This window comes from Streptomyces sp. NPDC057307 (genome assembly GCF_042667665.1).
Classification (GTDB): domain Bacteria; phylum Actinomycetota; class Actinomycetes; order Streptomycetales; family Streptomycetaceae; genus Streptomyces.
The window spans coordinates 1-47,469 of record NZ_JBHUZM010000050.1 but is presented as its reverse complement, the minus strand read 5'-3'; the positions used below and the strand labels follow the sequence as shown (position 1 = coordinate 47,469).

Sequence of the window (47,469 nt, the reverse complement as noted above, 5' to 3'; positions counted from 1 at the left end):
CGGGTGCACCCGGCCCCGCACCCCTCCGGTGGGTGGCGTCAGTGGCCGATCAGTCTGTCCAGCGCCGGCGTGCCCGCTCCGGACGCACCGTTTCGCGATCTTCGCAGGAGTGACACATGGGGTTCGCACCGCCTCCCGGAGAGGCCGTTAGGTTGTTGCGCGCTCGATCCTGAGTGCGGAACCAGACCGGTCGTCGGCTTCCAGACGGCGCAGTCAGCACAGAAAGATCGCGGATGGACTACTGCTCTACGTGCCGTCGGACCCTCAACGGGGTTTTCGTGTGCCCCGGTTGTGGTGCTTACGCCCCCGACATCGCACCCGCCGGCTCGCACGTTCACCACACTCCGTCGACGGTCGCGGTGATGGCCGAGATATCCCACACGCGGGAGTTCGACGCGTTCCCCGGTTTCCACGAACCGGACGCTCAGGTGGACGTGGACGTGGACGTGCCGATCGGTCCCTCCACCGCCTCCGCGACCGGTCGCGCCGCCCGTCGGCGGCGGATGGCTGACTGGAAGAAGCAGCGGCGCCGCGCCGTGGTCGCGTCGACCGTCGCGCTCGTCGGCGGCGGGCTGACGCTCGCCTTCATGCCGTCGTCCCGGCCCTCCGCCGGCCAGGCCCAGGCGTCCTCGACGCCGGACCCGTCCACGGCTCCGTCCACCTCGTCGGCGGGCTCCGTCGACACCGGCTCGGAGGCCGAGCGGCCCCGTACGCGCGACCCGCGGCACTCCGAGAGCGGCACCGGCGGTACGGGCCCGTCCAAGGCCGACAACGCCCCCGGCAGCGCGACCGCGATCACCCCGGTGGACGCCCCCGCGAAGCGGAAGACCCCGCCGCCGGACACGCCGGACGACAACTCCCGCCCCACGGCGGAGACGCAGCCCGAGTCGCCCACCACCCCCGAGACGCCCGACACCCCGCCGGTGGCCGAGGACCCGACCCAACAACCGAACGAGCCCACCACCCCGGCCCCCGCACCGCCGCCCCCGGCCGCCGACCCGCCGGAGGAGTCGGACCCGGGGCTCTGCCTGCTGGTCCTCTGCGTCGACCTCGACGGCGACCGCTGAGGCCCGTCCGTCCGACGCCGCGAGGCGAGGTACATGCACGACCCGCTGTTGGGAGCCTCGTGACGTGATCCGTCGGTCACGACCGGATACAGGCTCTAGTTCCGGCGGCCGATCATCGACATCAGCAGCCCATGCGTTTCGGTGTCGGCCGCCGCGACAAGTCCCCTGCCTGCCTTGCCGATCGGGGCTCCGTCGATCCCCGTGACCACACAGCCTGCGGCTCGGCACAGAGCGATGCCCGCGGCGAAGTGCACGCTCGCGGAGAAGTCGCCGCCGTCGGTGATGTACGCGGCGCGCTTGCCGGCCGCGACCCAGGCCAGGGCCAGCGTCGTGGACACGACTCGTGGCCGGAACCGCTCGACGAACTCCGGGTCGGCCAGCAGGTCCACGGCCCGGAAGCCCGGCGCGCTCGGGAACGGCGGGTCCAGGTTGACGTCCACGAGCTGAGAGGCCGGGGTGGGAGTCAGCCGGGTATCGGCACCGTCGCGCCGCATCCAGGCCGTCTCGCCGTCGGTGAAGAAGACCTCGCCACTGAACGGGTCGGCCACCGCCGCCGCCCCGTCGCGCAGCGCCACGTTGACGGCCACCAGCACGTTGCCGACGGCGTAGTTCACCGTGCCGCACAGGGGATCCACCAACCACTGGCGCGCGGTATCGGCGGCACCCCGCTGCCCGCCCTCCTCGCCGAGCACCGAGTCATCGGGGCGAGCGGCACGGATGACCGCGAGGATCGCCTTCTCGGCCTCGATGTCCGCTGCGGTGGCGAAGTCCCCGGCGCCCTTGTTGATACGGGTGAGCCGTCGGCCGTACATGCCGCGCACCACGTCCGCGCCGGCACGCGCCGCGGCTATCGCGACCCCGGCATCGCCACGGCCCGCGTGTGAGTTGGTCATGTCCCGCAGCCCCCCGGCGCGGTACTTGTCACCGGCTGTGGTCAAGGGCCCGCGGGTTACGGGTCTGTCCCAGCGGGTGGCGGGCGTGGGCAGGTGTGGAATGGGTGTGGGAACCGCCGTGTCGGGCTCTCGGCGGACAGGCGTTCGGGCCCTGGGGTGAGGGCCCGAAGGCGGTACGGGCGGGGTGGTGCGAGGGTGGTGGTGGGGCGTGTTGTGCCTGGTTGTGCGTGTAACAGGGATGTATTAGCGGTCGGTTGGGCGGAACGCTCCCCCGAGCCGGGCCGCTCTTGGTGATCAGAAATGCTCGCTGGTACTCACTGTTGAGGAAGAAACGATGCGCGTTCGCAAGCTCACCTTCGCCGCCCTGGCCATCGCCACCGCCCTCTCGCTCACGGCCTGTAACGACGAAGACCTCACGGGACAGGCCGACCCGTCGTCCACGTCCACCGGGTCTTCCGCGCCCGACGACGCGGGCTCGGACGGCTCGGGCGGTTCGGACGAGGAGGGCGGGAAGGGAACGGTCGCCGGGACCGGTTCCAACGAGAACGGCAAGATCGGCAAGTGCCGTACCGACGAGCTGGACATCACCGCGTCGGACGCCACCGTCGGAGGCGACGCCGAGGGCACCGTCGCGGTGGAGTTCAAGAACGGCGCCGGCCGGGACTGCGCGCTGGCCGCGTACGCGGGCGTCGACCTCGGGACCGACTCGGGGATGATCTCCGCCGAGCGCACCGGTGAGCCGGTCGACACGACCATCCTCAAGGACGGGGACTCGATCTTCTTCGGCGTCACCTACCCGATGAACGACTCGGGCGGCTCCGGCGTCCGCGTCACGTCGCTCGTGGTGACCCCGCCGGACGAGACGAAGTCGGTCTCGATCGAGTGGCCGGGCGAAGCCACGCTGCCCGTCACGGACGGCGGCGGCTCCTCGGTGAAGGTCGGCCCGATGGGCAGCGCCGGTCAGGGCGAGGGCTGACCCGAACGAACAACAGCCGGACCCGTTCCTGCCCGATCGCGCGACGGGCAGGGGGGTCGCGGACTATTCGGCCCAGGTGAGGAACGTCGTCCAGGCTGTCGGGGCGACCGCGAAGGTCGGGCCCTCGGTGACCTTCGAGTCGCGGACGTGTACGGCGTGGGGGCAGGCGGCCACCTCGACGCAGTTACCGCCGCTGTCGCTGCTGTAGCTCGACTTCTGCCAGTCGAAGGCGATCTCGACGCAGTCGCCGCCGCTGGGGTTGCTGTAGCTCGACTTGAACCACCGCAAGGTGCTGCTCATTCCTGTTCTCCCGCCAACCGCTCGATGAGGCCCAGCGACTCGCGAGGGCCCAGGGCCTGTGATCGGATCTTCGCATAACGCTGGGCGTACGTGCTTACCTTTGCCGGGTCGGAGATCAGCACGCTCTCGTCCTGAGGCTCCAGGTAGACCAGGCGGTCGTGTTCCGGCGTTTCGAGCAGATCCATCTCGCCGCGAGCGCCTGCATACTCGCCCATGAGGGTGCAGTCCAGGGGGAGCACCTGCAGCGTCACGTTACGGCGCTTCGCACACTCCGCCAAGTGCGAAAGCTGGTCACGCATGACCTCCTCGCTCCCGATCACCCGGCGCAGCACCGACTCCTCCAGGATCACCTCGATCAGCGCCGTCGGCTCCCGCTCGAACAGCGCCCTCCGCGCGATCCGCACCTCGACCAGTTCCTCCACGCGCTCGTCGGACAGCGGCGGATAGCCCCCACCGATCAGCGCCCGCGCGTACGCCTCCGTCTGGAACAGGCCGTGCACCACCAGCGTCGCGTACAGGCACAGGCCCACCGCCCGCTGCTCCAGCAGCACGTAGTTCTTGAACTGCGCGGGGTACTTGTCCAGCCGTACGTACTCCCGCGCCTGCTCGAAGATGCCCAACTCGTCGCCCAGCGCCCCTCCGAGCGCCACCAGCATCTGGTCGCTCGCCGGTTGCGCGCAGGTCTCCATCGCACTGATCGCCGCCGCCGAGAAGCCTGTTTCTACGCCGACCTGTTCCTGTGTCATCCCTTTTCGCAGTCGCATCATGCGGGCGATGTCCGCCACCAATCGCGTTGCCGGGCCCGCCGATTCCTTGTTTTCCGCTCGCGCCATTGCGATCACCGTTTCGACTCGACCGGACTCAACCGGTCACAACTGATCTGGACTGGAAACGACCTCACGTAACGGGAGTTCGTGCAGGTCAACCGGTGTCCGACGGCTCCCGTCGCGCCATGGAAAACGCTAGCGGTGACTACGCAGAATGTCCGCGTGAATACACAGAATGAGCGTTCATCGCTCCCCTGGCTACCCAAGACTGGATTCCAACTCCGCAAAGCGGGCGTGCGATTCGACGCCGTGCGCGTCGACGGCGCCGAGGGGCGGCGGCTCGCCGACATGATGGACTCGATCACGGCGGGCGATCCCGGGCCGATCGCCACCGAGTCGAACGGGTGCCGGGCGGTGTACTTCTACCTCCCGGCCGGAAGCACCGCGAACCGGGTCTGGGCGCCGGGCGTGACGCGGTTCAACTCCGTGAGCGGCACGGTGAGTTACGTACCGGTGCCGGCGCTCGGTGGCGACACGTGGCCGCTGTTCTGGTACTGCCCGCCCTCGCACCCCGAGCGCTTCGTGCATCCGGCGATCCTGCGCAACGCCGCCGCCGCTCTGTTCGGTCACCCGATGTCGTTCGGGGAGGGAGAGGACGAGGGGCGGGTCAGTTCACGTAGCGGCTCACCGTCTCCGGGTGGATGACGATGCGGACCAGGTCTCCGGCCCGCATCGCGGCGAGTTCGGCGGCGCGTGCCGGGTCGGCGAGGTCCCAGTAGCGGGCGGCCAGGCGGGTGCACAGGTCGTCCGCTCCGTCGGGTTCCACCGTGGTGGGGCCGGCGACCGACAGCCAGCGTTCTCGTTCGCCCACGGGGGCGGCGACGACGAGCGAGGCGCGGGGGTCGCGGCTCAGCCGCCGTACCTTCAGGGTGTCCGGGCCCGTGAACAGTTGGATCGTGCCCTCTGCGGTGGCCTCGAACCACACCGGGCGGGGCTGCGGCGGGAGTGGGCCACCGGCCACGGACAGGAAGCCGTACAGCGGGCGTCGGAGGAATTCGAGGTCCTGGGCGGTCAGTGCAGCGGCGTCGGTGCTCATCGTCCCCACGCTCCCGCCGTCGCCGCCCGCAGGGCGTACTCCTCGAAGGTGCGGGGCGCGCGTCCCAGCAAGGTGGCGAGATCGTCCGTCGTCTTGGCGAACAGTCCGCGTTCCATCAGCACGAACATCTCGGCGACGTGGTGGGCGTCGTTCTGGCTCAAGCCCTCCTCGACCAGTGCCGCGGCGTAGTCGGCGGTGGAGATCTGCCGGTACGTGAGGGGGCGTCCGGAGGCGCGGGAGATCAGCTCGACGGCCTCGGCGAAGGTGAGCGCGCGGGGTCCGGTCAACTCGTAGATCCGGCGGGCGTGCCCGGTTTCCGTCAACGCCGTGGTCGCGGCGTCGGCGATGTCGTCCACGTCGACGAACGGCTCGGGGACCGCGCCTGCCGGGAGCGCCAACTCCCCGGCGAGCAGTGGGGCATGGAAGACGTCCTCGTCGAAGTTCTGATCGAAGTTCGACGCCCTCAGGACGGTCCACTCCAGCGCCGAGCCGCGTACGGCGTCCTCTGCCGACCTCATGTCCAGCCCGAACGTGGAGTCGCCCCAGGTGTCGGCGCCGCGTCCGGAGAGCAGGACCAGCCGCCGCGCTCCGGCGGCCTCGGCCCGCGCCACGAACTCGTGCACCGGGCCCGGCACACCGGGGGGCACCACGTAGACGGCGGCGACACCCCGCAGGGCCGCGTCCCAGGTGCCGGGGTCGGACCAGTCGAAGCGGGTGGGGCTCGACCGGGAGGCCGTACGTACCGGTGTGCCGTGCAGTCGGAGCCGGGCGGCGACGCGTCGGCCGGTCTTGCCGGTCGCGCCGAGGACAAGAGTGGTGTCGTTGGTCATGACTCCGATTGAACAGGGCCGACTCGGACGATCCCATAGGTGAGAAGCCGGATCGCCTGTCCATTCGTCTTACGCGGTCGGTTAGCCTCGGTGGCATGGATGTGTTCAGTGACCTGATCCGTGGGGTGCGGGCCAACGGCTCGTTGTTCGGCAGCTCGACCCTGTCCGCGCCGTGGGCACTGCACTTCGTGGACGGCGCGCCGCTGACCCTGTGCACCGTGCTCGACGGGGAGGGCTGGATCGTGCCGGAGTACGGGCCTCCCGAGCGGCTTCGCGACCGCGAGACGATCGTCGTGCGCGGGCCCGGCACGTTCACCTTCGTCGACGAGGTCGGCACCCGGGCCGAACCGATCGCGTGCGGCGAGCACTGCGCGGTGCCGGAGGAGGGCGGGACCCGGCACCGGCTCGGCTGGCACGACGTCGGATGCGGTGGTGACGGCGTTGGCGAGGGGGCGACCTTGATCGTCGGCGCCTATCCGGTACGTGGCGAGATCAGCCGCCGCCTGCTGGACGCGCTGCCCGTCGTGCTGCGCGCGGAGGGCGGCGGCACGGGTGACGCCGTGCTGGACCACCTCGCCGCCGAGGCCGCCGTCGATACGCCGGGCCAACAGGTGGTGCTCGACCGGCTGTTGGACTGGATGCTGGTCTGCACGCTGCGCGAGTGGTTCGACCGGCCGGGCGGCGAGCGGCCGGCCTGGTGGGCCGCGCAGCGGGACCCGGTGGTCGGCGACGCGCTGCGGCTGCTGCACGCGGAGCCGGCGGCGCCGTGGACGGTCGCCGCGCTGGCCGAGCGCACGGGGGTGTCGCGCTCGACGCTGGCCAAGCGGTTCGCCGATCTGGTCGGTGAACCGCCGCTGACGTACCTGACCCGCTGGCGCATGACGCTCGCGGCGGACCTGCTGGTCGACCAGGAGGACGCGACCGTCGCGGACGTCGCCCGCACCGTGGGGTACTCCGACCCGTTCGGCTTCAGCGCGGCGTTCAAACGGGTCCGAGGCGCCAACCCGAGCGACTTCCGACGGGGCGCGGCCCCGGTCGGGGCGACAACTGCCTGATTCTGCACGGAGTACGGCCTCCGGGTCCGGCGATGTGCCGGGCCCGGAGGCCGGTGGTGAGGCTCGGTGGATCAGTCGCTCAGTGGATCAGGTGGATCAGTAGGCGTAGCTCGTGTTGCCGCCGAGGGAGGCCGCCACGTGCTGGATCGCCGGGTTCGTGTTCAGCGTGTGGACCGACTGGATGCTCGACGTGGTGCTGCTGTTGCCGAGCTGGCCCTCGGTGTTGTGGCCCCAGGCGAAGACGTCCTCGCCGAAGACCGCGATGCCGTGCTGGGCGCCGGCCGCGACCTGCTGGGCGCCTTCCAGGCGGGGGATGTCGATCGGAGCCGTACGGTTGGTGAACGACTTGGTGCCCTTGGCGGCCGGGTCGGCCTCCAGGAGCTGGTTGTTCTGGTTGTTGCCCCAGCCCCACACGCGGCCGTCGCCGGTCATCGCGTAGTTGTGGTTGGCGCCCGCCTCGATGTCGCTGACGTCCTTCAGCCAGTCGACGTCGACCGGCGTGACGCTGCTCTTCGTGGAGGAGTCACCGAGCTGGCCCGAGGCGTTGTGGCCCCAGGACTTGACGGTCTTGTCGGCGGTCACCGCCAGCGCGTGGTGGCAGCCGGCGTCGATGTCGGTGATGTTCGACAGGCCCTGGATCTCACGCGGTACGGAGCTGGTGGCGCGGGTGCCGCTGGCCAGCTGGCCGTACACGCCGCGGCCCCAGGCGTACACCTTGCCGGTCTCCGTCAGCGCGAGGCTGAAGTCGCAGCCGGCCGAGACCTGCTTGACCTTGGGCAGGCCCTGGACCGCGTTCGGGATGGCGCGGGTGTCGCCGGTGCGGTTGTTGCCGAGCTGGCCGTAGTTGTTGTCACCCCATGAGAACACCTGGCCGTTGCCGTCCAGCGCGAGCGCGTGCTCGCCGCCGGCCGCGACGTCGGTGATGTCCACCAGGCGCGCGACGGCGGTCGGGACGTTGCGGTTGGTGCGGCCGCCGTTGCCGAGCTGGCCGGAGGCGTTGTGACCCCACGCCTTCACCGTCTCGTTCGAGAGGGCGAGCGCGAAGGAGTCGGCCGAGGAGGTGCCGCCCGCGGAGATCCGGTCGACGTCGCCCCGGAAGAGGGACGAGACGGGCACCGGGGTGGAGCTGTCCTTGGCGGCGCCGTTGCCGAGCTGGCCGGTGCTGCCCGCGCCCCAGCTCAGAACCGACGGGTTGTCCTTGGCGGGCGCGGCGGAGACCGTGGCCAGCGGGGCGAGTGCGAGACCGGCGGTGAGGGCGGCGGTCAGGAGTGCGCGACTACGGCGCATGGGGATGTTTCCTCTCGTGATGGTGCGGGCCCGTCCTTGCGGGCCCGCACCTGATCATCGAGTCGCTCGTTGGCCACCTTCAGAGGCGCGACCGGCCGCACACCCGGATGGTCCCGAACCGCGACCCGAACGGGGTGCGGGTCGGCGCGTCGCGGGCGCCGTCGTCGCGCCTTACGGGGTGTTCGGCGCGTTCTTCTGCGCGCTCGGAGCGGCGGCGGCGGGCTGTGGGGTCGTCCAGCTGTCGAGGAGCCGCAGCGCCTCCGCCGTCGGGGAGCCGGGCTCGACGTTGTAGACGCACAGGGTTTGGTCCGGGTCGCCGGGCGGCTGCAGCGCCTCGTAACTGAAGTGCAGATCGCCGACCAGCGGGTGGCGGTAGTGCTTGGCCCCGTGCGTACGGCGCAGGACCCGGTGGTCGTTCCACCAGCCGGTGAACTCCGGGCAGCGCAGGGTCAGTTCACCCACCAGGTCGGCGAGCTGCCGGTCGTTGGGGAACCGGCCCGCCTCAAGGCGGAGCATGGCCACGGTCTCGGAGGCCATCTGCTCCCAGTCGCCGACGCGCTCGCGCGCCGCCGGGTCCAGGAGGTAGTAGCGGGCGATGTTGCGGCGCGTCGCGGGCATCGCGTCGAAGTCGGTGACGACCGCGCGGGCCAGCCGGTTGGACGCGAGGACGTCGGTACGGCGGCCGAGAACGAAGGCCGGTACGTGGTCGAGCGTCTGGAGCATCAGGTGCAGACCGGGGCGGACGCGCTGCGGGGCGGCGGGGGTGTGGCGGGCAGGGGCGGGGCGCGCGACAAGGTCCGTGAGGTGCTCGCGCTCGTCGGTGTCCAGGCGCAGCGCGCGGGCCAGGGCGTCGATGACCTCGGGGGAGGGGTTGGTGGCCCGGCCCTGTTCGAGGCGGGTGTAGTACTCGGTGCTGACCCCGGCGAGGCGGGCCGTCTCGTCACGGCGCAGGCCGGGCACGCGGCGCGTACGGCCGTCGGCGGGCAGGCCGGCCTGGTCGGGGGTGATGCGGGCGCGGCGGGAGCGCAGGAAGTCGGCGAGTTCGCTGCTTCGGGTGTTGGGGGTGCCGGTGGTGTCGGGGGTGCCGGGGGTGCTGCCTGTGCCGTGGGCCATGTGTCCAGTGTGGGTCCTCGCGGCGGGGTGGGGCGGGGCGTGGGTGGTCCTGGCGGTACCTCCCTGGGCAGGGTCCGTTATGGCGGCCGGGGAGGTGGCCGGGGGTGGTGTTCTGGATGTGGGGCCGGGAGGCGGCGGACGAGTCGCCAGGCCGCCCGTGACTCACGGGAGTTCACGGAGATCACGGAAACCACGGAAACCACGGAAACCTTCGAGGAAGGCTCAGCCATGTCCACGAACACGAACACGAGCACTAACGCTGGCACGAAGACCAAGTCCCGGTCCCTCGACGGACGCGTCGCCGTCATCACCGGCGGCTCCAGCGGCATCGGCTCGGCGACCGCCGAGCACCTCGCGGAGCTGGGCGCCTCGGTCGCCGTCATCGCCCGGCGCGCGGACCGGCTGGACGACCTGGTCGCCCGGATCACGAAGAACGGCGGCACCGCGATCGCCATCGCCGCCGATGTGACCGACCCCGAAGCCGTACAGGCCGCGGCCGACCGCGTCGAGGCCGAACTGGGCGGCGCGGACCTGCTGTTCAACAACGCCGGAGTCATGCTGCCCGCGCCGATCGAGGAGCGGACCACGGAGCTGTGGCAGCGGCAGATCGACATCAACATCAGTGGACTGATGCATGTGATCGGCGCGTTCGTACCGCAGTTGGTGCGGGCGGCCGAGGAGCGCGGCGTCGCCGACCTGATCAACACGTCGTCGATCGCCGCGCAGAACATCTTCCAGAACTTCGCCGTCTACACGGGCACGAAGGCGTACGTCAGCCACATGTCCCGCAATCTGCGGACCGAGTTGGGGCCGAAGAACGTGCGCGTCTCGGCGCTGGAGCCGGGGCTGGTCAGGACGGAACTCCAGTCGCACGTCACGGATGACGGGGCGCTGGAGTGGCTGGACGGGGTCCGCGAGTCGCTGGAGTGGCTGACGCCGGAGGACGTGGCCGGGGCGGTCGGGTATCTGGCGGGGCTGCCGGCGCGGGTGAACTTCCAGCAGCTGACGCTGATGCCGACGGGGCAGCTCGGCTGAGCGGTTGGCGGCGGGAGTGGTGGGGGCGGCCGGTGGGGGCGGCCGGCCCGCCTCCGCGAGTGTCGTTTCCGGCCCGGCGGCGCGCAGTTCCGAAGCTTGCGTCGGCCGGAGCCCTGTCGGCCAGGGGCATCAGGGCGTACGGCCGTGAGGTCGGCCCAGGCGCCCGCTCCTGCGGAGGCGTACCGCGGAACTGCGAACTGCGGCTGCGGCTCCGGCTGCGGCTGCGCGAGCCGACCTTGCGGCGGACGACGGGTGGGCTCGCCCTCCGGCCCGAGTCGTACATGCACATCGGCTCGTACATGCACATCGGCGTGCTCGCCGGGGCGGCCGGGGCCGGATGCCCACGACGCGGGCAGGCCCGTTGGCCGGGCCTCGACGGCGGGGCTCGGCCAACGGGGTTGACCCCAACGGCGTTCACCCGGCGCGGTTCAGGCAGCGGGGTTTCAGCCAGCGGGGTTCAGCCAGCGGGGTTCAGCCAGCGGGGTTCACCCGGCGCGGTTCACCCGGCGGGGTTCAGGCGGGCCGGTGTGAACGCCAGGTTCGCGAAGCGTTCGCCGATGAGGCGGTGGGTGGGGGTGTCCGGGTGGACCTCGTCCGGGAGGGGGAGTTCGGCGTAGTCCGCCTCGCCGTACAGCTCCCGGCCGTCCAGGTAGTGCAGGTTCCGGTCCTCGGCCGCCCGCTGCCGCACGATCCGGGCCAGCTCGTCGCGGATGACGTTCAGCGTCAGCTTTCCGCTCGCGCGCTCCGCCGGGTCGCCCGTCGCCAGGAACCGTACGCGCCCCTCGGCCATGCTGGAGAAGTCCGGGGCGAGGGGGCCGGGGGTGTCCTCGTGGATCGGGCAGTAGATCGCCGAGACGACCAGCAGCGGTGTCGTGGGGTGGCCCTCGCGGATGGTGTCGAGGAAGCCGTGGACGGCCGGGGTGAAGGCGCGCAGGCGCATCAGGTCGGCGTTGACCAGGTTGATGCCGATCTTGACGCTGATCAGGTCGGCCGGGGTGTCCCGCATCGTACGAGCGGTGAACGGGTCGAGCAGGGCGCCGCCGCCGAAGCCCAGGTTGATCAGCTCCACGCCGCCCAGGGACGCGGCGAGCGCGGGCCAGGTCGTGGTGGGGCTCGCGGCGTCGGAGCCGTGGCTGATCGAGCTGCCGTGGTGCAGCCACACCGCGCGGCCCCGGTCCGGTACGGGCTCGACGGGTGCGTCGGTGCGCAGCGCGACGAGTTCGGTGGTCTCGGTGTGCGGCAGCCAGATCTCGACGTCCTTCTCGCCGTCGGGCAGCTCGTCGAAGCGGACCGTGCCGGGTGTGCCGGGCCGCTGCTCGGCGGTCCCCGCCGTCATGTCGATGATCAGGGTGTTGCCGCCCGGCACGGTGGCCCGGCCGGCCGGCCGGCCGTCGACGAGCAGGTCGTACACGCCGTCGGGGCGCGGCGGGGCGCCGACGTACTCCCGTTTGGTGGGCAGCGTGTCCAGCTCGACCGTGGTCGCCCGGGTGCGGAAAGCGAGCCGTACGCCGGAGGACTGGGCCTCCGCCATCGCCAGCTGCGGATCCGTGTTCTGGGCGCGGGCCCAGGCGGGCAGCCGGTGCGGGAGGAGGCCCTGCGCGGTGTGCTCCAGATCGAGGGCGCCGCGCAGGATGTCGGTGGTGATGGGGGTGGGGGTCAGGTTCTGATTCGTGCTCATGGTGTCTGCCTATTGCTGGTCGTCGGGGGTGGGCCAGTTCCGGAGCAGCGCGTCGACGCGGTCGACAATCCACACCCAGGTCTCTTCCGACGCGGGTGCGCTGTGGCTGAAGCCGCCGACCGTCTCCAGGCTGATGTAGCCGTGGAAGATGCTGCCCAGGAGCCGTACCGCGTGTGTCTCGTCCGGCTCCGTCAGGCCGTACCCGCGCAGGATCGCCCGTGTCATCCGGGCGTGCCGGGGGCCGGCGCTCGCCGCGGCGGTCTCCGGGGCGAGCGGGAGCCGGGCGGCGGTGTAGCGGCCGGGGTGCTCGCGGGCGTAGTCGCGGTAGACGTTCGCGGAGGCGGCGAGGGCGTCCTTGCCCGCGCGTCCGGCGAGCGCCGTGGCCAGCCGGTCGGCCATTTCCTCCAGCGAGAGCAGGGCGATCCTGGTCTTGAGGTCCTGGCTGCTCTTGACGTGCGAGTACAGACTCGCGACCTTGACGTCGAACTGCCTGGCCAGCGCCGAGACGGTCACCTGATCGAAGCCGACCTCGTCGGCCAGCTCGGCTCCCGCCCGGACGAGGCGGTCGGTGGTCAGTCCTGCGCGGGGTGACATGGGGCTCGGATCTCCTTCGGTGTGCCTGAATCGATTATGCATTTACCTAAAGGCTTTAGGCAAGTGCGTGATCGATTCAGGCACACCGAAGGAAACCCCGTCAGGCCCGCTCGTCAGGCCCGCTCGTCAGGCCCGGCGGCCCCGTCAGGCCCGGTCAGCCGCCCTTCGTGTACGTCACCGACTCGCCGTCCGCCAGCGTCGTACGGCGCAGGCGGCCGTCCGGGAGAATCGTCAGCTCCGTCGCCGCGCCCGGCGTGCAGGAGGACATCGGGCGGCCCGTCGTGACCTTGGACGGGCCGACCTTCAGCGGGCCGGAGTCCGGGGCCCCGTCGAGCGCCGCCTCGAAGACGCACTCGTAGGTCCCGCCCGTGTCGGTCGGGCCCGCCGCCGTCAGTACGAGGACGGTGTCGCCCAACTCGCCCTGCCGGATGGCGAGTTCGCGTGTGCTGACTCCCGCCGGGCCCTCGATGGTGCCGGACCAGGAGCCGAGGTACTTCTTCGGTACGTCGCCGGCCCCCGCGCCGTCCTCCGACGCCGACGGGGAGTCCGTGGCCGATGGCGCGTCCTCGGACGGGGTGTTCTCGTCGGCCGACGACTTGTCCTCGGCCGCGCTGTCCGCCCGGTTGTTCGAGGAGTCGTTCTTCTCGCTGCCGCTGTCCATGAACGCGTACACCGAACCGCCCGCGCCCAGCGCGACGACCAGCGCGACGGCGATCAGCGCGACCGTGCCGCGTGCACTGCGGCGTGGCGGCTCGGGCGGCGGGGCGGGCGTCGGGGCGTACGGCGAGGGATAGCCGTAGTTGGAGGGCGGCGGGCCGTACGGCGGTGTCGCGCCCCATGGGGGGAGCGGGGGCTGGCCGGGCTGGGGGTAGCCGTACTGCTGGGGGAGAGGCGGTTGTTGGAGCTGTTGCGGTTGCTGTGGTTGTAGCGAGGGCGTGGGTTGCTGAGGTTGCTGGTTCTGCGGATAGCCGTAGTGCGCGGGTGGCGGCGGAGGCGGTGGTGGTTGCTGCGGTTGCGGTGCCGGTGGGGGCGTCGCGGACGGGGACGGTGTGCCGATCATCGTCGGCACACCGTGTACGGCGTTGCCGCCGCCCGTCCCATGGCTCCCGGGCCGCGGGGGCTGATCCGCGGGCGGGGGCGTCGGTGAGGCCGGGGTTGGTGGGACCGGCGGCGGTGAGAACGCCAGCGCCGTACGCGCCCCCGGCTCCTCGTGGTCCAGCAACTGCACCGCGTGGCTGCCCAGTTGGGCGAGCAGAGTGCCGGGCAGCCAGGGCTCGTTCCCGTCTCCGTCCCCGTTCCCGTCCTCGTCCGGTTCGCCCACCCGGGCCAGGATCTGCGCCGGGGTCGGGCGTTCCTTCGGGTCCTTCTTCAGGCAGTCGCCCACCAACTCCCGCAAGCCCTCCGGGAGTTCGGACAGGTCCGGCTCCTCCTGCGCGATACGGAACATCAGCACGTGCACGGCCGTGTCGGCCGTACCGAACGGGAGCCGCCCCGTCGCGGCGTACGCGAGCACCGAGCCCAGGCAGAACACGTCGCACGCGGGCGTGATCGACGTGCCGCGCACCTGCTCCGGCGCCATGAAACCGGGTGACCCGACCAGCCCGCCGGTCCGGGTCAGCGCGGCGTCGGTGACCGTCTCCAGCGCGCGGACTATGCCGAAGTCGATGACCTTCGGGCCCTCGATGGTGATGAGGACGTTGGACGGCTTGAGGTCGCGGTGGATCAGGCCGGCGCCGTGGATGTCCTGGAGGGCGTGGGCGAGACCCGAGCCGAGTATCCGTACCGAGCGCGCGGGCAGCGGGCCGTGCGCGCCGGACCCGCTCCCGCCGGACCCGCTCGCGCCGGTTCCGCCCGTGCCTGACCCGCCCGTGCCCGAGACGATTTCCTGGAGCGCGGGCCCGGCCACGTACCCCGTCGCGACCCACGGCACCGCGGCCTCCGTGTTCGCGTCGAGGACGGGTGCCGTCCACGCGCCGCCGACCCGCCGGGCCGCGGCGACCTCCAGCCGGAACCGGTTGCGGAACTCGTCCTGTTCGGCCAGCTCCTTGCGTACGAGCTTCACCGCGACCGTACGGCCCCGGTCCGAGCGCGCCAGATAGACCTGTCCCATGCCCCCCGCGCCGAGGCGCGCCAACAACCTGTACGCGCCGATGCGTTGTGGATCTTCTGCAGCCAGCTTCTCCATGGCCGTACGGCCCTCCCCCAAATGCCCCAAGCCCGACCGGGCCGAGGATAGTGCCGCCGTCGTGGCGCTGCGCGGTCACGGGAAAACCGGCGGTCGGCCGCCGACGAGGACAGGAACTGGCCTAGTTGACACCTAGCGTCGGACTCAGGACAACACGCGAAGCAGAACGAAGCCGCATGAAGCCGAACGAACCCGTACGCAAGGAGACTGGCGTGACCGTCAATCCGGTTCCCGAGGGCTATACCACCGTTACTCCCTGGATCATCTCGCACGACACCGCCGGCCTGCTCGACTACCTCAAGGCAGCTTTCGGCGCCGAGGAGTTGGGCCGGATGACCAACGGGCGGGGAGCCGTCGAGCACGCGGAGGCGCGCATCGGCGACGCGGTCGTCATGTGCTTCGACGCGCGCCCCGAGTGGCCGCCGACGCCCGCGTTCCTGCGGCTGTTCGTGCCGGACGCGGACGCCGTGCACCGCCGCGCGGTCGAGGCGGGCGGGACGTCGGTGACCGAGGTGACGCACCTCGCCTTCGGGGACCGGGTGGGGCGGGTGCGGGATCCGTTCGGGAATCTGTGGTGGATCCAGACGCATCTGGAGGACGTCACGGAGGAGGAGCTGGGCCGGCGGATGGCCGACCCCGTCTTCACGGAGGCGATGGCCTACGTCCAGAGCGCCGACTTCTTCCCGGCGGACAAGACCTGGGCTCCGTCCGGCGGACAGGGCCTGGGTCGTCAGCCCGGCCGAAGGTCAGGACCCGGGTCGTCAGCCCGGCCGGCCGCCGATCGTGTCCATCGCGCGTGACAGCCGCTCCAGCACCCGTACGGTCCCGGCGAAGTCCTCCTCGCCCAGCTCCTCCGCGAGGCGCTTCGCGAGAGCCGCGTGGCCCGGCCGGATCTCGTGGACCGCCGCGCGGCCGTCCTCGGTCGGAGTGAGCAGTTTCGCCCGGCGGTGGGCGGGGTTCGGCTCGTACGCCGCGAGTCCGCGCTCCACCAGCAGATCCGCGATCCGCTGCACGCTCTGCCGGGTGATGCCCATGGCGCGGGCGATCCCGGAGACGGGCAGCGGCTGCGGCAGTACGGCTCCGAGGACCTGCCACCAGGCGGCGGTCAGGCCCGCCGGGGCGGCCAACTCCTCTGCCACGGAGAGGAATTGGCCGTTCAGCCGGAAGACGCCGAGGGCGGTCCTGCTGAGCAGTTCAGGCGCTTCAGGTGCTTCGGGGGTTTCCGGCGTACCGACGCCCTCCCGCCCGGTCATGAGTTGAGGACCTCGAACGCGCTCGCGTCCGAGTTCTTGAACAGCCGGTACCAGGCGTCCAGCTTCTCCCCCTCGTACACACCGAGCAGCGCGAAGATCTCGCGCGCGAAGGCGACCGGCTCGGTCGGGCCGGCCGTGATCAGGTTGCCGTCCGTGACCGCGTCGGCCTCCCGGTAGTGCTTGCCGCCCTGATACCCGGTGGCGTCCAGATAGTGGCTGACGGCGCTGGTGTGCGCCCGGTCGTCCAGCAGGCCCTCGCGGGCCAGTCCCGCCGTGGCGCCGCAGATCGCGGCGACGGGGTAGCCCAGGCCGATGAACCGCCGGGCGGCGCGGGCGAACGGCAGCAGGTCGTCACCGGTGTCCCAGAGCCCGGCGCCCGGGAGGATGAACACCGCCGTGTCACCCGGCTCGCCGAGCTGGTCGAGCGCGACGTCGGGCTCGACGCGCAGACCGCCCATGGTGGTGACGGGGTCGGTGGTGGGGCCGACGGTCCGCACGGTGAAGCCGTTCTGGGCGAGGTGCGCGGTGGCGTACCCGATCTCCCAGTCGGCGAGGGTGTCGTACACGGCGAGGTACACGGTTTTGCCGGTCATGGATGGCCTCCTGCTGGCTCGGTGTTCCTCCACTATATTGACAGCAGGCTGTCGTGTCGACAGTTTGCTGTCAATATTTAGGGGGTGGTGCGGGCAGGTTAGGGGAGGGTCGGGGGTGGGTCGGGAGAGGGCGACAGTCTGCCGAGTCACACCGCAAACATCAGACACGGTGTTCGCTCCCGCCCCCGCCTTCCGCTCTCTACGCTGGGCGCCATGACCCCTCACCTCGACGTCAACCCCGCTGTTGACACTGTCGACCCGAAGGCCGGCGCCGCCGTCAAGGCCGCCGACCGCGCGCATGTGTTCCACTCCTGGTCCGCTCAGGAAGTGATAGACCCGCTCGCCGTCGCCGGCGCCGACGGCTCGTACTTCTGGGACTACGAGGGCAACCGCTACCTCGACTTCACCAGCGGCCTCGTCTTCACCAACATCGGCTACCAGCACCCCGTGGTCGTCGCGGCCATCCAGGAGCAGGCGGCGAAGCTCACCACCTTCGCGCCCGCCTTCGCCATCGACGTACGCTCCGAGGCCGCACGCCTCATCGCCGAGCGCACCCCCGGCGACCTGGACAAGATCTTCTTCACGAACGGCGGCGCGGAGGCCGTCGAGAACGCCGTACGGATGGCCCGGCTGCACACCGGCCGTCCCAAGCTGCTCTCCGCCTACCGCTCGTACCACGGCGGCACCTCCACCGCGATCAACCTGACCGGCGACCCGCGCCGCTGGGCGTCCGACAGCGGCAACGCGGGCGTGGTGCACTTCTGGGCGCCGTTCCTCTACCGCTCGCCCTTCTACGCCACCACCGAGGCCGAGGAGTGCGCCCGCGCGCTGGAGCACCTGGAGGCGACGATCGCCTTCGAGGGGCCCCAGACCATCGCCGCGATCATCCTGGAGACGATCCCCGGCACGGCGGGCATCATGACCCCGCCGCCCGGCTACCTCGCGGGCGTACGGGAGGTGTGCGACCGGCACGGCATCGTCTTCATCCTGGACGAGGTGATGGCGGGCTTCGGCCGCACCGGCGAGTGGTTCGCCGCCGACCACTTCGACGTCGTACCCGACCTGCTGACCTTCGCCAAGGGCGTCAACTCCGGCTACGTACCGCTCGGCGGCGTCGCGATCTCCGGCGCCATCGCGGACACCTTCGCGACCCGCCCCTACCCCGGCGGTCTCACCTACTCCGGCCACCCGCTCGCCTGCGCGGCGGCCGTCGCGACCCTGAAGGTGATGGCCGACGAGAAGATCGTCGAGCACGCGGCGCACATCGGGGAGAACGTCCTCGGCCCCGGCCTGCGCGAACTGGCCGACCGGCACCCGTCGGTCGGAGAGGTGCGCGGGCACGGCGTGTTCTGGGCGCTCGACCTCGTACGGGACCAGGAGACGCACGAGCCGCTGGTGCCGTACAACGCGACCGGCGCGGCGAACGCGCCGATGGCCGCGTTCGCGGCCGCGTGCAAGAAGGGCGGCCTGTGGCCCTTCGTGAACATGAACCGCACGCACGCCTGCCCGCCGTGCACCGTCACGGAGGCGGAGGCGAAGGAAGGTCTCGCGATCCTGGACGCGGCGCTGGCGGTGGCGGACGAGTACGTGGCGTGAGGACGGACTGCGGGCTGACGGACTGCGAACACAGTCCGTCCGGCTGCAGTGCGGTTCCGGACCGTCAGCACGTCTCGCGGTAGTCGAGCGACGGGAGGTGGGTCTGCCAGGCGTCCCTGGACAGCCCGCCGCCCGCCCGTTCGCACACCGTCTCGGCGATGCGCGACGGCGCCAGCGTGAAGGTGCGCGTCGTCGTGCGCGGCGTCGTGACGCGCAGCCGCGTGCCGCCGTCGGCGAAGGCCAGGGCGAGTACGGAGCCGTCGACGGCCGGCAGCGGTGAGCCCGCGCTCGTCGGCGCGGCCGTCTCCCAGAACCGCAGGGTGCCCTGGGTGTCGCCGACCGCGATCCTGCTCCCGTCGGCGGAGAAGGCGAACGACGGCCGGACGCCCTGGCCCTGGTAGGCGCCTCCCGAACCCACGTCGAGCACCGCGAGCCGCCGCCGGCCCCGGCCGTCCCACAAGGTGACGCGGCTGTCGATGTCGCTCACGGCGAGGAACCGCCCGTCCCGGCTGAAGGCGGCCTTCTCGATGAGGCCCTCGCCCGCCAGGACGCGGGTGGGGCGGCGGGTGGCGGGGTCGATCAACTCGTTGTCCCCGGTGAGGACATGACCCTTCGGGCCGACGGCCAGGACACTGCCGACGTCGGTGTCGGGGCGGGCGTCGGGGCCGACAGCGGTGCCGGTATCGGGGCGGGTGTCAGGGCGGGTGGCCGGCTGTGCGGTCGCGGGGTCGTCATCGAGGGGCCGGCGTTCCAGCACCGTATGACCCAGGTCGGACCCGGGCGGACGGACGACTCGGCTGATGACCGCGTACCGGCCGTCCGGAGCGAGGCCGATGCCGTCGACTCCCTTGCCGAGTCGGGCGGCGGCCCCTTCGGCCTCGTTGTCTCCGTTGTAGCCGTCGCTTCCCTCGCTTCCATCGCCTCCGTCGCCCGTCACGCTCCGCACGACGGCCGTGGCGGAGTCCGTGTCGGCCCCGGCCCGGTACGCGAAGGTGCGGCCGTCCGCGCTGAACACCATCAGCGGCGAAGGACAGTCCGTCACGCCACAGGTCGGCTCCGGCAGCGTGGCCCTGAGCCGCCCGCTCGCACCGTCCCGCAGTTGGACACGTCCGCCCTCCGTGACGGCGAGAGTGCCACCGTCCGGGCTGAACAGGGCCTCGGAGTAGGGCTGTTGGCGTACGGGGCGCGGTACGGCGCCCGCCAGTGAGAGCGTCCGCACGACAGCCGCCGGATCCGTCCCCTCCTCGTAGCGCAGGACTCCGCCCTCGATGTCCAGCCGCAGCACACTCGCGGACCCCACCGGGTGCCGCAGGACGGGTGCGGACAGGTCGTCGGTCCGCCACACCTGTACGGCTCCGTCGGCCGCCGTCACCGCGTACGTACCGTCGGCGCTGAACGAGACCTCCGACGCCGATCGGATCGCGGGCTCGGTCCCTGACCCCGGCTCGGGCCCGTGCGGGCGCTCCTGGCCGGAGCGCGCGTCCCAGATGCGCAGCCCCGACTTCCCCGCCGCCGCGATGGACCGGCCGTCGGGCGTGAAGCGGAAGTGCTGGTCCTCGCACAGCTCCGTACCGACGCTGTCCGCCCACGCGGCGGGCAGCCTGCGCCGCTCGCGCACGTCCCACACCTGGAGCCGGAGTGCGGGCGTGCAGAGCGCCAACAGCCGATTGTCCGGGCTGACTTGGGTGTACGGCTCCTCGTCCGGCGGCTGCGGGACGCTGAGCAGCACGCGGTGCTCCGCCGGGTCCCAGAGCTGGACGGCGGGACGGTGCGGGGCCCGGCGGTGGACGACGAGGGCCCGGCCGCCGGGTGTGAAGGCGACGTTGAGCGCGGAGCCGCCGAACGGCCTGTCCGTGGTGAGCTTTCCGGCGGCCAGATCCCAGATCCGGATGCCCCGCGCCGTGCCGACGGCGACCTTACGGCCGTCGTCGCTGATGTCGACCACCTCGCCGGCCAGCGCGCCCAGGCCCTGGTACGACGGGAGTTGGCGGTGCGTGGTCAGGTCCCAGCGCTCCACCCGGTCCGGCCCGGTCATCGTCAGCGTCCGGCCGTCGTCGCTGATGTGCCGCCAGGTGTCGTTCGTGTCCTGCTCGAACGCGACCACGGGCGGGGCGGGGAAGGTGTCCACGTCGCGCTGCGCCCCGGCCTCGAAGAGGGCGGTACGGGTCTCGGGGAGGTCGGCGATCCGCCAGGCGGCGACGCTCAGCCGCAGGGCGGTACGCGGATCGGTGACGCTCAGGGTGCCCGCGACGGCCGCGATCCGGCGCGCCTCGGCGTCCCTGGCCTGGCGGGAGTTGACGCGGCTCTGCTGCCAGGCGGTCAGACCGGCGACGGCGGCGAGGCACAGCAGTACGGAGAGGGCGACGGTGAGGATCCGCAGCCGCCGGGTGGTGCGGGCGGCGGCGCGTCGTACCCGGTCGTGGGCGTCGGCCGAGGCGGCGAGGAAGTCGTGCTCGGTGCCGTTGAGTTCACCACTTCCCGTACCGAACGCCTCGCGGGCGGAGGCGAGTTGGGCACCTCGGTACAGCGCGCCCGAATCCCGCCCCAACTCCTCCCAGGTACGCGCCGCGGCGGTGAGCCTGCGGTGCAGGCGCAGCCGGTCGCGGTCCTCGTCGATCCAGGCGCCGAGGCGGGGCCAGCCGGTGATGAGCGCTTCGTGGGCGAGGTTCACGGTGGTGGCGTCGGCGGTCAGGAGCCGGGCGCGCAGGAGTCGTTCGAGGACGTTTCTCGTCGTGTCGGGTCCTGTCGTGTCGGGGCCTGTCGTGACGAGTCCTGTCGTGAGGAGTCCAGCTGTGTCGAGTCCAGTTGCGTCGAGTCCGGTTGCGTCGAGTTCTCCGCGGTCCGCCGGGCGGCGGGTGTCCGGCGTGCCGTCGCCGGGGGAGACCAGCCGTAGCAGCAACGCCTTCGCGGCCCGTGCCTCGTCTTCGGTGAAGCCCGCGAAGACCCCCTCGGCCGTGTGCGCGATCGCGCCCTGCACGCCGCCGATCGCGTCGTACGCCGCCTCGGTGAGCGTACGGCCGTTGCGGCGGCGCCAGGTTTCCAGCAGGGCGTGCGACATGAGGGGCAGGCCGCCGGGCTCGTCGGCGACGTCGGCGACGATGCGGGCGGTCAACGACCGCTCCACGATGAGCCGTTCGGCCGTCGCCGGTCCGACGACGGCCTCGCGCAGTTGGGCGGGCGACATGGGTCCGACGAGCAGGGTGGCGTCCTTGAGCGCGTCCGCGAGAGCGTGGTGCTCGGCGCACCGCCCGTAGAAGTCCGCGCGGACGGCGACGATCACGCGCAGGCGTGAGCCGGGTGCACGGGCGCGGAGGAGGAGCCGTACGAACTCGGCCCGTTCGGCGGGGTCGCGACAGAGGGTGAAGGTCTCCTCGAACTGGTCGACCACGACGACGGTGTCCCCGGACTCCTCAGCCGTCCCGTCGGGCCGGAGCAGGTGCGCGTGGGTCTTCGCCGGGTGCTCGCCGGGCGTCAGGATCCGGATCGCCGCCGGGCGGGCGGGACCGGTCGACTCGCGCAGGACGGGTATGAGGCCCGCGCGCAGTAGCGACGACTTTCCGCTGCCGGACGCGCCGACGACGGCGGCGAAGCGGCGGCGGCCGGCCAGCGCGACGAGATCGGCGCGCAACTCGTCCCGGCCGAAGAAGTGCTCGCGGTCGCCGGGCCCGAAGCGCGCGAGACCCGGATACGGCGCGATGTCGTCGTCGCACGCCTGGTCGGTGGGGCCCGGTACGTCGGCCATGGCCGCGCGCCAGCGCTTCTCCCACTCCTCGCGGTCCCCGCCGCAGGCGGTCGCGTAGGCGAGGGCGACGGGCAGGGAAGGCAGCCGCTCACCGGCGGCGGCCGCGGACAGGGTCGGCGCCGAGTAGTCGGTCTGCCCGGCCATCTCGCGGTAGGTGGGAGTGCCCGAGGAGCGGCGGAGTTCGCGCAGGTCATGGGCGAATCGCTGGACAGGTCCGGCCGCCGGATCGAGGGCTTTCTCGCGACGACCCATCTGCCACCCCCGTTCGCGCGCCCTCAAGGCGGTTCCCGGACGGAGCGTAGTTGAACGGAGCGTAATTGATAGGCGCGGTGGGAGGGGGCTGCCCATCAATCCACCGGCGGGTGGAGTCGGAGCCGAAGTCGAAGCCGGAGTTGGAGTCGTACCAAGCCGGCCGATGCCAGGTGAACGGAGTCCCGCCATCTCCACGCTCGTCCGCACCACGGAGCCGCAGGCTCGCCCCCATGCCGTCCGTCCGCCTGCCCGCCCGTATGCCCGGCCGTATGTCCGCCCGCGTGCCCGCCTCGCCTCGTACGCGCAACTCCTCGCGCCGGCCGTGCTCGCGCTCGTACTCGGCCTGTGGGGCATCCGGCGCGGAGGCACGCTCTGGGCCGACGAGGCAGTCACGCTGGAGATCGCGCAGCGCGACGTGTCCGAGATCTGGCAGACGCTGGGGACCGTCGACGCCGTTCACGGTCTCTACTACCTCCTGATGCACGGCGTCTTCGAGGTGTGGGGGATGTGGGGGCTGTCGGGCGACGGTCCTGGGCTGGTGGCCCTGCGGCTGCCGTCCGTCCTCGCGACGGCAGCGGCGGCGGCGGGAGTCGGCGCGCTCGGGGCCCGGCTGGCCGGGCGGCGCGTGGGGCTGCTGGCGGGGCTGGTGTTCCCGCTGTTGCCGGTGGTGCAGCGGTACGCGCAGGAGGGCCGCTCGTACGCGTTGGTGTGCGCGCTGGTCACGTGGGCGACCTGGCTGCTGCTGCGGGCGATGGACCGGCCGGGGCGCCGGCGGCTGTGGGCGGGTTACGCGGGGCTGCTGCTGGTGGCCGCGCTGCTGCACGAGTTCGCGGTCCTGGCGCTGTCGGCACACGCCGTGACGGTGGCCCGCTCCGCCCTCCCCGCCGCGGTGACGCGGGCGTGGCGGGTCGCGGCCTGCGCGGTGGTGGCCGGGCTGGCGCCGTTGGGGGTGGTCAGCCTGACGCAGTCGGCCCAGGTCGACTGGATAGGCCCGCCGACGACGGCGGAACTGCTGGCGTTCGTGGGCCTGTCGGCGGCGGGTGGGGTGTGCGCGTACGTCGCGCCGGGGGGCGTGATGTCCCGTACAACTGCCGACGCCGACGCCGACGCTGGTGGCACTGGTGGCGGCCCCGTCCGCGCTCCCGCCGGGCGTGCCCCCGCGCTGCCCACCCTCCCCGCTCTCGCGCTCCCCCTCCTCGTGCTTCCCTCCGCCCTCCTCATCGGGCTCTCGCCCCTGCGTCAGCTCTACGTCGACCGCTACGTCCTTTTCTACGCGGTCGGCCTCGCCCTCCTCGTAGGCGCCGCCCTCGACCGGCTGACCCGACCGATCCGCCTCAAGCGCCCCGCCCTCACCCCCATCGCCCGCCTTGTCCCACGTACGACCACCGTCCTCGCCCTGGCGGCGGCGTTCGTCGCACTCGTACCCGCCGGGAGCCACCTCCGCTCACCCGACAGCCGCAAGAACGACGTCGTCGCCATCGCCGAGGCCGTGAAGGAGACGGCGCGGCCGGGGGACGGGCTGATGTTCCTGCCCTCGCGGCGGCGGGTCTGGACCCTCGTACGGCCCGCCGACTTCCGTGGCCTGACCGACCTGGCCCTGCGGGCCTCGCCGCGCGCCTCGCACACGCTGTACGGCACCGAGCTGCCGGCCGCCGAGATCCGTGAGCGCGTGCCGGACTTCCGGCGCATCGTCGCCGTCCACGACCTGGCGGGCCAGCCGCTGGACGACACGGACCAGGAGGCGGCGAAGCGCGCGGCGCTGCGCGAGGGCTACGAGGTGTGCGGCACCCGGCGGGTCACCGGCGCGCGGATCACGGTGTACGCACGGCCGGGCGCCTGCTGACCGCCGGCCCACTGACCCCGACGCACTGACCCCGGCCTACTGCCCCGCCGGCGCGCTGACCTGCTGACCTGCTCACGTGCCCAGCCGTCCGGCCGAGGCCCCTCCCGATCCCTGGCTTAAGGTGTGCAAAGCCGGATGAGGGGACGAACACCAATGCCCGCCAGCGGAGCCGTGACCCGCAACACTCTGCGGCAACAGATCGCGGACGCACTGCGTGACGAGGTGCTGGCAGGGCGTTTGCTCCCGGGCGAGGAGTTCACGGTCAAGCACATCGCCGAGCAGTACGGCGTCTCGGCGACTCCCGTCAGGGAGGCGCTGGTCGACCTGTCCGCGCAGGGGCTGCTCGACTCCGACCAGCACCGGGGCTTCCACGTCCACCAGTTCACCGTCGCCGACTTCCGGGCCATGATCGACGCACGCTCGCTGATCGCGGACGGGATCTTCCGCCGTATCGCGGTGAGCGGCCTCGGGCGGGTGCGCTCCGAGGCGCTGGTGTCGGTGCGGCGCCGCGCCGAGGAGGCCGCGCGGGCGGCCAAGGGCGGGGATCTGGACATCCTCATCGGATACGACCTGCGGTTCTGGCGGGAGCTGGCCGCGCTCGTCGCGAATCAGTACATCTGCGACTTCCTGCACCGGATGCGCGTGCAGGCGTGGGTGTTCTCCGTGCCGTTCCTGCGCGGTGACGACGACTGCCAGGACTGGCTGTGGAGCGGGCACGAGCAGCTCGTCGACGCGATCACGCTCGGCGACGCGGACGCGGCGCGCGTGGTTGTCGAAGACTGCCAGGCGCACTCGCTGGCGTGGGCGGACCGGCTGGATCCGGAGCTGGGACGTCCGCGGCGGTGAGCGGGTACGCGATGAGTGGACGCACGGACGCGACGCCAGGCCCACCCCGCCCACCAGATACACGAGGTACACCCGCTATAGGTACGGCGGCGGACCTGACCGTCGTCGTCCCCGCGTACAACGAGGAACACCGGCTGCGCCCCACGCTCGACGCGATCTGCGCGTATCTGCGCGCCGACCCGGAACGGTGGGGTGACTGGGAGCTGATTGTCGTTGACGACGGCTCGACGGACGGCACCGCCGCGGTCGCGGCGCGGGCCGCCGCGGACGAGCCGCGCGTCCACGTACTGACGAGCGACGAGAACCGCGGGAAGGGGTACGCCCTGCGGCTGGGCGTACTCGCGTCGTACGGCAGGCGGGTGCTGGTCACGGACGCGGACCTGGCGACGCCGATAGAGGAACTGGACGCGCTCGACGCGCTGCTGCCGTACGACACCGGCACCGGCACCGGCGACGGCGACGGCGACGGCGATGACACCGACGAACCCGCCGCCGCGATAGGCTCCCGCGCCCTCCCCGACTCCCGCATAGACGTACACCAACGCCCCCTGCGCGAACGGCTCGGCCGCCTCGGCAACCGCCTCATCCGCCTCGTCGCCGTACGCGGCATACGCGACACCCAGTGCGGCTTCAAACTCTTCGACGGCGACAAGGCGCGCGCCGCCTTCGCCGCCTCCCGCCTCGACGGCTGGGGCATAGACGTCGAGATCCTGCGCCACTTCCGCCGCGCCGGCTGGCCCGTCGCCGAGGTGCCGGTGCGCTGGTCGCACCAGAGCGGGTCGAAGGTGCGGCCGGCGGACTACGGCCGTGTACTGCTGGAACTCGTACGGCTGCGCACCCGTGTCCGCCCGGTGGACCTCGCCGTCGGCGGTCTCTTCCTCCTCGCGTCCGTCCTTCTCTACAAGGGCCTGTGGGCGGACCTGGACCGCGCGTATCTCGCCGACGCGATGCAGGACCAGAACCAGTGGGAGTGGTTCTTCGGCGTCACCGCCGACAACGTCGTGCATCTGCGCAACCCGCTCTTCACCACGTATCAGGGCCATCCCGACGGCGTGAACCTGATGGCGAACACCGTCATGCTCGGCCTGTCCGTCCCCCTGACGCCCGTCACGCTCCTCTGCGGCCCGACGGTGACGTGGGCGCTGGTCCTCACGCTCGGTCTGACGGCGACGGCTGTCGCCTGGTATTGGCTGTTCGTACGCCGCGTCACCCGCGTCCGGCCGGCGGCGGCCGTCGGCGCGGCGCTCGCAGCGTTCGCGCCGCCGATGATGTCGCACGGCACGGCGCACCCCAACTTCCTTGTGCTGTTCATGATCCCGGTGATCATCGACCGGGCGCTGCGGCTCTGCGAGCCACGGCCCGAGGGACGACGGCTCGTCCGCGACGGCGTCCTGCTCGGTCTCTTCGCGACGTATCAGATCTTCCTCGGCGAAGAACCGTTGCTGCTCGCCGCGATGGGGATGCTGATCTTCGCCCTCTCGTACGCGCTCGCGCGCCCCGACGTCGCGCGCGCCGCCTGGCGACCGCTGCTGCGTGGGCTCGGCGTCGCGCTGGCGGTGTGTCTGCCGCTGGTGGCGTTCCCGCTGTACTGGCAGTTCTTCGGCCCGCAGAGCTACCACAGCGTCCTGCACGGCGACAACGCCGGCAACAGCCCGCTCTCCTTTCTGGAGTTCTCGGGCCGCGCGCTGTTCGGCGACGAGGCGCGCGCCGACACGCTCGCGATGAACCGTACCGAGCAGAACGCCTTCTACGGCTGGCCGTTGACCGCGCTCACCTTCGGGATCGTGGTGTGGCTGGGGCGTTCACCGCTGGTGAAGGCGCTGACAGGCACGGTGCTCGTGGCCGCGCTGCTGTCGCTGGGGCAGAAGATCCGTATCCCTTTCACGGACGTGGTGTTGCCGGGCCCATGGCGTGCGCTGGCGCATCAGCCGCTCTTCGAGTCGGTGATCGAGTCGCGGGTGGCGATGATCTGCGCCCCGGCGCTCGGCGTACTGGTCGCGTTCGCGGTGGCCCGGATGGCGCACCTCGAATTCCGTACGCACCGGGTGGTGGGGCTGGTCGCGGTCGCCGCGGCGCTGCTGCCGATCCTGCCGACGCCGCAGCCGGTACGGGAGCGGGCGGAGGTGCCGCGGTTCATCACGGACGGCATGTACCGGGACTACGTCGCCGAGGGCGAGAGCGTCGTCCCCGTACCGCTGCCGAGCCCGGCCGAGGCGGACGCGCTGCACTGGCAGTCGGCGACGGGCTTCGGCTTCTCCGTGCCCGGGGGTTACTTCAACGGGCCCTGGGGCCCTGACCGGATGGGCATCTACGGCGCGGCGCCGCGCTACACCTCCAACCTGCTGAGCGACGTCCGTTACGGCGGCCGGATCCCGGACATCGGCACGCGCTGGCGCGAGCAGGCCAAGCTCGATCTGGCGTTCTGGAAGGCGGGCGTGGTGGTGCTCGCCCCGCAGGACAACGACGAGGCGCTGTACGAGGTCATGGCGAAACTGCTGGGGCGGCCGGGGGAGCGATTGGGGGGTGCGTGGGTATGGGATATGCCGAGAGCGCGTTGACGACGACGACGGTCGTGCCGGTGGCGCCGGTCATGCCGGCCGTGCCGGTCGTCTTCGCTGATCGCGTTCGCCGCATTACGCTGACCCGACGGTCGGGTTCGTACGTACGTGTACGAACCTGACGCAACCCGACGGAATCCGTTCGAACTCGTTGGAGAGCGAGCCTCCCTTGGCCTGTGACCTGTGGTTGGTCCCCCTCGTCGACGTGCTGTGCCACAGCCCCGACAACCCCTTCGCCGAAGAGATCGCGGTCTACGACAAGGCACTCGGCGACGCCGGGCTGCCGTCCGTCCCCGTCTTCGCCTACATGCCCGGCCTCTCCGGTGACGTCGCACCCGTCGCCGGCTTCGACTACGACGCGCTGCACTTCCTGCGCCGGGCGTATCTGCTCCAGATGTGCGGCCTGGCGGTGACGCCGGTGGGCGAACTGGGCGGTGACTACGAGCAGTTGCTGGAGATGTTCGAGGCGACGGCCCAGCAGTCGCATCTGGTCTGGCACTACGACCACGCGGGCGCGTACGTGCCCGTGGACTACGCGTCCCCGCTCTCCAACGAGGAACTCCTCGCGGGCGGCGGCCCGCTGGGCTCGACGCAGGGACTGCTGCGCGAACTGGAACTGGTGGCCCGTTCGATCGGCATCGACCCGACCAACCCCCCGACCGCCCCGGCCCCGCCCCAGGGCCCCACATCCCTGGAGGAGCCGGCGGGCCCGATCCCGTACGACGACAGCCCGTTCGCCCGCGAACGCCACGTCTGGCTGGGCCTCCACGCGGCGGCGACGCGAAGCCTGGGCCAGGGCTCGATGATCATCTTCAGCTGACCGGATCGGTGCCGGGTCCTCAATCGCCGGACGGGCTCACTGAGCCGGTCCGGCGATTGAGAACGAACCGCCCTGCGGGCGGGCCCGGCACAGTGCCGTCGGCTACCGGACCGGCTCGGACCGGGGTCGGGCCCGGGGTCCGGGGCTTGCCCCGGTTTCGGGAAGGGGCGGGGTTGGGGAGAGGCGCGCCTACCGCACGTCCGGCGGACGCTGCCGCGGCATGTTCGGCCGCGTCCCCGGCGGCAGCGGAAACCGCCCCGGATGCAGCCCGCCGCCCTCCGCCCGCCCCGCACCCCCCATCGCCAGCGACTGCGTCACCAGCGGCGCGGGCCCGGCCCGGTACTCCACCATCCAGTCCGCCGTCTCCGCCCGCACCAGCTCCGTGACGTCCTCCGAGAACCTCCGCAGCAGCCCCAGACACCGATCCGCCGCCTCGCTCGCCGTACCGTCCGTCGGGCCGAGCACCTCTCGTACGCACTCCGACGCCCAGTCGTACTGCAACGCCTGCAGCCGCCGCTCCACCGCCTGCGCCGTCGCGACGTTCCGCATCCAGCCGGACGTCAGCCCGAAATACCGGTCGCAGCCCAGACAGGCCGCGGCCAGCAGCAGCGACAGATACCCCCAGCCGGTCGCCGTCCCGCCCAGGACACCCAGCACGCCCGTCAGGTCCAGCAGCGGCAGCGACGCGCCCGCGACCACGCCGAGCGCCGTCGCGGCCCGCAGGGCCCGCGCGCAGCGGCGTTTGCGTACGCGCTCCGCCCGGTAGCGGGCGACCGTACGCAGCGCACCCGCCTCCGCCCATCGGTACAGCTCGTCGAGCCGTCGCGTGGGCTCGCTCCAGTCCCCGGCGGGGAAGGCTCCGGGAAAGGCCCCGGAGACGGCCCCCCACGGCACGGCCCCCGGCCCCGCCGCACCCCCGCTCCCGGTGCCGCTCCCATTCACACTCCCCGGCGCACCCCGCGCCCCCTCGTCCCGGGCCGGCCCCCCGGGCTGCATGTCCGGCTGGCTCACCGGGGCTCCTCTGCGTAACGGCGTGGCTGAGTGGAAGATGGAAACGTGGATACGAACGCTTACCGCACTTCCTACCGCCGAATGGTGGGCCCCGCGCCCGAAATCCGGGCGCTTCCCCCGCTTGGGGGCCGTGATCAGGTAGAGGAGCCGGGCACTCTCACTCGAAAGAGTTCGTTCCTGTGGGGTAGGACGGCCTGCGTGGTGACCACGTAGGCTCGACCTGCCGAACATCCGACGTCGATTTGCCAGGAGTGACCGTGATTCCCGGTGGTGGCCAGCCCAACATGCAGGAGATCCTCCAGCAGGCCCAGAAGATGCAGCAGGACCTCGCGGCGGCCCAGGAGGAACTGGCCGCGACCGAGGTCGACGGCCAGTCGGGCGGCGGCCTCGTGAAGGCGACCGTCAACGGCTCCGGGGAGCTGCGCGGCCTCGTCATCGACCCCAAGGCGGTCGATCCCGAGGACACGGAGACGCTGGCCGATCTCGTGATCGCCGCGGTCCACGCGGCGAACGAGAACGCGCAGCAGTTGCAGCAGGAGAAGCTCGGCCCGCTGGCCCAGGGTCTCGGCGGAATGCCGGGCCTGCCCTTCTAGCGGGGCGCCGCAGCAACTACCGTACGAGCGACACGAACTACAGCTCCAGGAAAGGCGATCCGTTGTACGAAGGCGTGGTCCAGGACCTCATCGACGAACTGGGCAGACTGCCCGGCGTCGGTCCCAAGAGCGCGCAGCGGATCGCCTTCCACATCCTCCAGGCCGAACCGACCGACGTCCGCCGCCTCGCGCACACCCTGCTCGAAGTGAAGGACAAGGTCCGCTTCTGCGCGGTGTGCGGCAACGTGGCGCAGGAGGAGCGGTGCGGCATCTGCCGCGACGCGCGCCGCGATCTGACGGTCATCTGCGTCGTCGAGGAGCCCAAGGACGTCGTCGCCATCGAGCGCACCCGCGAGTTCCGCGGCAAGTACCACGTACTCGGCGGCGCGATCAGCCCCATCGAGGGCGTGGGCCCCGACGACCTGCGGATCCGTGAGCTGCTGACCCGTCTCGCCGACGGTACGGTCACCGAACTGATCCTGGCGACCGATCCCAACCTGGAGGGCGAGGCCACGGCCACGTACCTCGCCCGCATGATCAAACCGATGGGCCTGCGCGTCACGCGCCTTGCCAGCGGTCTCCCCGTGGGGGGCGACCTGGAATACGCCGACGAGGTCACGCTGGGGCGTGCCTTCGAGGGGAGACGACTTCTCGATGTCTGACGCCACGCTGCACTCCACCACGCAGGACCCGGACGACTTCGCGGTCCAGATCGCCGATCAGGTCGAGAGTTTCATCGTCGCGGTCACGGAGGTCGCGAAGGGCGACGAGCCCGACAGCGCCGTGCCTTTCCTGCTCCTGGAGGTCTCCCAACTGCTCCTGGCCGGCGGCCGGCTGGGCGCGCACGAGGACATCCTCCCCGACGAGCGGTACGAGCCCGACCTGGGCCCGGAGCCGGACGTCGACGACCTGCGCGAGCGCTTCGCGGCGATCCTTGAGCCGATCGACGTGTACTCGGAGGTCTTCGACCCGTACGAGCCCCGCAAGGCGCCGGTCCCGTGCCGTATCTCCGACGACCTGGCCGACATCGTCGCCGACCTGCGCCACGGCATGGCGCACTACCGCGCGGGCCGGACGACCGAGGCGCTGTGGTGGTGGCAGTTCTCGTACTTCTCCAACTGGGGCTCCACGGCCTCGGCCGCACTCCGCGCCCTCCAGTCCCTGGTGGCCCACGTCCGCCTCGACCAGCCCCTCCCGGAGCTCGACGGCCTGGACACGGACCAGGACCTGGGCGAGGACGCGCTGGCTGAGGAGGCGGGCAAGGTGATGGCGGAGGAACTGGGCACGCTGGGCATGCGCCCGGTGGCGGACCCGGCGTAGGGGCCACCGCATCCTTCAGGTCTGTCCGACCGGTGCCCGGACCCGCGCCGACCACCCCCGGCTGCCCGTCTCCCCGGCCGAGCTTGCCGTCGCCGCGCGGGGTGCCGTCAGTGGCGGGGCCGGGGACATTCATCTGCACCCGAAGGACCGCGACGGTACGGACAGCCTCGCCGCGCCCCATGTCGCCGCCGCGCTCACGGCGGTGCGCGCCGCCGTCCCCGGGATTCCGGTCGGGGTCACGACCGGTGCCTGGACGACTCCCGACCCCGAGCGGCGGGCCGCGCTGGTGCGGGCCTGGACCGTGCTGCCGGACCACGCCTCCGTCAACTGGCACGAGGACGGCGCCGATCTCGTGGCGGACGCCCTGCTCGACCGGGGTGTCGGCGTCGAGGCGGGCCTCTACTCCGGTACGGACGCGGTCCGCCGTTTCCTCGCCTGGCCCTCGGCCCACCGCGTACTGCGGCTGCTGGCCGAGGTTACGGACCCGGACCCGCACACCGCCCCGGCGACGGCCGCCGCGCTCCTCGCCGAGCTACGCGGCGCGGATACGGCGGCCGCGCTTCCGGTCCTGCTGCACGGCGAGGACGGCTCGGCCTGGCCGGTCCTTCGACTGGCGGTGGCCGAGGGGCTGTCCGTCCGTATCGGCCTGGAGGACGTACTCCACCTCCCGGACGGCACCCCCGCCTCGGACAACGCTCAACTGATCGTGTCCGCGAGGGAGTTCATCGACCGGCCCACAGGTCACACGTAGGGCCGGATGCCCACCGTGACATCCATGTCGAAGGCGTTCGCCCCCGCCGCGGACGGCAGCCCCAGGGCCCGGTCGAGCACACGGCTCAGGGGCCCGCAGCCCCGCGTGCCCGGGGCGGCGAAGTCCGTGTCCTGGGCGCCGAAGGCGACGACCAGCGGATCCTCGGATATCACCCGGGTGGGAACGGTGTCCTTGAGCACCAGGTGGACCGCGTCCTTGTCGCTGCCCACCGAGCAGCCCGACGACGACGGCCGGGCCGGCGGCCCGTACGCCGAGCCGATGGCGAACTTGATGTCGAACTCGCCGCGCCGGGTGTCGTCGGACAGGAAGTCCGAGTAGCCGCCGTACTGCGGGGTCAGGGTCAGTGGGGTGCCTCCGACCCGGATCGGCGCGGCGGTCATCTCCCCGAAGACCTGCCGGAATTCACCGTCCACCCGGCCTTCCGCAAAGGTGATCTTCATCGGTTCGGTGAGTGGCTCGTCGACGTCACCCATGCGCAGATGCCCCGTGGCGTGCATGACCTCGCAGCGCCAGGTCCCGGGGTCGGCGCCCGCGGGCAGTTCCTCGGCGGCCGGGCAGGCGGAGAAGTCGAACACCGGCGGATCCGCGGCCCGTTCGGCTCCCTGCGCGGGTGTGGCACCCAGGGCGAGTCCGGCAAGCAGCGCCCCCACGGCGGCACTCGCGAAGCGGCGGACTGTGCGATTCAAGGTCACTCGGTTCGGCGTCATGTGTCACAGCATTGCAGAATTTTCTCTGCATAGGAAGTTCTGCAGAGAAAATTCTGCGATTGGGATAGACTGCCGTCATGACGAACGAGCGGAGAGCGGACGAGCAGGGAGCGGAAGACGCGGTGCGGCACACGGTCGACAGCCCCAAGGTGCTCAAGGCCCTCTCCCACCCCCTGCGCCTACGCATCCTGCGCCACCTCGGCGCGGCGGGCCCGGCCACCTCGACCACGCTGGCCGCCGCCCTCGACGAGAACACCGGGACGCTCAGCTACCACCTGCGCGTGCTGGAGGGCAGCGGCCTCGTCGAGGACATCCCCGACCGATCCACCGGACGCGAGCGCTGGTGGCGCGGGGTGCGCGGCCTCGACATCCGCAGACCGCCGCAGGGTGAGCTGACGGAGGCCGAGCGCGCCATGTCGGTCGAGCTGGACCGGATGAGAATGGAGGAGGACGTCGAGCTGGCCCGGCAGTTCACGGCCGGCCAGGCGGAGTCCGAAGGCTGGATGCGGGGCTCACGCAGCCTCACCCACCTCACAAAGGCTGAGCTGGACGCGTTCCACGACGACTACCTGACCCTGCTCGCGCGCTATGCCCACGGCCCGGAAGAAGCCTCCGACGACGCACGCCCCGTACTCCTCCGCTGGTTCGGCCTGCCCGCCGACTGACGCCCAACCGGGGGTGCCCGCAGGGTGTTCAGCGCTGGGGCATGAACTCCCTGATGACCTCGACGAACTGGGGAGGCGCCGGAGGCATGGGAGTCTCGACGAACCCGCCGAGCCCGACGTCGTAACGCTGCCCCCACGGCGGATCAACGACGTGGTACCCGTCCTGGCGCACCTGCTCGACATTGCGCTGAACGGCGGGCTTCCGCCACATCTCTCCGGCCATCACCGGGAAGAACACGACGGGGAAGTCCGCGGCCGTGATCGTCGCGGACAGCATGTTCGGTACGGCGCCCGTCGCGGTGACGGACAGCATGTTCGCGGTGGCCGGCAGGACGGCCATCATGTCGTGCTCCGCGGCCAGGGTCTCGTGGTTCTCATGGGCCCAGTCGTCCGGCGCCGTACCCGTCACCACCCGGTCCGCGAACAACCCGACGGTGTGCGGGGGAAGGAAGATGCCCGCCGTATGGGTCATCACGACGGTGACGGTCCCGGTGAACGCCCCGCGCAGAGCGCTGATGTACATCGGAAGCATGGCGACAGCGGCGGATCCGGTGGCCCCGATGAGCAGGCGCCCGCCGAAGGGGGGAGGTGCGTCAGTGCTTGTCATTCCCCCAAAGTCGTTCACCACCGCTCACTCGCCCGCGCCGCAACACGGCAGGACGACGGACTGTCCGTGCCGACCACACGACCGGCTCAAGGGCGCACCATCCACCTCCCGGACGGCGTCCTCGCCTCGGACGGCGCCCAGCTGGTGGTGTGCAGGTGGGGGTTCATCGCGCAGTCGATCTGAGAGCGGGTGCTCTTGCGCGGCCCGTGTCGCTGCTATGGGCTGTGACTTTTTTCGGCTATGACGGACCGGCTGGTGTGGTTCAAGTCCAGCAACGGCGAGGGCGGCGCCTGCGTCGAAGTCGCCGCCTGCCCCACCACCGTCCACGTCCGCGACTCCAAGCTCACCGACCGCCCCGAACTGGGCCTCCCCGCACCCGCCTGGGGCGCCTTCGGGGGCAAGGGCACGGTCGTTGGCGGCTGAGCGTGGTGTCGGGCCGGAGCTGAGGGGGATACGTCGCCGCTACGGGTAGGTCGTGACGACCGCCATCAGGAACGTTCCCTGCGCGGCCAGTTGGAGCACGTACGCCGTCCCGCCCACAGTCTTGCGCGGGACGCTGAGGACCGTCACCCAGGCGATGCCGGCGACCAGGAGGCTGCCCTGGTAGAGCCAGCCGGGGTTGCTGTCGCAGCCGCCGTACGTGAGGCATCTGCCGGCGCGCTCGCCGGTGAGGGCGAGGATGCCCGCCAGGATCGTCGCGGGCACCAGCGACAGGGCGGAGATCGTCGCCCACTTGCGGAGTCGGCGGGTGGCCTGGGCTGCGGTCGGGGCGGCGGTGTTCATGGTGTCGATCAAAGCGGGCGGGGGCGCCCGTCGCATGAGTCCGGCTACTCAGACGCGCCTTGGGGGCGGGACCCCTCAGGAGGTCCCGCCCCCGTCCTCAATGAGGCGGTGCGGTCGGGCTCAGAAGCGGTCCGGGGCGCGTTCCGCGAGTGGAGAGCCGGGGAGTACGCCGCCGCGCTTCTGGTTCTTCCGTGCCTCCGCGTTCGAGGCGGGTGTCGCCTCGCAGGTCACGTCCTTCGCCGGGAGCTTGCCGGTGAGCAGGTAGCCGGTGACCGTGCCGTCCGTGCACGCGTTGCCGTTCGGGTAGACGCCGTGGCCCTCGCCGCCGAGGACCGTGAGCATCTTCGAGCCCTTCAGGTCGGAGTGGAGGGCCTGGGCGCTGGGCAGCGGGGTCTGGGAGTCCCACTCGTTCTGGACGATCAGGGAGCCGACCTTGTTGTTCACCTTGGTCGCCGGTTCCTTGGACCTGTCCCAGAACGCGCAGGGTTTGATGCTGGACGCGAAGTCACCGTAGAGCGGGTAGCGGCCCTTGTCCTCGATGGCGTCCCGCCGATAGCTCTCAGGATTCCGCGACCACGCGGCCGAGTTGTCGCCGCACACCACGGCCAGGAAGCTCGCCGTCATGTTGTCTGACGGCACCTCGGCGGCGGCAGCGGCGGTGGCGCCCGTGGCGCTGGTGGCACCCGTGTCGCCGCCGATGAACGCCGCGAGCTTCTTCGCCGAGACCGGCTGTCCGGCCGCGGCCTTCTTCAGCTCCACGACTCCCTCGGAGGCGTACTTCGGGGTGAAGACCGCCCCACGCATCCCGCTCCGGACGTCGTCACCGGTGTTCGGGTACCCGTCCAGCTCGATGGGCTTCTCGTCGGCCCGCGCGACCAGGTCCCAGAAGGTCCGGTCGACCTTCTTCGGGGTGTCGCCGAGGCCGTACGTCTCCGAACGTTCGGCGGCCCACTCCGTCCACCGGTCGAACGCGGGCTCCGCGCCCTCCGCCCACCACTGGATCATCCCCCGCCAGGCGCGCGCCGGGTCGACCGCGCTGTCCAGGACGAACCGGTCGGCCCGGCCCGGGAAGAGCTGGGTGTAGACGGCGCCCAGGTAGGTGCCGTACGAGTAACCCACGTACGAGATCTTCTTCTCGCCGAGGACCGCCCGCAGCACATCCATGTCGCGCACGGTGTTGCGTGTGGTGATGTACGGGAGTGTGTCGCCCGCCTTCTCCCTGCACTTGTTCGCGACGTCGCGCGCCCAGGCGACGTCCTTGTCGAACGTCTCCTCCTTGTACGGCCGCAGCCAGTTCTCCTCCTCCGGCTTCAGACCGCAGGAAACCGGGCTGCTCTCGCCCACCCCGCGCGGGTCGAAGCCGATGAGGTCGTACTTCTGCTGCGCGGACTCGGGGAGGGTCTCGCGCAGCCCCAGCGGCATGTACAGGCCCTGTCCGCCGGGGCCGCCGGGGTTGGAGAGCAGGACACCTCGCCGTTTGTCGGGCGCGGTGCTCCTGAGCCGGGATATGGCCAGGTCGAGCCGCTTGCCCCCGGGATTCCGGTAGTCCAGCGGGACCTTGATCGTGGCGCACTCGAACTCCGCCGGAGCGGTCGCGTCGCACCGCTTCCACTGCGGCTTCTGCTTCACGTACTGGTCCAGCGCGCCCTTGGCGGCGGACGACCGGGTAGCGGCCGGCGCGGCCGTGGCCGTCGAGGTGGCGAGCGCGGGAGCCAGCGTCGCTGTGACACTGACGGCCAACAGGGATCCGAGCCATCGTCTACGCACGTATTCGTTCCTTCCGGTCGCGTGTTCGGACAGGAACGATGATTCAGGTGGCGTACGTCGGGAACATCGGCCGCACGGCCCCAACTCCCCTCCGCCTTGGGGGTGATGTGGCGGCCGAGGATGGTCCCCGGGGCGTAGGGGAGATGAGGAGGGCGGCCGGTTGTCAGTGCCCGCTTCTATATTCACGCCATGGAGATCACCCAGCGGACGCTCGCGGAGGCCTGGCAGCGGACGGCCGCGCGACACGCCCTTCTCGACGAGGTCGCGCTGCCGCCCGTCGCGCTCTCGGACGACGAACTGGACGCGTACGTCGAGCGCGCCGAGGAGGCGGACGACGGCCGCCTGTGCCTGCTGCTGGACCAGGACGGCACGCTGCGCGGCCATCACCCTCCCTACCGGGAAGTCTTCGCCACCCGCGACCTCGAACAGGCGCTTTACCTGATCGCCGAGGCCGCGATGCGCCGGCGCGGCGGCAGCCTCCAGGAGGTGGCCGAGATGCTGGGACGAATCGATCCGGCGTGGGGCAGACGGTTCCTCGGTGGCGGACTGGACGACACGGGGACGGTCGAGGCGTGCGGGCGCGACCCGCTTGAGGGGCTCGCCTGGATAGCCAGGTCCTGGCGTGAACAGGACCCGTACACGACGCTTGCCTTCTTCCGCGCGGCGCCCGGCCGAACGGTCGACGCCGAGCGGCTGGCCCTGCTGTACGGGGCCGATCCCGCACAGGTCGCGGCCGGTACGCGCCTGAAGGATCTACAGGCCGTGGACGGCGGCCGGGCCCACTGGGACCGCCAGTGGGAGAGCTGCTGTTTCGGGCAGGCGGGCGGGTGGACGTTCCTGCTGCACCACGACACGCCACCGGGGTCCTTCGCCGACAAGGAGGCGTACGCGGCGCTCGGGATCAAGGACAGCGTGTGGCTCACCGCCACCTCCGCGAAGGCCATCTACACCTTCGACTACATACGGGACGGACGCCGCGTCGACGACGACTGGGGCGTGCTGGAGCTGATCTGGTACGAGCGCGGCTTCACGCCCTATCTGCGGGGCGGCGAGTTGGACTTCCTCAACAGGGCCGTGCGCCGGGCCGAGTTGGACCACCCCGAACTGACCAACACGTTCGAGCTGTACTTCCACGCCCTGGAGCTGTCCCTCGGCCTGCGTCTGCCACGCCGGGACTTCGCGGAGGGGGAGGTACGGGCCGCCTACTGGGGTCCCCGGCGGGTGAACTAGGACGCCGCGTAGCGGGTGGCGACGGCGGTGGCGCGGTCCCGCAGGGCGGTGCGCAGCCACTGCGGGGCGAGGGCTTCCGCGTTCATGGCGAGCTGCCACAGGGCCCATTCGGCGTGGCCCGCGTCCTGGAAGGTCACCTCCAGCCGCAGCCAGCCGTCCGCCGCGTCCACCGCGTCCGTTTCTTCGGCGAGGACGGCCAGCGCGGTGCCCACCAGGTCCTCCCGCCGGGCCGGGTCCACCCGTACCAGCGCGGTGACTTGGCGGTCGCCGCCGGTCCGGAACCGGGTGCCGCGTTCCTGCCAGGCCCGGTCCAGATCGACCCGGTCCGGTCGCTCCGCGGGCTCGGGGAGTTCCTCGGCGGCCAGGATCCGGGACAGCCGGTAGGTGCGGTCCGCGCCGGCTCTCGTGGCCAGCAAGTAACCCTGGTCGCGCACGGTGACGAGGCCGATCGGGTCCACCGTGCGCCACTTCGGGGTCTGGTCCACCGCCGCGTAGTGGATGCGCAGCTTGTGTCCGGCGAACACCGCGCGCCGGACCTCGGCGGCTATGGGGCCGGGCACCTCCTCGGCGTCCAGCCGTCGTGAGAGGAGGTCGGTCTCCGGGTCGATGAGCAGTCGCTCGGCCACGCCGGCCGCGGTGTCCCGATGGCTTTCGGGCAGCGCGTCGACCACCTTGAGCATGGCCGAGGCGAGTGCCGGGCCGAGGCCGAACGCCTGCGCGCCGCGCCGCGATCCGGCGACCAGCAGGGCAAGGGCCTCGTCGTGGTTCAGTCCGGTCAGCTCGGTTCGGAAGCCGGGCAGCAGCGCGAATCCGCCGTGCCGGCCGCGTTCGGCGTACACCGGGACGCCGGACGCGGACAGTGCCTCGATGTCGCGCAGCACGGTGCGGGTGGACACCTCCAGCTCGCGGGCCAGCGTGTCCGCCGTCAGCCGGCCGCGCTGGCGCAGCAGCAGGACCAGGGAGACCAGCCGATCGGCGCGCATGCGAAGACCGTAGAGGAATACGTGACATGGGGTGTCGTGATTCGTTGGGAGGCTCCTCGGGAGTCGTAACTCGCCCACACGAAGGAGCATCAGATGGGGTCTCAACTCAACCCGTACATCGGTTTCAACGGGAACGCGCGGCAGGCGATGGAGTTCTACCACGCGGTGTTCGGCGGCGAGCTGGAGCTGGGTACGGCCGCGGACTTCGGCGCCCCGGCGGCGCCCGACGCCGCCGATGCACAGGACGCCCCCGACGCCGCCAAGATCATGCACGCCCGGCTCGACACCCCGGGCGGCTACACGCTGATGGCCTGGGATGTGCCGGAGGGGGTGCCGTACCACCCGGGCAGCAACGTCGCGGTCTCCCTCGGCGGCGATGACGGCGAACTGCGCGGCCACTTCGAGAAGTTGTCCGTCGGGGGCACCGTGACCATGCCTCTGGAGAAGCAGGCGTGGGGCGACGAGGCGGGGTCGCTCGTGGACCGGTTCGGGACCACGTGGATGGTCAACATCACGCAGCGGCAGAATCAGCGGAACTGATCGACCGGACGGACTGAACGGACGACCCGGACGGACCACCCGGACCGACTGAGGGGGAGCACGCGTGCCCGAGATCGAAGTCGACCTCGTACGAAGGCTGTTGGCGGCCCAGTTTCCGCGGTGGAGCGGGCTCGGGCTCGCGCGGCTCGCCGACGGGGGGTCCGATCACGTGATCTTCCTGCTCGGTGACGACATGGCCGTACGGCTGCCGAGAGGCGACTGGGCCGCGGGGCAGGCGCGCAAGGAGCACGCGTGGCTGCCCCGGCTCGCGCCCGAGCTGCCGTTGGCCACGCCCGTGCCGCTCGGGCTCGGGGTGCCGGGGTTCGGGTATCCGTACCACTGGTCCGTCGCGCGGTGGCTGGAGGGGGACGTCGCGACGGCGGACGGGTTCGCCGATCCGGCGGGGGCCGCCGCCGAACTCGGGAGGTTCCTCAAGGCACTTCGGCGAATACCGACCGTGGCCGACGAGGACCACGGCCTGAGCCACTGGTCACTCGTGGAGCGCGACGACACGACCCGTACCGCCATCAAGGCCCGCACGGGCGGCGTCTTCGCCGACGCCATGACGCGCGTGTGGGACGCCGCGCTGGCGGCTCCGGCGTGGGACGCGGCGCCCGTCTGGTTCCACGGTGACTTCCACACCGGCAATCTGCTGACGGTCGACGGGCATCCGAGCGCCGTCATCGACTTCGGCGGGCTCGGCGTGGGCGACCCCGCCTGCGACCTGATGGTCGCCTGGACCACCCTCTCGGCCGCGACCAGGCCCGTCTTCCGCGCGGCGCTCGGCGTGGACGACGCCACGTGGGCGCGGGGGCGGGGGTTCGCGCTGGCGACCGGGCTGAACGCGTACACGCACTACGCGGCCACCAACCCGCGCGTGGCCGCGCAGACCCGCCGCCAGATCGACGAGGCCATCGCGGATGAACTGACGGAGGCGGCGGAGGCATCGACCGGCACCCGCACCGACACCGGCACCCGCACCGACACCTGGATTTGAACGGACGTCCCCCTTCCGCCGTATACCTCCATATACACCGGCGTTCTTACGGAGGTTCCGTGCTCGGAAAGATCATCCAGTGCGTCGCTGCCGGAACCCTCGCCGCGGGCGGCCTCGTCGCGGCCGGCGGCATCCCCGCGAGCGCCACCCCCGCCCCCGTCGCACCGACCGCGCCCGCCGCCGTCGCACCGCCCGCCCCCGCCGTCACCACCATCGCCTGCCCCTCCACCGCCTGCGTCCGCCTCGCGAGCGGTCTCGGTGAACCCCTCAGGGTCGCGCCCGACGGACAGGGCGGCGCCTACGTCACGTACCAGAACGGCGACCTGCGCGAGGTGGACCTCGGCTCCGGCGCCTCCACCGTCGTCGCGCGCGGTCTCGGCAACCTCCGGGGCGTCGACGTCCACGGCGGCAGCGCGTACGTCGTCGACTTCGGCGGCAGCCTCCAGCGCGTCGACCTCGCCACCGGCGCCCGGCAGGTGCTGGCCTCCGGGCTCGGCGCGCTCCAGGCCGTCGTCCACGACGACGCCGCCGGCAGCACCTATGTCACCGGCGGGAACGGGCAGTTGGTGGAGGTGCGGGACGGCCGCGATCCCCGGGTCGTCGCCGACGGCCTCGGACTGTCGCAGGGCATCGCGCTCGACGGCAAGGGCAACGCGTACACCGCCGACATGATGGCCGGGCGCGTCCTCCGTACGAAGGTGGCCACGGGCGCCACCGAGATCTTGGCCTCGGAGACGTACGAGCCCACGTCCATCTCCGTCGGCCCCGACGGTCAGGTGTACTTCGCCGTGGCGGACCAGGTCACCCGGCTGGACCCGGCCACCGGCCGCAAGGTCCACTTCGCCGACATCCGGGGCCTGAACTCCGTCGGCTTCACGATGGACGAGCGGGGCGACGCCTACGCCACCGACCTCGGGGGCGGCGGCGGGTCGCTCTGGAGGATCCCGGGTCTGGGCCGATGATGAGGCGCGGTCGGCTCGATCCGCCCGATCGGCGTGGTCGGCACCGATCCGTCTGATCTGCCGGATCGTTGTGGTCGGCGCGGGTGACCGGCCCGGTCCACGCGTGTGACCCGGCCCACGTTCCGCGTGGTCCGCGTCAGACCGGGCATGGATGTCCACCGGGCAGCCGCCCCGCTTCCTGGGTGACCCGGGACGGCCTTGGACTACCTCGGACGACCTGGGACGACCTTCGCTGGTGATCAAGGCGTGAGCGGGACATCTCACGATGCGATATACCTCAAGCGGAATGCGGCTGCTCGTTAGACTGAGCCGACCGCAGTGATGAACGACTGCGGCATGACTGATCGAGGAGCGCACGTGGGCCTTGTCGTGCAGAAGTACGGAGGCTCCTCCGTTGCCGATGCCGAAGGCATCAAGCGCGTTGCCAAGCGAATCGTCGATGCCAAGAAGAACGGCCACCAAGTGGTCGTCGTGGTATCCGCGATGGGCGACACGACGGACGAGCTGACCGATCTCGCCGAGCAGGTGTCCCCGATCCCCGCGGGTCGGGAACTGGACATGCTGTTGACCTCGGGAGAGCGCATCTCCATGGCGCTGCTGGCCATGGCGATCAAAAGCCTGGGCCACGAGGCCCAGTCGTTCACCGGCAGCCAGGCCGGTGTCATCACCGACTCGGTCCACAACAAGGCGCGCATCATCGATGTCACGCCCGGCCGCATCCGTACGGCGCTGGACGAGGGCAACATCGCCATCGTCGCCGGATTCCAGGGTGTCTCGCAGGACAAGAAGGACATCACCACGCTCGGCAGGGGCGGCTCCGACACCACCGCCGTCGCCCTCGCCGCCGCGCTGGACGCCGAGGTCTGTGAGATCTACACGGACGTCGACGGTGTCTTCACCGCCGACCCCCGCGTCGTCCCGAAGGCCCGGAAGATCGACTGGATCTCCATCGAGGACATGCTGGAGCTGGCCGCGTCCGGCTCCAAGGTGCTGCTGCACCGCTGCGTCGAGTACGCACGCCGATACAACATCCCGATCCATGTCCGCTCGTCCTTCTCCGGACTGCGCGGCACCTGGGTCAGCAACGAGCCGCAAGGGGACCAGCAGGTGGAGCACGCCATCATCTCCGGAGTCGCCCACGACGTCTCCGAGGCCAAGATCACCGTCGTCGGCGTTCCCGACAAGCCGGGCGAGGCCGCCGGGATCTTCCGCGCCATCGCGAACGCGGAGATCAACATCGACATGGTGGTGCAGAACGTGTCCGCCGCGTCCACCGGGCTGACCGACATCTCCTTCACCCTCCCCAAGACCGAGGGCCGCAAGGCCATCGACGCCCTGGAGAAGGCGAAGGGCACGATCGGCTTCGACTCGCTGCGCTACGACGACCAGATCGGGAAGATCTCGCTCGTCGGCGCCGGTATGAAGACGAACCCGGGCGTCACGGCCGGTTTCTTCGAGGCGTTGTCCGAGGCGAACGTGAACATCGAGCTGATCTCGACCTCCGAGATCCGGATCTCGGTCGTCACCCGCGCCGACGACGTGAACGAGGCCGTACGCGCCGTGCACACCGCCTTCGGCCTCGACACCGAATCCGACGAGGCGGTCGTCTACGGAGGCACCGGACGATGATCAGAAGTCGCGGAAGCGCGGGCCGATGAACGGCCGGCCGACGCTCGCGGTCGTAGGCGCGACCGGGGGCGTCGGCGCCGTCATGCTCCAGATTCTGTCGCAGCACGCCGACATCTGGGGTGAGATCCGCCTTCTCGCCTCACCCCGCGCGGCCGGCCGCAAGCTGGCCGTACGGGGCGAGGAGACCGAGGTCGTGGCGCTCAGCGAGGCCGCGCTCGCCGGCGTGGACGTCGCGCTGTTCCTCGTACCGGACGCGGTGTCCGCCCAGTGGGCACCCATCGCGGTGTCCCAGGGCGCGGTCGTGGTCGACGCCTCCGCCGCGTTCCGGATGGATCCGGACGTACCGCTCGTGGTGCCCGAACTGAATCCGCATGCCGGGCGTCTCCGTCCGCGCGGGATCATCGCGAGTCCGGGCTGCGCCACGCTCTCGATGATCGTCGCGGTCGGCTCGCTGCACGCGGAGTTCGGGGTGCGCGAGCTGGTCGTCTCCTCCTACCAGGCGGTCAGCGCCGCCGGACAGGACGGCATCTCGGCGCTGCGCAGACAGCTGTCGATGGTGGCCGGTACGGAGCTGGGGACGAACCCCGGGGACGTACGGCGCGCGGTGGGCGACATCACCGGGCCCTTCGGCGGACCGCTGGCGCTCAACGTCGTGCCGTGGGCCGGGTCGCTCATGGAGGACGGCTGGTCGTCGGAGGAGATGGCGATCCGCGAGGAGACCCGGAAGATCCTCGACCTGCCCGATCTGAAGGTCGCCGTGACGTGCGTGCACGTGCCCGTGATCACCGCGCACTCGCTCGCCGTCCACGCGCGCTTCGAGGGGCCGGTGACGGTGGACCGGGCGCACGAGATCCTGGCGACGTCGCCGGGTGTGGTGCTGTTCGACAATCCGGCGGCGGGGGACTTCCCGACGCCGGCGGACGTGGTGGGGACCGACCCGACGTGGGTGGGACGGGTGCGGCGGTCGCTGGACGACGAGCGGGCGCTGGAGCTGTTCGTGTGCGGGGACAACCTCCGTAAGGGCGCGGCGCTCAACTGCGCGCAGATCGCGGAGGCCGTGGCGGGGGAATTCACCCGGGGGTAGGCGGGGTTGGGGGAGAGGCCGGGGCGGTCCGGGGGTTGGTGCGGGGCGAGGCTCGGGGAGTTGTCCGGGGTGAGGTCCGGGCGGGTTCCGGGCGAGGTCCGGGGAGTGGGTGCCGCCCGGGGCGGCCACCGAACGGTTTGTAGAATCTGTGAACGCCCTGTGAGCAAATCGCTGGTCTGTACCACTTGAACTGGGGTGTTCCGGTGGCGGACGATGCTCTTTCGACTTTCTGCAACCGCTGGTTGGCCGGAAGCGTCTATGCGGTCGCCCCTGTGTGGTGCCGTGGGCAAATGGGGCATGTGGGGGAGATCGGTTACGCATGAGGGCAATTGGTGCATCGTCAAATGCGGCGGCGAACGCGTACAACCCTGGGCGGGGGAAGCGTGTCCAACAGGCGTGGCAGAGGTTCTCGATTTCACAGCGGTCGTCCCGGTTCGCGGCACTTCGGTGCGGCCGGCCCGTCGACCCCGCAGGTCCGGTGGTATGCCGGTGATCGCTCCCATGCCAGCGGCGCGCCCGGCCGGTATATCGGACCGGCGCGAGGGCGCTGACGACGCGATGGCAACAGGTACCACCGTCGACCATCTGACCGAGACCTACCGACAGCACTACCGCTCACTGCTCGGTCTCGCGGCACTGCTCCTGGACGACACGGCCTCCTGCGAGGACGTCGTACAGGAAGCGTTCATCCGCGTGCACTCGGCGCGCAATCGGGTACGCGAGCCGGAGAAGACCCTGGCGTATCTGCGCCAGACCGTCGTCAACCTGTCGCGTTCCGCGCTGCGCCGCCGCATCCTCGGGCTCAAGCTGCTGTCGAAGCCGATGCCCGACATGGCGAGTGCCGAGGAAGGCGCGTACGACCTGCTGGAGCGCGACGCGCTGATCAAGGCGATGCGCGGGCTGCAACGCCGCCAGCGCGAGGTCCTGGTGCTGCGCTACTTCGCCGACATGACGGAGGCACAGGTCTCCGAGACGCTCGGCATATCCCTGGGCTCGGTGAAGGCGTACGGCTCGCGGGGCATCGCGGCGCTGCGTATCGCCATGGAGGCCACGGCATGAGCGGGCACGAGCACGATCAGGACCACGAAAGGCCGGAGGGGCCGGACGGTCCGACAGCCAAGTCGACTGGAAATGGAACTGTGAACAACGGGCCGGAAGAAGAACCGGGCGGAGACCTCCACAGTGTGGCCGACGGCACGCGGGGCGCGGAAGACGCCGCCGACAGTGACCCCCACCCCCCAGCAGATGTGACTCAGCCCCAGCCCCTCGGCGCGCTCTTCGCCGGTGCGGGTGTCGGTGGCGCCGGTAGTGCCGGTGGCGGCAGTAACGCCGGCGGTAGCGGTGGTGACGGCGGCGGGATCGACGACGAGCTGGCGCTGCGCCGGCTCCTGCACGGGGCGGTCCAGGAGATCGAGCCCTCCGCCGGAGCCCTCGACCATCTGCGCAGGGCGGTGCCCGCGAGGCGCGCGCGCAAGCGCCAGGCGTTCGTGGGTGTCGCTGCGGCCGCGCTCCTGATCAGTACGGCGGTGCCCGCCTTCGTACATGTCGCGAACACCGGCAGTTCCTCGGACGACAAGTCTTTCAACGTGGGCCACGGGGAGCAGGTCCAGGGCGGCACCGGCTCCGACGGCGGCCCGAAGGACAGTGAGAAGGACGGCACCGACCCGTCGGACAAGACGGACAGCGGGAAGGACGGCTCGGGCGACAAGGACAAGCCCGAGACGAGCGACGGCGGGAACACGGGCGGTACGTCCGGTGGCGGCGGGGGCGATCCGGAGAGCAGCTTCACCAACTCCACCGCCACGTGCGACGCGAGTCAGCTCGACGTGACGGCGGACGCGGGCGAACCGCAGGCCGACGGCACGGTGTACGGGCGCTTCCGTATCTCCAACGCCTCCGGCACCGACTGCTCGGTCAGCGGCCACGGCTCCGTCGGCTTCCTGGCGACGGGCGCCGCCGACCCGAGCAAGATCGAAGTGGTGGACCACACCCCGGGCGACCCCGCGAGCGGGCTGCCCGACCCGTCGATGGAGTCGGCCAGCCTGGTGCTGCCGCCCTCGGGGGCGTACGAGGTGATGTTCGCCTGGGTGCCGACCGACACCTGTCCGACCGGCGAGCCGTCACCGAACCCCTCGCCCACGGAAGGCGACTCCGGCGGCGCGACGAACGGCACCGGATCGACGCCGATCGAGCAGCCGTCCCCGCAGCTCGGCAGCGATGAGGGACCCGAGGACGGCAGCATCGACGTCGTACACACCCCGGAGTCCGGCTCGGAACCGGCGGCGACGACGACGATCGAGAACGCGTGCGCGGGGACGATCTACCGGACGGGTGTGCTGGAAGCGTCGTAACGACGTGGTGCGGTTGGTAGGGCAGGTGCTGTGCCCGGTGCGCCCGGCGCGTGCGGTGCGTCCGGCGCGTGCGGTGCTTGCGGTGCGCCCGGCGCGTGCGGTGCGTCCGGCGCGTGCGGTGCTTGCGGTGCGCCTGGTACACCGCACCACGATTCCTTACGCGGCCGTCTCCAGGCCCAGCGCGCGGTCCCTGACCGCCTCCGTCTCGCGCCGGAACAGCCGGAACCACATGAAGAGCACGAACGCGACGAAGACGAACCACTCACCCGTGTAACCGAGGTTCTGGAACGCCTTCAGATCCAGCCCACTGCCCTGCGGCGCCCGCGCCGGTACGGGCGTCAGCCCGGCCTCGGGCTCGGTGAGCGTGACCCAGGCGTCGTACACCTCGTAGGGCACGAGATTGACCAGCGACGCCCCGCTGATGATGCCGACCTGTCCGCTCGGCAGGCCGCCGCGGGAGTCGGCGCCGTCGGTGCCCGAGTTCTCCGGCGCCTGAAGCGCGCCGGTCACGGTGACCTCGCCCTTCGGGGCGGGGGGTACGGCCTCACCGGCCGGCAGCCAGCCGCGTACGACGGGCAGCGCCCGGCCGCTGTCGGTCCGCAGGAGCGCCAGTATGTACGAGCCGGACTTGTCGTCCAACTCCCGGTTCGGTACGACGAGTTGATCCGCGTACGTACCACTCGCCGTGGCGTGCCGACCCGAGGTCGCCTGGTCGACGGGCAGCAGCTCCGCGAGCGGCGCGGCGGCGCGCTTGCCCGGATCGGGCGCGGACTCGGCGCTCCGATGCGAGTCGACGCGGTCCTCGAAACGGCCGAGCTGCCAGGTCCCCATGAAGATGCAGAAGGGGATGGCCAGCAGCACGAAGACATTGATGCCCCACCACCGGGGCGTCAGCAGGAACCGGTACACCCCTCTACGGTACGCAGCGGGCCCGGGGACCCGTGGGGCGGGTTGGTCCACCAAGGCCACCCTTCGGGCCCGCGCGGCCCTGCCCGACTTTCCCCAGCCCTCCGTCGGCGCTCCGCGGCCCTGCTCGGCGCCCCCGGTGGCCGCTCCGTCCTTGATCGCCGGACGGCCGCACATGCGGCC

45 protein-coding genes are annotated in these 47,469 nt (G+C 71.5%); 25 read left to right on the top strand and 20 right to left on the bottom strand.

What is annotated here, in order from left to right; all coding sequences use genetic code 11:
* Window positions 1-362 precede the first annotated feature (362 nt).
* Window positions 363-1,067: a hypothetical protein gene (locus ACFUN8_RS19145; protein WP_383638612.1), complete on the top strand. Its 705-nt coding sequence runs from the start codon at window positions 363-365 to the stop codon at window positions 1,065-1,067.
* 95 nt (window positions 1,068-1,162) lie between these two features.
* On the opposite strand, the gene ACFUN8_RS19140 is transcribed toward ACFUN8_RS19145, so the two are convergent.
* Window positions 1,163-1,960, bottom strand: a complete 798-nt coding sequence (locus ACFUN8_RS19140) for an inositol monophosphatase family protein (RefSeq protein WP_383638627.1) — start codon at window positions 1,958-1,960, stop codon at window positions 1,163-1,165.
* Window positions 1,961-2,294: 334 nt separating this feature from the next.
* Here ACFUN8_RS19140 and ACFUN8_RS19135 point away from each other — a divergent pair, with 334 nt between their 5' ends.
* Window positions 2,295-2,936 carry a DUF4232 domain-containing protein gene (locus ACFUN8_RS19135; protein WP_383638609.1) on the top strand — a complete coding sequence of 214 codons (642 nt, stop codon included), beginning with the start codon at window positions 2,295-2,297 and terminating at the stop codon, window positions 2,934-2,936.
* A 63-nt stretch (window positions 2,937-2,999) separates the two neighbouring features.
* Here ACFUN8_RS19135 and ACFUN8_RS19130 read toward each other — a convergent pair whose 3' ends face one another.
* Together ACFUN8_RS19130 and ACFUN8_RS19125 are read right to left on the bottom strand one after the other, a co-directional pair.
* A complete protein-coding gene (locus ACFUN8_RS19130) occupies window positions 3,000-3,236 on the bottom strand; it encodes a DUF397 domain-containing protein (RefSeq protein ID WP_383638606.1) in 237 nt (78 codons plus the stop codon).
* Window positions 3,233-4,069 carry a helix-turn-helix domain-containing protein gene (locus ACFUN8_RS19125; protein WP_383638624.1) on the bottom strand — a complete coding sequence of 279 codons (837 nt, stop codon included), beginning with the start codon at window positions 4,067-4,069 and terminating at the stop codon, window positions 3,233-3,235. The genes ACFUN8_RS19130 and ACFUN8_RS19125 overlap by 4 nt, the downstream gene beginning before the upstream one ends.
* A gap of 228 nt (window positions 4,070-4,297) precedes the next feature.
* Between ACFUN8_RS19125 and ACFUN8_RS19120 the strand changes: the two genes are divergently transcribed.
* Window positions 4,298-4,708 (top strand): hypothetical protein, encoded by a 411-nt coding sequence (locus tag ACFUN8_RS19120; protein WP_383638603.1) that lies wholly within the window; start codon window positions 4,298-4,300, stop codon window positions 4,706-4,708.
* Here ACFUN8_RS19120 and ACFUN8_RS19115 read toward each other — a convergent pair.
* Together ACFUN8_RS19115 and ACFUN8_RS19110 are read right to left on the bottom strand one after the other, a co-directional pair.
* On the bottom strand, window positions 4,671-5,099 hold the full coding sequence (locus ACFUN8_RS19115) for a pyridoxamine 5'-phosphate oxidase family protein (protein WP_383638600.1): 429 nt from the start codon (window positions 5,097-5,099) through the stop codon (window positions 4,671-4,673). The two genes, ACFUN8_RS19120 and ACFUN8_RS19115, sit on opposite strands and share 38 nt — an antisense overlap.
* Entirely contained in the window at window positions 5,096-5,929 is an 834-nt protein-coding gene (locus tag ACFUN8_RS19110) for an NAD(P)H-binding protein (RefSeq protein ID WP_383638597.1), read from the bottom strand. The genes ACFUN8_RS19115 and ACFUN8_RS19110 overlap by 4 nt, the downstream gene beginning before the upstream one ends.
* 95 nt (window positions 5,930-6,024) lie before the next feature.
* Between ACFUN8_RS19110 and ACFUN8_RS19105 the strand changes: the two genes are divergently transcribed.
* Entirely contained in the window at window positions 6,025-6,984 is a 960-nt protein-coding gene (locus tag ACFUN8_RS19105; protein ID WP_383638594.1) for an AraC family transcriptional regulator, read from the top strand.
* Window positions 6,985-7,080: 96 nt separating this feature from the next.
* On the opposite strand, the gene ACFUN8_RS19100 is transcribed toward ACFUN8_RS19105, so the two are convergent.
* Together ACFUN8_RS19100 and ACFUN8_RS19095 are read right to left on the bottom strand one after the other, a co-directional pair.
* Window positions 7,081-8,271 (bottom strand): RCC1 domain-containing protein, encoded by a 1,191-nt coding sequence (locus ACFUN8_RS19100; RefSeq protein WP_383638591.1) that lies wholly within the window; start codon window positions 8,269-8,271, stop codon window positions 7,081-7,083.
* A 171-nt stretch (window positions 8,272-8,442) separates the two neighbouring features.
* Window positions 8,443-9,384, bottom strand: coding sequence for a helix-turn-helix transcriptional regulator (locus ACFUN8_RS19095; protein WP_383638588.1), 942 nt, complete (start codon window positions 9,382-9,384; stop codon window positions 8,443-8,445).
* 228 nt (window positions 9,385-9,612) lie between these two features.
* Here ACFUN8_RS19095 and ACFUN8_RS19090 point away from each other — a divergent pair, with 228 nt between their 5' ends.
* Complete coding sequence (locus tag ACFUN8_RS19090) at window positions 9,613-10,419, top strand: SDR family oxidoreductase (RefSeq protein ID WP_383638585.1); 807 nt, start codon at window positions 9,613-9,615, stop codon at window positions 10,417-10,419.
* A 499-nt stretch (window positions 10,420-10,918) separates the two neighbouring features.
* Here the strand turns inward: ACFUN8_RS19090 and ACFUN8_RS19085 are convergent, their stop codons facing one another.
* From ACFUN8_RS19085 to ACFUN8_RS19075, 3 genes are all read right to left on the bottom strand, one after another.
* On the bottom strand, window positions 10,919-12,097 hold the full coding sequence (locus ACFUN8_RS19085) for a GDSL-type esterase/lipase family protein (protein ID WP_383638582.1): 1,179 nt from the start codon (window positions 12,095-12,097) through the stop codon (window positions 10,919-10,921).
* A 9-nt stretch (window positions 12,098-12,106) separates the two neighbouring features.
* On the bottom strand, window positions 12,107-12,691 hold the full coding sequence (locus ACFUN8_RS19080) for a TetR/AcrR family transcriptional regulator (protein ID WP_383638579.1): 585 nt from the start codon (window positions 12,689-12,691) through the stop codon (window positions 12,107-12,109).
* A gap of 154 nt (window positions 12,692-12,845) precedes the next feature.
* On the bottom strand, window positions 12,846-14,876 hold the full coding sequence (locus ACFUN8_RS19075) for a serine/threonine-protein kinase (RefSeq protein ID WP_383638576.1): 2,031 nt from the start codon (window positions 14,874-14,876) through the stop codon (window positions 12,846-12,848).
* Window positions 14,877-15,088: 212 nt separating this feature from the next.
* Between ACFUN8_RS19075 and ACFUN8_RS19070 the strand changes: the two genes are divergently transcribed.
* Entirely contained in the window at window positions 15,089-15,676 is a 588-nt protein-coding gene (locus ACFUN8_RS19070; RefSeq protein ID WP_383638573.1) for a VOC family protein, read from the top strand.
* On the opposite strand, the gene ACFUN8_RS19065 is transcribed toward ACFUN8_RS19070, so the two are convergent.
* Both ACFUN8_RS19065 and ACFUN8_RS19060 read right to left on the bottom strand, forming a co-directional pair.
* Window positions 15,638-16,129, bottom strand: coding sequence for a MarR family winged helix-turn-helix transcriptional regulator (locus ACFUN8_RS19065; RefSeq protein WP_383638570.1), 492 nt, complete (start codon window positions 16,127-16,129; stop codon window positions 15,638-15,640). The genes ACFUN8_RS19070 and ACFUN8_RS19065 overlap by 39 nt on opposite strands.
* Complete coding sequence (locus ACFUN8_RS19060) at window positions 16,126-16,722, bottom strand: type 1 glutamine amidotransferase family protein (protein ID WP_383638567.1); 597 nt, start codon at window positions 16,720-16,722, stop codon at window positions 16,126-16,128. Before ACFUN8_RS19060 ends, ACFUN8_RS19065 begins: the two co-directional genes overlap by 4 nt.
* A gap of 213 nt (window positions 16,723-16,935) precedes the next feature.
* Between ACFUN8_RS19060 and ACFUN8_RS19055 the strand changes: the two genes are divergently transcribed.
* A complete protein-coding gene (locus tag ACFUN8_RS19055) occupies window positions 16,936-18,318 on the top strand; it encodes an aspartate aminotransferase family protein (protein WP_383638564.1) in 1,383 nt (460 codons plus the stop codon).
* Between the two features lie 64 nt (window positions 18,319-18,382).
* Here ACFUN8_RS19055 and ACFUN8_RS19050 read toward each other — a convergent pair whose 3' ends face one another.
* Complete coding sequence (locus tag ACFUN8_RS19050; RefSeq protein WP_383638560.1) at window positions 18,383-22,312, bottom strand: hypothetical protein; 3,930 nt, start codon at window positions 22,310-22,312, stop codon at window positions 18,383-18,385.
* A 163-nt stretch (window positions 22,313-22,475) separates the two neighbouring features.
* On the opposite strand from ACFUN8_RS19050, the gene ACFUN8_RS19045 reads away from it, so the two are divergent.
* The 4 genes from ACFUN8_RS19045 to ACFUN8_RS19030 all read left to right on the top strand — a co-directional run bounded on the left by ACFUN8_RS19045 (window position 22,476) and on the right by ACFUN8_RS19030 (window position 28,379).
* Entirely contained in the window at window positions 22,476-24,155 is a 1,680-nt protein-coding gene (locus tag ACFUN8_RS19045) for a hypothetical protein (protein WP_383638558.1), read from the top strand.
* Between the two features lie 153 nt (window positions 24,156-24,308).
* Window positions 24,309-25,001 (top strand): GntR family transcriptional regulator, encoded by a 693-nt coding sequence (locus tag ACFUN8_RS19040; RefSeq protein WP_383638555.1) that lies wholly within the window; start codon window positions 24,309-24,311, stop codon window positions 24,999-25,001.
* 11 nt (window positions 25,002-25,012) lie between these two features.
* Window positions 25,013-27,559, top strand: a complete 2,547-nt coding sequence (locus tag ACFUN8_RS19035; protein ID WP_383638552.1) for a glycosyltransferase — start codon at window positions 25,013-25,015, stop codon at window positions 27,557-27,559.
* Window positions 27,560-27,728: 169 nt separating this feature from the next.
* Window positions 27,729-28,379 carry a hypothetical protein gene (locus ACFUN8_RS19030; protein ID WP_382564293.1) on the top strand — a complete coding sequence of 217 codons (651 nt, stop codon included), beginning with the start codon at window positions 27,729-27,731 and terminating at the stop codon, window positions 28,377-28,379.
* A gap of 189 nt (window positions 28,380-28,568) precedes the next feature.
* Here ACFUN8_RS19030 and ACFUN8_RS19025 read toward each other — a convergent pair whose 3' ends face one another.
* A complete protein-coding gene (locus ACFUN8_RS19025; protein WP_383638549.1) occupies window positions 28,569-29,390 on the bottom strand; it encodes an SLATT domain-containing protein in 822 nt (273 codons plus the stop codon).
* Window positions 29,391-29,647: 257 nt separating this feature from the next.
* Here ACFUN8_RS19025 and ACFUN8_RS19020 point away from each other — a divergent pair, with 257 nt between their 5' ends.
* The 4 genes from ACFUN8_RS19020 (at window position 29,648) to ACFUN8_RS19005 (ending at window position 32,054) form a co-directional block, all read left to right on the top strand.
* Window positions 29,648-29,983 carry a YbaB/EbfC family nucleoid-associated protein gene (locus ACFUN8_RS19020; protein ID WP_382564713.1) on the top strand — a complete coding sequence of 112 codons (336 nt, stop codon included), beginning with the start codon at window positions 29,648-29,650 and terminating at the stop codon, window positions 29,981-29,983.
* A 62-nt stretch (window positions 29,984-30,045) separates the two neighbouring features.
* Entirely contained in the window at window positions 30,046-30,645 is a 600-nt protein-coding gene (gene recR / locus ACFUN8_RS19015; protein WP_382564712.1) for a recombination mediator RecR, read from the top strand.
* Window positions 30,638-31,303: a DUF5063 domain-containing protein gene (locus ACFUN8_RS19010; protein ID WP_383638544.1), complete on the top strand. Its 666-nt coding sequence runs from the start codon at window positions 30,638-30,640 to the stop codon at window positions 31,301-31,303. The genes recR and ACFUN8_RS19010 overlap by 8 nt, the downstream gene beginning before the upstream one ends.
* Window positions 31,304-31,313: 10 nt before the next feature.
* Window positions 31,314-32,054 carry a 3-keto-5-aminohexanoate cleavage protein gene (locus tag ACFUN8_RS19005; RefSeq protein ID WP_383638621.1) on the top strand — a complete coding sequence of 247 codons (741 nt, stop codon included), beginning with the start codon at window positions 31,314-31,316 and terminating at the stop codon, window positions 32,052-32,054.
* On the opposite strand, the gene ACFUN8_RS19000 is transcribed toward ACFUN8_RS19005, so the two are convergent.
* Window positions 32,045-32,767 (bottom strand): hypothetical protein, encoded by a 723-nt coding sequence (locus ACFUN8_RS19000; RefSeq protein WP_383638618.1) that lies wholly within the window; start codon window positions 32,765-32,767, stop codon window positions 32,045-32,047. The two genes, ACFUN8_RS19005 and ACFUN8_RS19000, sit on opposite strands and share 10 nt — an antisense overlap.
* Window positions 32,768-32,859: 92 nt before the next feature.
* On the opposite strand from ACFUN8_RS19000, the gene ACFUN8_RS18995 reads away from it, so the two are divergent.
* Entirely contained in the window at window positions 32,860-33,447 is a 588-nt protein-coding gene (locus tag ACFUN8_RS18995) for an ArsR/SmtB family transcription factor (RefSeq protein ID WP_383638541.1), read from the top strand.
* Between the two features lie 28 nt (window positions 33,448-33,475).
* Here ACFUN8_RS18995 and ACFUN8_RS18990 read toward each other — a convergent pair whose 3' ends face one another.
* Window positions 33,476-34,054 (bottom strand): flavoprotein, encoded by a 579-nt coding sequence (locus tag ACFUN8_RS18990; protein ID WP_383638538.1) that lies wholly within the window; start codon window positions 34,052-34,054, stop codon window positions 33,476-33,478.
* Between the two features lie 240 nt (window positions 34,055-34,294).
* On the opposite strand from ACFUN8_RS18990, the gene ACFUN8_RS18985 reads away from it, so the two are divergent.
* Window positions 34,295-34,477, top strand: coding sequence for a DUF397 domain-containing protein (locus ACFUN8_RS18985; RefSeq protein ID WP_383638535.1), 183 nt, complete (start codon window positions 34,295-34,297; stop codon window positions 34,475-34,477).
* Window positions 34,478-34,516: 39 nt separating this feature from the next.
* Here ACFUN8_RS18985 and ACFUN8_RS18980 read toward each other — a convergent pair whose 3' ends face one another.
* Window positions 34,517-34,837 carry a hypothetical protein gene (locus ACFUN8_RS18980; RefSeq protein WP_383638532.1) on the bottom strand — a complete coding sequence of 107 codons (321 nt, stop codon included), beginning with the start codon at window positions 34,835-34,837 and terminating at the stop codon, window positions 34,517-34,519.
* Window positions 34,838-34,957: 120 nt separating this feature from the next.
* Window positions 34,958-36,604, bottom strand: coding sequence for an alpha/beta hydrolase (locus ACFUN8_RS18975; RefSeq protein WP_383638529.1), 1,647 nt, complete (start codon window positions 36,602-36,604; stop codon window positions 34,958-34,960).
* Window positions 36,605-36,793: 189 nt separating this feature from the next.
* Here ACFUN8_RS18975 and ACFUN8_RS18970 point away from each other — a divergent pair, with 189 nt between their 5' ends.
* Window positions 36,794-37,834 (top strand): hypothetical protein, encoded by a 1,041-nt coding sequence (locus tag ACFUN8_RS18970; RefSeq protein WP_383638526.1) that lies wholly within the window; start codon window positions 36,794-36,796, stop codon window positions 37,832-37,834.
* On the opposite strand, the gene ACFUN8_RS18965 is transcribed toward ACFUN8_RS18970, so the two are convergent.
* Window positions 37,831-38,817, bottom strand: coding sequence for a helix-turn-helix transcriptional regulator (locus ACFUN8_RS18965; protein ID WP_383638523.1), 987 nt, complete (start codon window positions 38,815-38,817; stop codon window positions 37,831-37,833). The two genes, ACFUN8_RS18970 and ACFUN8_RS18965, sit on opposite strands and share 4 nt — an antisense overlap.
* Before the next feature lie 93 nt (window positions 38,818-38,910).
* Here ACFUN8_RS18965 and ACFUN8_RS18960 point away from each other — a divergent pair, with 93 nt between their 5' ends.
* The 7 genes from ACFUN8_RS18960 to ACFUN8_RS18930 all read left to right on the top strand — a co-directional run bounded on the left by ACFUN8_RS18960 (window position 38,911) and on the right by ACFUN8_RS18930 (window position 46,380).
* The gene (locus ACFUN8_RS18960) at window positions 38,911-39,357 is read left to right on the top strand and encodes a VOC family protein (protein WP_383638520.1); all 447 of its coding nucleotides are present in this window, start codon (window positions 38,911-38,913) and stop codon (window positions 39,355-39,357) included.
* Window positions 39,358-39,421: 64 nt separating this feature from the next.
* Window positions 39,422-40,354, top strand: a complete 933-nt coding sequence (locus tag ACFUN8_RS18955) for an aminoglycoside phosphotransferase family protein (RefSeq protein WP_383638517.1) — start codon at window positions 39,422-39,424, stop codon at window positions 40,352-40,354.
* A gap of 59 nt (window positions 40,355-40,413) precedes the next feature.
* Complete coding sequence (locus tag ACFUN8_RS18950) at window positions 40,414-41,316, top strand: hypothetical protein (RefSeq protein WP_383638514.1); 903 nt, start codon at window positions 40,414-40,416, stop codon at window positions 41,314-41,316.
* Window positions 41,317-41,673: 357 nt separating this feature from the next.
* Window positions 41,674-42,945: an aspartate kinase gene (locus ACFUN8_RS18945; protein WP_383638615.1), complete on the top strand. Its 1,272-nt coding sequence runs from the start codon at window positions 41,674-41,676 to the stop codon at window positions 42,943-42,945.
* A 25-nt stretch (window positions 42,946-42,970) separates the two neighbouring features.
* Window positions 42,971-44,029 carry an aspartate-semialdehyde dehydrogenase gene (locus tag ACFUN8_RS18940; protein ID WP_383638511.1) on the top strand — a complete coding sequence of 353 codons (1,059 nt, stop codon included), beginning with the start codon at window positions 42,971-42,973 and terminating at the stop codon, window positions 44,027-44,029.
* A gap of 396 nt (window positions 44,030-44,425) precedes the next feature.
* A complete protein-coding gene (locus ACFUN8_RS18935) occupies window positions 44,426-45,088 on the top strand; it encodes a SigE family RNA polymerase sigma factor (RefSeq protein ID WP_383638507.1) in 663 nt (220 codons plus the stop codon).
* Window positions 45,089-45,276: 188 nt separating this feature from the next.
* The gene (locus tag ACFUN8_RS18930; protein ID WP_383638504.1) at window positions 45,277-46,380 is read left to right on the top strand and encodes a DUF4232 domain-containing protein; all 1,104 of its coding nucleotides are present in this window, start codon (window positions 45,277-45,279) and stop codon (window positions 46,378-46,380) included.
* Between the two features lie 156 nt (window positions 46,381-46,536).
* Here ACFUN8_RS18930 and ACFUN8_RS18925 read toward each other — a convergent pair whose 3' ends face one another.
* Window positions 46,537-47,289, bottom strand: a complete 753-nt coding sequence (locus tag ACFUN8_RS18925; protein WP_383638501.1) for an SURF1 family protein — start codon at window positions 47,287-47,289, stop codon at window positions 46,537-46,539.
* Window positions 47,290-47,469: the final 180 nt, after the last annotated feature.

What these genes read in the sequence shown, in the direction of transcription:
- ACFUN8_RS19065 (WP_383638570.1), bottom strand. Translation starts at nt 16,129, where the DNA reads ATGACCGGGCGGGAGGGCGTCGGTACGCCGGAAACCCCCGAAGCACCT.
- ACFUN8_RS19035 (WP_383638552.1), top strand. Translation starts at nt 25,013, where the DNA reads ATGAGTGGACGCACGGACGCGACGCCAGGCCCACCCCGCCCACCAGAT.
- ACFUN8_RS19110 (WP_383638597.1), bottom strand. Translation starts at nt 5,929, where the DNA reads ATGACCAACGACACCACTCTTGTCCTCGGCGCGACCGGCAAGACCGGC.
- ACFUN8_RS19060 (WP_383638567.1), bottom strand. Translation starts at nt 16,722, where the DNA reads ATGACCGGCAAAACCGTGTACCTCGCCGTGTACGACACCCTCGCCGAC.
- ACFUN8_RS19055 (WP_383638564.1), top strand. Translation starts at nt 16,936, where the DNA reads ATGACCCCTCACCTCGACGTCAACCCCGCTGTTGACACTGTCGACCCG.
- ACFUN8_RS19100 (WP_383638591.1), bottom strand. Translation starts at nt 8,271, where the DNA reads ATGCGCCGTAGTCGCGCACTCCTGACCGCCGCCCTCACCGCCGGTCTC.
- ACFUN8_RS19145 (WP_383638612.1), top strand. Translation starts at nt 363, where the DNA reads ATGGCCGAGATATCCCACACGCGGGAGTTCGACGCGTTCCCCGGTTTC.
- ACFUN8_RS19140 (WP_383638627.1), bottom strand. Translation starts at nt 1,960, where the DNA reads ATGACCAACTCACACGCGGGCCGTGGCGATGCCGGGGTCGCGATAGCC.
- ACFUN8_RS19130 (WP_383638606.1), bottom strand. Translation starts at nt 3,236, where the DNA reads ATGAGCAGCACCTTGCGGTGGTTCAAGTCGAGCTACAGCAACCCCAGC.
- ACFUN8_RS19085 (WP_383638582.1), bottom strand. Translation starts at nt 12,097, where the DNA reads ATGAGCACGAATCAGAACCTGACCCCCACCCCCATCACCACCGACATC.
- ACFUN8_RS19080 (WP_383638579.1), bottom strand. Translation starts at nt 12,691, where the DNA reads ATGTCACCCCGCGCAGGACTGACCACCGACCGCCTCGTCCGGGCGGGA.
- ACFUN8_RS19115 (WP_383638600.1), bottom strand. Translation starts at nt 5,099, where the DNA reads ATGAGCACCGACGCCGCTGCACTGACCGCCCAGGACCTCGAATTCCTC.
- ACFUN8_RS18940 (WP_383638511.1), top strand. Translation starts at nt 42,971, where the DNA reads ATGAACGGCCGGCCGACGCTCGCGGTCGTAGGCGCGACCGGGGGCGTC.
- ACFUN8_RS19135 (WP_383638609.1), top strand. Translation starts at nt 2,295, where the DNA reads ATGCGCGTTCGCAAGCTCACCTTCGCCGCCCTGGCCATCGCCACCGCC.
- ACFUN8_RS18990 (WP_383638538.1), bottom strand. Translation starts at nt 34,054, where the DNA reads ATGACAAGCACTGACGCACCTCCCCCCTTCGGCGGGCGCCTGCTCATC.
- ACFUN8_RS19105 (WP_383638594.1), top strand. Translation starts at nt 6,025, where the DNA reads ATGGATGTGTTCAGTGACCTGATCCGTGGGGTGCGGGCCAACGGCTCG.
- ACFUN8_RS18995 (WP_383638541.1), top strand. Translation starts at nt 32,860, where the DNA reads ATGACGAACGAGCGGAGAGCGGACGAGCAGGGAGCGGAAGACGCGGTG.
- ACFUN8_RS18965 (WP_383638523.1), bottom strand. Translation starts at nt 38,817, where the DNA reads ATGCGCGCCGATCGGCTGGTCTCCCTGGTCCTGCTGCTGCGCCAGCGC.
- ACFUN8_RS18980 (WP_383638532.1), bottom strand. Translation starts at nt 34,837, where the DNA reads ATGAACACCGCCGCCCCGACCGCAGCCCAGGCCACCCGCCGACTCCGC.
- ACFUN8_RS19050 (WP_383638560.1), bottom strand. Translation starts at nt 22,312, where the DNA reads ATGGGTCGTCGCGAGAAAGCCCTCGATCCGGCGGCCGGACCTGTCCAG.
- ACFUN8_RS19075 (WP_383638576.1), bottom strand. Translation starts at nt 14,876, where the DNA reads ATGGAGAAGCTGGCTGCAGAAGATCCACAACGCATCGGCGCGTACAGG.
- ACFUN8_RS19040 (WP_383638555.1), top strand. Translation starts at nt 24,309, where the DNA reads ATGCCCGCCAGCGGAGCCGTGACCCGCAACACTCTGCGGCAACAGATC.
- ACFUN8_RS18970 (WP_383638526.1), top strand. Translation starts at nt 36,794, where the DNA reads ATGGAGATCACCCAGCGGACGCTCGCGGAGGCCTGGCAGCGGACGGCC.
- ACFUN8_RS19090 (WP_383638585.1), top strand. Translation starts at nt 9,613, where the DNA reads ATGTCCACGAACACGAACACGAGCACTAACGCTGGCACGAAGACCAAG.
- ACFUN8_RS19045 (WP_383638558.1), top strand. Translation starts at nt 22,476, where the DNA reads ATGCCAGGTGAACGGAGTCCCGCCATCTCCACGCTCGTCCGCACCACG.
- ACFUN8_RS19125 (WP_383638624.1), bottom strand. Translation starts at nt 4,069, where the DNA reads ATGGCGCGAGCGGAAAACAAGGAATCGGCGGGCCCGGCAACGCGATTG.
- ACFUN8_RS18985 (WP_383638535.1), top strand. Translation starts at nt 34,295, where the DNA reads ATGACGGACCGGCTGGTGTGGTTCAAGTCCAGCAACGGCGAGGGCGGC.
- ACFUN8_RS19095 (WP_383638588.1), bottom strand. Translation starts at nt 9,384, where the DNA reads ATGGCCCACGGCACAGGCAGCACCCCCGGCACCCCCGACACCACCGGC.
- ACFUN8_RS18960 (WP_383638520.1), top strand. Translation starts at nt 38,911, where the DNA reads ATGGGGTCTCAACTCAACCCGTACATCGGTTTCAACGGGAACGCGCGG.
- ACFUN8_RS19010 (WP_383638544.1), top strand. Translation starts at nt 30,638, where the DNA reads ATGTCTGACGCCACGCTGCACTCCACCACGCAGGACCCGGACGACTTC.